General features: G+C 42.2%; 55 protein-coding genes (1 of these 55 running past the window's edge). 27 read left to right on the top strand and 28 right to left on the bottom strand.

Translation table 11 applies throughout. The features are described 5' to 3' along the window. Nucleotides 1-153 precede the first annotated feature (153 nt). On the bottom strand, nt 154-423 hold the full coding sequence (gene rpsT / locus FTU01_RS03625; RefSeq protein ID WP_004786139.1) for a 30S ribosomal protein S20: 270 nt from the start codon (nt 421-423) through the stop codon (nt 154-156). Between the two features lie 213 nt (nt 424-636). On the opposite strand from rpsT, the gene FTU01_RS03630 reads away from it, so the two are divergent. The 5 genes from FTU01_RS03630 (at nt 637) to FTU01_RS03650 (ending at nt 5,551) form a co-directional block, all read left to right on the top strand. Further along, nucleotides 637-1,302, top strand: a complete 666-nt coding sequence (locus FTU01_RS03630) for an NAD-dependent epimerase/dehydratase family protein (RefSeq protein WP_034702612.1) — start codon at nt 637-639, stop codon at nt 1,300-1,302. A 12-nt stretch (nt 1,303-1,314) separates the two neighbouring features. Continuing rightward, nucleotides 1,315-1,824, top strand: coding sequence for a ribonuclease E activity regulator RraA (gene rraA / locus FTU01_RS03635; protein WP_125278329.1), 510 nt, complete (start codon nt 1,315-1,317; stop codon nt 1,822-1,824). A 101-nt stretch (nt 1,825-1,925) separates the two neighbouring features. Beyond that, the gene (locus FTU01_RS03640; protein WP_180138174.1) at nt 1,926-2,723 is read left to right on the top strand and encodes a glutathione S-transferase N-terminal domain-containing protein; all 798 of its coding nucleotides are present in this window, start codon (nt 1,926-1,928) and stop codon (nt 2,721-2,723) included. A gap of 222 nt (nt 2,724-2,945) precedes the next feature. Continuing rightward, nucleotides 2,946-3,629 (top strand): response regulator transcription factor, encoded by a 684-nt coding sequence (locus tag FTU01_RS03645; protein WP_034702603.1) that lies wholly within the window; start codon nt 2,946-2,948, stop codon nt 3,627-3,629. Between the two features lie 23 nt (nt 3,630-3,652). Further along, nucleotides 3,653-5,551 (top strand): ATP-binding protein, encoded by a 1,899-nt coding sequence (locus FTU01_RS03650; protein ID WP_373686362.1) that lies wholly within the window; start codon nt 3,653-3,655, stop codon nt 5,549-5,551. Nucleotides 5,552-5,636: 85 nt separating this feature from the next. Here the strand turns inward: FTU01_RS03650 and FTU01_RS03655 are convergent, their stop codons facing one another. Genes FTU01_RS03655 through FTU01_RS03665 form a run of 3 tightly spaced genes read right to left on the bottom strand, consistent with a single transcriptional unit; the run spans nt 5,637 to nt 7,807 of the window. Continuing rightward, nucleotides 5,637-6,806 (bottom strand): cupin domain-containing protein, encoded by a 1,170-nt coding sequence (locus tag FTU01_RS03655; RefSeq protein WP_034170326.1) that lies wholly within the window; start codon nt 6,804-6,806, stop codon nt 5,637-5,639. 24 nt (nt 6,807-6,830) lie between these two features. After that, nucleotides 6,831-7,424: a nucleoside triphosphate pyrophosphatase gene (locus FTU01_RS03660; RefSeq protein WP_034702599.1), complete on the bottom strand. Its 594-nt coding sequence runs from the start codon at nt 7,422-7,424 to the stop codon at nt 6,831-6,833. Next, a complete protein-coding gene (locus FTU01_RS03665) occupies nt 7,424-7,807 on the bottom strand; it encodes a DUF2237 family protein (RefSeq protein WP_180138176.1) in 384 nt (127 codons plus the stop codon). Before FTU01_RS03665 ends, FTU01_RS03660 begins: the two co-directional genes overlap by 1 nt. Before the next feature lie 141 nt (nt 7,808-7,948). On the opposite strand from FTU01_RS03665, the gene FTU01_RS03670 reads away from it, so the two are divergent. From FTU01_RS03670 to FTU01_RS03685, 4 genes are all read left to right on the top strand, one after another. Continuing rightward, a complete protein-coding gene (locus tag FTU01_RS03670) occupies nt 7,949-9,136 on the top strand; it encodes a phosphoglycerate kinase (protein ID WP_034702596.1) in 1,188 nt (395 codons plus the stop codon). Nucleotides 9,137-9,285: 149 nt separating this feature from the next. Beyond that, the gene (locus tag FTU01_RS03675) at nt 9,286-9,564 is read left to right on the top strand and encodes a hypothetical protein (protein ID WP_180003184.1); all 279 of its coding nucleotides are present in this window, start codon (nt 9,286-9,288) and stop codon (nt 9,562-9,564) included. A gap of 120 nt (nt 9,565-9,684) precedes the next feature. Next, nucleotides 9,685-10,722 carry a class II fructose-bisphosphate aldolase gene (gene fba / locus FTU01_RS03680; protein WP_104426189.1) on the top strand — a complete coding sequence of 346 codons (1,038 nt, stop codon included), beginning with the start codon at nt 9,685-9,687 and terminating at the stop codon, nt 10,720-10,722. Between the two features lie 85 nt (nt 10,723-10,807). Then, nucleotides 10,808-11,662, top strand: coding sequence for a DMT family transporter (locus FTU01_RS03685; protein WP_034702593.1), 855 nt, complete (start codon nt 10,808-10,810; stop codon nt 11,660-11,662). Here the strand turns inward: FTU01_RS03685 and FTU01_RS03690 are convergent. Then, nucleotides 11,625-11,852, bottom strand: a complete 228-nt coding sequence (locus FTU01_RS03690) for a hypothetical protein (protein WP_004786112.1) — start codon at nt 11,850-11,852, stop codon at nt 11,625-11,627. The two genes, FTU01_RS03685 and FTU01_RS03690, sit on opposite strands and share 38 nt — an antisense overlap. A 107-nt stretch (nt 11,853-11,959) precedes the next feature. Then, nucleotides 11,960-12,613: an oxygen-insensitive NAD(P)H nitroreductase gene (gene nfsB, locus FTU01_RS03695; RefSeq protein WP_180138178.1), complete on the bottom strand. Its 654-nt coding sequence runs from the start codon at nt 12,611-12,613 to the stop codon at nt 11,960-11,962. Between the two features lie 245 nt (nt 12,614-12,858). Here nfsB and hpaI point away from each other — a divergent pair, with 245 nt between their 5' ends. Then, complete coding sequence (gene hpaI / locus FTU01_RS03700; RefSeq protein WP_180138180.1) at nt 12,859-13,653, top strand: 4-hydroxy-2-oxoheptanedioate aldolase; 795 nt, start codon at nt 12,859-12,861, stop codon at nt 13,651-13,653. 652 nt (nt 13,654-14,305) lie between these two features. After that, nucleotides 14,306-14,524, top strand: a complete 219-nt coding sequence (locus tag FTU01_RS03705; RefSeq protein ID WP_004786100.1) for a hypothetical protein — start codon at nt 14,306-14,308, stop codon at nt 14,522-14,524. A 37-nt stretch (nt 14,525-14,561) separates the two neighbouring features. Here the strand turns inward: FTU01_RS03705 and FTU01_RS03710 are convergent, their stop codons facing one another. Both FTU01_RS03710 and FTU01_RS03715 read right to left on the bottom strand, forming a co-directional pair. Continuing rightward, nucleotides 14,562-15,287: a UDP-2,3-diacylglucosamine diphosphatase gene (locus FTU01_RS03710; RefSeq protein ID WP_180138182.1), complete on the bottom strand. Its 726-nt coding sequence runs from the start codon at nt 15,285-15,287 to the stop codon at nt 14,562-14,564. A 154-nt stretch (nt 15,288-15,441) separates the two neighbouring features. After that, complete coding sequence (locus FTU01_RS03715; protein ID WP_004786097.1) at nt 15,442-15,951, bottom strand: peptidylprolyl isomerase; 510 nt, start codon at nt 15,949-15,951, stop codon at nt 15,442-15,444. 430 nt (nt 15,952-16,381) lie between these two features. On the opposite strand from FTU01_RS03715, the gene FTU01_RS03720 reads away from it, so the two are divergent. Together FTU01_RS03720 and FTU01_RS03725 are read left to right on the top strand one after the other, a co-directional pair. Next, complete coding sequence (locus FTU01_RS03720; RefSeq protein ID WP_180138184.1) at nt 16,382-18,109, top strand: glutamine--tRNA ligase/YqeY domain fusion protein; 1,728 nt, start codon at nt 16,382-16,384, stop codon at nt 18,107-18,109. Nucleotides 18,110-18,175: 66 nt separating this feature from the next. Then, a complete protein-coding gene (locus FTU01_RS03725) occupies nt 18,176-19,087 on the top strand; it encodes a bestrophin family protein (protein ID WP_166136623.1) in 912 nt (303 codons plus the stop codon). 117 nt (nt 19,088-19,204) lie between these two features. Here FTU01_RS03725 and FTU01_RS03730 read toward each other — a convergent pair whose 3' ends face one another. The 4 genes from FTU01_RS03730 to putA form a co-directional block, all read right to left on the bottom strand. Then, complete coding sequence (locus tag FTU01_RS03730; RefSeq protein ID WP_125278319.1) at nt 19,205-19,768, bottom strand: lecithin retinol acyltransferase family protein; 564 nt, start codon at nt 19,766-19,768, stop codon at nt 19,205-19,207. 382 nt (nt 19,769-20,150) lie between these two features. Next, nucleotides 20,151-20,375 carry a hypothetical protein gene (locus FTU01_RS03735; RefSeq protein WP_004786091.1) on the bottom strand — a complete coding sequence of 75 codons (225 nt, stop codon included), beginning with the start codon at nt 20,373-20,375 and terminating at the stop codon, nt 20,151-20,153. 242 nt (nt 20,376-20,617) lie between these two features. Next, complete coding sequence (gene trmA / locus FTU01_RS03740) at nt 20,618-21,700, bottom strand: tRNA (uridine(54)-C5)-methyltransferase TrmA (RefSeq protein ID WP_180138186.1); 1,083 nt, start codon at nt 21,698-21,700, stop codon at nt 20,618-20,620. A 179-nt stretch (nt 21,701-21,879) separates the two neighbouring features. Next, a complete protein-coding gene (putA, locus tag FTU01_RS03745) occupies nt 21,880-25,635 on the bottom strand; it encodes a trifunctional transcriptional regulator/proline dehydrogenase/L-glutamate gamma-semialdehyde dehydrogenase (RefSeq protein WP_180138188.1) in 3,756 nt (1,251 codons plus the stop codon). Nucleotides 25,636-25,753: 118 nt separating this feature from the next. Between putA and FTU01_RS03750 the strand changes: the two genes are divergently transcribed. Further along, complete coding sequence (locus FTU01_RS03750; RefSeq protein WP_004786082.1) at nt 25,754-26,251, top strand: Lrp/AsnC ligand binding domain-containing protein; 498 nt, start codon at nt 25,754-25,756, stop codon at nt 26,249-26,251. Between the two features lie 54 nt (nt 26,252-26,305). Here the strand turns inward: FTU01_RS03750 and putP are convergent, their stop codons facing one another. Beyond that, nucleotides 26,306-27,820 carry a sodium/proline symporter PutP gene (gene putP / locus FTU01_RS03755; RefSeq protein ID WP_180138190.1) on the bottom strand — a complete coding sequence of 505 codons (1,515 nt, stop codon included), beginning with the start codon at nt 27,818-27,820 and terminating at the stop codon, nt 26,306-26,308. Between the two features lie 413 nt (nt 27,821-28,233). Between putP and aspA the strand changes: the two genes are divergently transcribed. The 5 genes from aspA (at nt 28,234) to FTU01_RS03780 (ending at nt 35,961) form a co-directional block, all read left to right on the top strand. Further along, a complete protein-coding gene (gene aspA, locus FTU01_RS03760; protein WP_180138192.1) occupies nt 28,234-29,682 on the top strand; it encodes an aspartate ammonia-lyase in 1,449 nt (482 codons plus the stop codon). 124 nt (nt 29,683-29,806) lie between these two features. After that, entirely contained in the window at nt 29,807-30,166 is a 360-nt protein-coding gene (locus tag FTU01_RS03765) for a hypothetical protein (protein ID WP_180138194.1), read from the top strand. A 124-nt stretch (nt 30,167-30,290) separates the two neighbouring features. Further along, the gene (gene mfd, locus FTU01_RS03770) at nt 30,291-33,752 is read left to right on the top strand and encodes a transcription-repair coupling factor (RefSeq protein WP_180138196.1); all 3,462 of its coding nucleotides are present in this window, start codon (nt 30,291-30,293) and stop codon (nt 33,750-33,752) included. 226 nt (nt 33,753-33,978) lie between these two features. Beyond that, a complete protein-coding gene (locus FTU01_RS03775) occupies nt 33,979-34,413 on the top strand; it encodes an HIT domain-containing protein (RefSeq protein ID WP_004786072.1) in 435 nt (144 codons plus the stop codon). Between the two features lie 57 nt (nt 34,414-34,470). After that, nucleotides 34,471-35,961, top strand: a complete 1,491-nt coding sequence (locus FTU01_RS03780; RefSeq protein ID WP_159122747.1) for an adenylate/guanylate cyclase domain-containing protein — start codon at nt 34,471-34,473, stop codon at nt 35,959-35,961. A 72-nt stretch (nt 35,962-36,033) separates the two neighbouring features. Here the strand turns inward: FTU01_RS03780 and fdx are convergent, their stop codons facing one another. From fdx to FTU01_RS03820, 8 genes are all read right to left on the bottom strand, one after another. After that, nucleotides 36,034-36,372, bottom strand: a complete 339-nt coding sequence (fdx, locus tag FTU01_RS03785; protein ID WP_034702567.1) for an ISC system 2Fe-2S type ferredoxin — start codon at nt 36,370-36,372, stop codon at nt 36,034-36,036. A gap of 15 nt (nt 36,373-36,387) precedes the next feature. Beyond that, nucleotides 36,388-38,247, bottom strand: coding sequence for a Fe-S protein assembly chaperone HscA (hscA, locus tag FTU01_RS03790; protein ID WP_180138198.1), 1,860 nt, complete (start codon nt 38,245-38,247; stop codon nt 36,388-36,390). Nucleotides 38,248-38,286: 39 nt separating this feature from the next. Next, nucleotides 38,287-38,802, bottom strand: a complete 516-nt coding sequence (hscB, locus tag FTU01_RS03795) for a Fe-S protein assembly co-chaperone HscB (RefSeq protein ID WP_104426170.1) — start codon at nt 38,800-38,802, stop codon at nt 38,287-38,289. A 131-nt stretch (nt 38,803-38,933) separates the two neighbouring features. Beyond that, entirely contained in the window at nt 38,934-39,254 is a 321-nt protein-coding gene (iscA, locus tag FTU01_RS03800; RefSeq protein WP_004786063.1) for an iron-sulfur cluster assembly protein IscA, read from the bottom strand. Between the two features lie 36 nt (nt 39,255-39,290). Then, complete coding sequence (gene iscU / locus FTU01_RS03805) at nt 39,291-39,677, bottom strand: Fe-S cluster assembly scaffold IscU (protein ID WP_180068535.1); 387 nt, start codon at nt 39,675-39,677, stop codon at nt 39,291-39,293. A gap of 104 nt (nt 39,678-39,781) precedes the next feature. Continuing rightward, nucleotides 39,782-40,999, bottom strand: a complete 1,218-nt coding sequence (locus tag FTU01_RS03810) for an IscS subfamily cysteine desulfurase (protein WP_180138200.1) — start codon at nt 40,997-40,999, stop codon at nt 39,782-39,784. 1 nt (nt 41,000) lies between these two features. Further along, the gene (locus tag FTU01_RS03815) at nt 41,001-41,474 is read right to left on the bottom strand and encodes an Rrf2 family transcriptional regulator (protein WP_179992330.1); all 474 of its coding nucleotides are present in this window, start codon (nt 41,472-41,474) and stop codon (nt 41,001-41,003) included. 111 nt (nt 41,475-41,585) lie between these two features. After that, nucleotides 41,586-42,236, bottom strand: a complete 651-nt coding sequence (locus FTU01_RS03820; protein WP_104426168.1) for a hypothetical protein — start codon at nt 42,234-42,236, stop codon at nt 41,586-41,588. A 205-nt stretch (nt 42,237-42,441) separates the two neighbouring features. Between FTU01_RS03820 and FTU01_RS03825 the strand changes: the two genes are divergently transcribed. The 3 genes from FTU01_RS03825 (at nt 42,442) to FTU01_RS03835 (ending at nt 45,347) form a co-directional block, all read left to right on the top strand. After that, complete coding sequence (locus FTU01_RS03825; RefSeq protein WP_034170344.1) at nt 42,442-42,921, top strand: phasin family protein; 480 nt, start codon at nt 42,442-42,444, stop codon at nt 42,919-42,921. 157 nt (nt 42,922-43,078) lie between these two features. Beyond that, nucleotides 43,079-43,351 carry an HU family DNA-binding protein gene (locus tag FTU01_RS03830; protein WP_004786051.1) on the top strand — a complete coding sequence of 91 codons (273 nt, stop codon included), beginning with the start codon at nt 43,079-43,081 and terminating at the stop codon, nt 43,349-43,351. Nucleotides 43,352-43,481: 130 nt separating this feature from the next. Next, complete coding sequence (locus FTU01_RS03835; RefSeq protein ID WP_180138202.1) at nt 43,482-45,347, top strand: SurA N-terminal domain-containing protein; 1,866 nt, start codon at nt 43,482-43,484, stop codon at nt 45,345-45,347. A 111-nt stretch (nt 45,348-45,458) separates the two neighbouring features. Here FTU01_RS03835 and FTU01_RS03840 read toward each other — a convergent pair whose 3' ends face one another. After that, nucleotides 45,459-46,331 carry a DUF2797 domain-containing protein gene (locus tag FTU01_RS03840; RefSeq protein WP_125278306.1) on the bottom strand — a complete coding sequence of 291 codons (873 nt, stop codon included), beginning with the start codon at nt 46,329-46,331 and terminating at the stop codon, nt 45,459-45,461. A 35-nt stretch (nt 46,332-46,366) separates the two neighbouring features. On the opposite strand from FTU01_RS03840, the gene FTU01_RS03845 reads away from it, so the two are divergent. Together FTU01_RS03845 and FTU01_RS03850 are read left to right on the top strand one after the other, a co-directional pair. Continuing rightward, nucleotides 46,367-46,837 (top strand): DUF6231 family protein, encoded by a 471-nt coding sequence (locus tag FTU01_RS03845; protein WP_180130326.1) that lies wholly within the window; start codon nt 46,367-46,369, stop codon nt 46,835-46,837. Between the two features lie 113 nt (nt 46,838-46,950). Continuing rightward, on the top strand, nt 46,951-47,625 hold the full coding sequence (locus FTU01_RS03850) for a YidB family protein (protein WP_180053843.1): 675 nt from the start codon (nt 46,951-46,953) through the stop codon (nt 47,623-47,625). Between the two features lie 65 nt (nt 47,626-47,690). Here FTU01_RS03850 and FTU01_RS03855 read toward each other — a convergent pair whose 3' ends face one another. Genes FTU01_RS03855 through FTU01_RS03865 form a run of 3 tightly spaced genes read right to left on the bottom strand, consistent with a single transcriptional unit; the run spans nt 47,691 to nt 49,659 of the window. Next, on the bottom strand, nt 47,691-48,311 hold the full coding sequence (locus FTU01_RS03855; protein WP_180138205.1) for an OB-fold-containig protein: 621 nt from the start codon (nt 48,309-48,311) through the stop codon (nt 47,691-47,693). Nucleotides 48,312-48,331: 20 nt separating this feature from the next. After that, nucleotides 48,332-48,640 (bottom strand): Rieske (2Fe-2S) protein, encoded by a 309-nt coding sequence (locus FTU01_RS03860; RefSeq protein ID WP_373684488.1) that lies wholly within the window; start codon nt 48,638-48,640, stop codon nt 48,332-48,334. A 14-nt stretch (nt 48,641-48,654) separates the two neighbouring features. Continuing rightward, complete coding sequence (locus FTU01_RS03865) at nt 48,655-49,659, bottom strand: adenosine kinase (RefSeq protein ID WP_180138207.1); 1,005 nt, start codon at nt 49,657-49,659, stop codon at nt 48,655-48,657. 261 nt (nt 49,660-49,920) lie between these two features. Between FTU01_RS03865 and FTU01_RS03870 the strand changes: the two genes are divergently transcribed. The 3 genes from FTU01_RS03870 to FTU01_RS03880 all read left to right on the top strand — a co-directional run bounded on the left by FTU01_RS03870 (nt 49,921) and on the right by FTU01_RS03880 (nt 54,622). Continuing rightward, entirely contained in the window at nt 49,921-50,370 is a 450-nt protein-coding gene (locus tag FTU01_RS03870) for a GNAT family N-acetyltransferase (RefSeq protein WP_034170350.1), read from the top strand. A gap of 147 nt (nt 50,371-50,517) precedes the next feature. Next, entirely contained in the window at nt 50,518-53,457 is a 2,940-nt protein-coding gene (locus FTU01_RS03875; protein WP_180138209.1) for an insulinase family protein, read from the top strand. A gap of 22 nt (nt 53,458-53,479) precedes the next feature. Further along, on the top strand, nt 53,480-54,622 hold the full coding sequence (locus FTU01_RS03880; RefSeq protein WP_159122738.1) for a phospholipase A: 1,143 nt from the start codon (nt 53,480-53,482) through the stop codon (nt 54,620-54,622). Between the two features lie 63 nt (nt 54,623-54,685). Here the strand turns inward: FTU01_RS03880 and FTU01_RS03885 are convergent, their stop codons facing one another. The 3 genes from FTU01_RS03885 to ilvA all read right to left on the bottom strand — a co-directional run. After that, entirely contained in the window at nt 54,686-56,026 is a 1,341-nt protein-coding gene (locus FTU01_RS03885; protein WP_004786026.1) for a TrkH family potassium uptake protein, read from the bottom strand. After that, nucleotides 56,023-56,679 (bottom strand): TrkA family potassium uptake protein, encoded by a 657-nt coding sequence (locus tag FTU01_RS03890; protein ID WP_104426160.1) that lies wholly within the window; start codon nt 56,677-56,679, stop codon nt 56,023-56,025. Before FTU01_RS03890 ends, FTU01_RS03885 begins: the two co-directional genes overlap by 4 nt. Nucleotides 56,680-56,842: 163 nt before the next feature. Next, nucleotides 56,843-57,671: the 3' portion of a threonine ammonia-lyase, biosynthetic gene (gene ilvA, locus FTU01_RS03895; protein WP_180053839.1), read on the bottom strand. Its footprint extends 710 nt past the window's final position; only the last 829 of its 1,539 coding nucleotides appear in the window; its start codon lies beyond the right edge, outside the window — the gene reads right to left on this strand; it ends in the stop codon at nt 56,843-56,845.

Consider the following 57,671-nt stretch of genomic DNA (forward strand, 5'->3'; position numbering starts at 1 on the left):
AGTGATGGGAGAGAATGTTCAAGAGTGGATTCTAAATGTTCAGATAAAGACATAAAAAAATGAGCGTATTTACATACACTCATTTTTACTACATTTTACTAAAATTTGCTTAACTGACTGGCATTACCTAAAAGGGCTTCTTTTGATTTGCGATTAGTTAGAAGCTAATGCTTTAACTTGCGCGTTCAAACGGCTCTTATGACGAGCTGCTTTATTTTTATGGATGATACCTTTGTCAGCCATACGGTCGATTACTGGAACAGCTTTTTTGTAAGCTTCAGTAGCAACAGCATAGTCGCCAGCAGCAATAGCAGCTACTGTACGTTTAAGATATGTACGAACCATAGAACGCAAGCTTGCGTTGTGTTTGCGTGCTTTAACGTTTTGACGAGCACGTTTTTTTGCTTGAGCAGAGTTTGCCACTCGTGCACTCCTTGAAATAGATTGGTCTGGGCGGGCTGAAACTCAACTGAAAACCACATCAGAAGAACTATCACCAGCCCGTAAACAAGTGCCATATTTTGAGGAAACTATGGGCTTAAGTCAAGTCTTGACATGCTTTGACAACATTTTAGTTGCAGAAAAATTCTAAAGAAAACGTTAGATTAGTATCTAAGCAGGGAGATCGTACAAAAAATGACTAAAACCATTACATATCCTATCGTGATTGGCGCTACAGGCTTGGTCGGAAAGACTTTGGTACAACAGCTGGTAAATGAACCTAGTTGTAAGCGTATTAGCGTCATCGTGCGTAAACATCAACCAGAATTTGAACAGTGGCACAAGGTCAAGCAGGTGGTCGTTGAGGATTTCTTAATGCTCAATGATCAGGATGTCAGTGGCCATACTCATGCCTTTAGCTGTCTGGGTACCACGCTAAAGAAAGCCGGCTCCAAAGAAGCTTTTTATAATACCGATTACACCATCAACGCCCATTTTGCCGAACTGGTGCAGCAAACGGATGCTCATTATCTGTTGATTAGTGCGATGGGTGCCAATTCAAAATCCAGACTGTTCTATAACCGGGTAAAGGGTGAATTAGAGGATTATATCCAGACCTTGTCTCTGGAGCGTATCAGCTTGTTCCGACCCTCTTTGTTGATTGGTGAGCGAGATCATCAGCGTTTACTGGAAGACGCGGCACAGAACCTGTTTGACAAGTTTTCGCATTTCATCCCCGATTCTTTTAAATACAAGCCAGTGACAGCAGAGCAGGTGGCTCATACTATGGTATATGCAGCGCTGAATCAGACTGTGAAATTTGAAATTTATGATAATTTAGCCATACAAAAAATGAAATGAGGGTAAAAAATCGTGTCCAGCGTACCATTTGTAACTTGTGACCTGCTTGATGACAATCCGGATAAAAACTTGCAGGTGGTCACCCCATGCCTGGATGGCAAATTCTTTAGAAGCTATGGTGCACGTAAAAGCTTTGGCGGCCAGATTGTGACCGTAAAATGTTTTGAAGATAACTCTCGAGTAAAAGAGTTATTGGCGACAGATGGTACCGGCAAGGTTCTGGTTGTAGATGGTGGTGCTTCGATGCGTTGTGCATTGATGGGTGACCTGATTGCTGAGTCTGCGGTGAAAAACCACTGGAATGGTGTGATTATTTACGGCTGTGTCCGTGATGTCGATGCGATTGCTGAGCTTGATCTTGGTGTACATGCTTTGGCTTCTATTCCTCAAAAGAGCAACCGCAAGGGAATTGGTGAAGTTGATGTGCCGCTTTATTTTGGTGGCGTGACCTTTAAATCAGGTGAATACGTTTATGCCGATAACAACGGCATTGTCCTGTCCAAAGAACAACTGGTGGACTAATTCCGGTTATTGAAAATATACAAAAACAAGCTATACCGTGGAAGTCAGGCAGTTTAGATTGCTGCTTTCACGGTTTGAAAATAATAAAGAGGACAGACGATATGTTAGGCCATCAGATTAAAGTAGCACAGGCATTGGCATCCGCATTTCTGGAAGGTGGACGTGGTACCACTGGAACACCATTTCCGAATCAGCCTGAAAAGCCTCTCAAGCTTTATGAATATGAAGGATCGCCATTCTGTCGTCGTGTCCGTGAGGTCATGACTTTACTGAATCTCGATTATGAAGTGTATCCGTGCCCACGAGGCGGTAAACGCTTTCGTCCTGAAGTGAAACAGCAGGGTGGCAAACTTCAGTTTCCATTTTTAGTAGATGAAAATACTGGAGACAAGCTATATGAATCTCAGGATATTATTCATCATCTGTTTAAGCATTATGGCAAGACAGGTAAGACTCCAGCTAAGTATTCAAATTATCCAAAAGTACCGGTTGCTGCCATTGCAGGTACGATGGTAAATGGGCTACGTGGTGGCATGGCTAAACCGTTGTCGAAGAATACCCTTGCACCTGAACAGCTTCTTGAGCTGTGGGGCTTTGAAGCCAGTCCTTATACCCGTATTGTCCGGGGCGTATTGTCTGAACTGGAAATCCCTTACATCTATCATAATGTGGCAAAAGAACGTTGGCAGGATCAAGGTCTGGCAAAACTGCGTTTAAAACCGGGGAAATATGAACCTTTACCGGGTGGTAAGCGTGAACAGGTCTTAAAAGTAATGGGAGATAATATTCAGGTTCCTTATCTCGTTGACCCAAATACCAATACAAAAATGTTTGAGTCCAAAGATATTGTGGAGTATTTGAAGCAGCAATATGGTCCTGAGAAGAAAAGCAAAAAATAAACTGCTCCTAATATTTGGAAGATAAAAAATTGCCATCTGAAAATAGATGGCATTTTTATGTTTTATAAATTTAAATTTTCCAAGAACAAGAACTCTGCTTTCAAAATTATTCATACTTAGAGCTACTCACAATAAAGTTAAAAAAACTCATGATTTTTCTTCTTTTTTTGTTTATATTTTAATTTCAATGGGGTAATAAGAATAACGATAAGGGGTGTGCTTATGACAGCACAAGACGCCGTACTACCGGTACCTGTATTAATTGTTGAAGACGAATATGTCATTCAGTGCCGTTTAAAAAATATTTTGAAGGATCTGGGATATAGTGATGAGGTATTGCTGTTCGCCAATAATGTCAGGGAAGCCGAATATCTTCTGCAACAAGAACCGTTCTGTTTAGCACTGATTGATCTTGGACTGCCAGATGGAAATGGCATTTCCATTATTGAAAAAATACATGAGCTCGGTTCACAAACCTTAATACTAGTGGTATCTGCCTGGAGCACTCAGGATAGCTTGTTAAAAGCAATTAAGGCGGGAGCAACCGGTTATGTACTCAAGGAACGCGATGATACAGAAGTGAGTCTCGCAATTCGTAGTATTTTGCGCGGCGGAGCTCCCATTGATCCTTTTATTGCGCGGGAAATTCTCAAGCAGATTTCCAGTTCAGAGCCATCTTCCTCTTTGGAGCAGATCGTACTTGATCCTGAACAGGAAAGCTTGACACAACGGGAAAAAGAAATTCTTTCATTAGTGGCACAGGGGCTTAGCAATCGTGAAATTGCTGATGAACTCTGTGTGTCACGTTATACCGTTGAAAGTCATATCAAGCATATTTACCGCAAACTCTCTGTCAGCAAGCGGACCAAAGCAGTCAGCACCGCCCGGCATTTAGGTATTCTTTAGTGCGAATGCTATCCGTTAGCAAGATGTTTAGACAAAGATTAAGGCTCATCGCTTTATTGATAATAGGGAGCTGGCTGAGCCTATTCTCTTGCATCAGTCTGGCACAGAATAATTTTCAGATTAACGAGCTTTGTCAGGTGAATATTGAACAGCAACAAAAAGTTCAAGTCCCGAGTCATCTCGAAATTCCGGATGCGGGCTGGCAACCTGTGACATTACCGGATAACTGGAAAAATAACTGGCCGAAATATAATGGGGGTGCCTGGTATAAAATTCGCTGGGGCTGGTCTTGTCAGGACAATATACGTCTCGCTGAACCCATTGTTTTTGGTATTGATTATCTGAACTCTGCTGGAGCTGTTTTCCTGAATGATGATCTGCTGTGGTCGGATCAAAACCTGCAAGAGCCTTTGTCTAAAAGCTGGAATGTACCACGTTACTGGATTTTGCCCATTGCGGGCTTGAAGCAGACAGACAATGAACTGCTGATTTATGTACGAGGCTATAGTTTCCAGGGTGCAGGGCTTGGCAGAATTGAATTTCACAACATCATGGCCAATGACCAGCATTACTCAAAAAAGATCTGGGATCGCCGTACGCTCTTTCAGATCAATATGATTCTATCCGGTACGATTGGAGTCATTAGCCTGATTATCTGGCTATTCCGACGTTCAGAAACCACTTTTGGCTGGCTGGTGTTGAGTTCATTATTGTGGATTCTGTTTATCTCCAATGTATTAACCACAGAGAATTTTCCTTTTCCCTCCAGTATATGGGCCGGTAAAGCCAATCTGATTTTCTTTATCCTCTATATGCACTGTTTTTGTCTGTATCTAATTCGGTTCTTGAAGCAGAAATTTCAGCGTTTGGAGCGGGGACTTATCGGGGTGACTGCTTTATTCAGTCTATTCATCATAGCCAGTTCTTTAGATCATTTAGAAGCAGTGCTAAGTGTTGCTTTTGTCTGCTATGTGCTGCTTTATATTAGTTGTGTCATCTATGTTAGCTACTGGGCAATTAAAACTCGAAATGGCGAATATCTGTTTCTGATGCTTTGTCTGTGGGGAATTTTGCTGTGTGTCATTATAGATCTGATCATTCTGGGTCAAACGGCGGTTAGTGAATTCTCACCTTTATCACCTTATACATCACCGATTATTATCCTGTTTGTCGTGCTAATTATGGGGACACGACTGAATCGTAATATTAAAAAAATCGAAAAATTTAATACGCAGCTGGAATCCAAAGTACGGCAAGTCAGTGCAGATCTAAATAAAAGCCTGAGTGATCAGCATAAGCTGGAACTGGATAATGTGCGTTTGCAGGAACGGATTAATCTGTCACATGAACTGCATGATGGACTAGGTGGCTCGATTGTGCGTTCCATGATTCTGGTGGATCAAAGTACCGAAAACATTTCCAATCGACAGTTTTTATCTATGCTGAAGCTGCTTAGGGATGACCTGCGTCAAATCATCGATAGCGGTTCTTCTATTGACAATAAAGTGCCTGAAACGCCAGTGATCTGGATTGCGCCAGTACGTTACCGATTTACTCAATTGCTGGAAGAAATGGATATCGCCGTAGAATGGTCATTTCCTAAAGTCTGGCAGCGTGAACCTACGGCTTTACAATGTCTGACCCTGATCCGTGTGGTAGAAGAAAGCTTGACCAATATTATCAAGCATAGTCAGGCCACAAAAGTGAGTGTGAGTATGGAATATACACAACCACATCAACTGACTTTAAAAATTCAGGACAATGGTATCGGTTTTAATCCGGAGATGGTGCAGAAAAATGGCATGAGCATTGGTATGCGCAGTATGAAAATGCGTATTGAACGCATGGGTGGAATGCTGGATATTCAGTCTGCGAAAGGCGATACTTGCGTACACGTGGTGATGGAACTCTATCAGCCTTAATCATCTCAAAATTATACATACATAAAAAAGAAGGATCATATGATCCTCTTTTTTTATAGACTTAAAATGACCGAGATATAAAAACTTACTCTTCTTCAGCCGGTGGCACTAGCATCAGTACAGAATCATTCAATAGCTCAGCAACATCCTCCAGTATATCTTCGTCAGCGAAATCTTCATCCAATAAGACACGCGCACCATCAGCAATCTGCTTCAGTTTTGAAGTAAATGCTTCAGAAATACAGATTCCCTCACCATTGGCCCAGAATAAGGTTTCACCATCTTCTTCTGTATAGAGTAAGCGTGAAGCGGGTTCAAGCATCAGGCTATAGCCCTGATCAAGTGCTTCTTCCAGATCACCTGTACCAATTTCTTCAGCTTCCGGAATATTCTCTTCATATTTTGGTTCTGACATCAGGCTCATGATGGCATCTTCAAGCACATTGGAGTTATGCAACTGCTCCATGATTTTGCCTTTCAGATATTCAAGTTCATTGCCTGTGACTTCACCCGCAGCACTGATATGATCGCGAATGATGTCAGTCAATGGATTGCGTAAGACTTCATTTTCCGAAAATTTATCGCCTACACGGTCCATCATGTCACTGACATTTGGCATACGGAAACCAAAAGAGAAAGTCAGACAGTCATCTTCTGCTACGCCGTAATGAGACAGACCGGGTGGAATATACAGCAAATCACCGGGTGCAAGAACTTCATCAAAATGCACATCCATTTCTGGCAATAATTTTAATGGCTGCCCCGGTACAAGTTCGGTCTCGGCATCACACATTTGCCCCAGTTGCCAGCGGCGATGACCATAGCCTTGAACCAGAAAAACATCATAAAAGTCGAAATGTTGACCGACTGAACCGCCTTGAGGTGCATAAGACACCATGATGTCATCACGACGCCATTGAGGGATAAAGGCAAACTTTTTCCAGAGTTCAGACAGGTCGAAAGAATAGTGATCCACAGCCTGAACCAGTAAAGTCCAAAGCTTAGGCATCTTCTGGAAGTCAGCTTTCAATAAAGGAGATGTCTTGACCGACCACTGATTTGGATCACGATCTTTCTGCTTGATCAGACGTGCAGTGACATTTTCTTCAAGTGCTAGCTCCATCACATCATCAGGCTCTAGCAGGCCTGCGATTTCAGGCATGGCATTACGTACCAGCAGCGGTTTTTTTTGCCAGTATTCGGCAAGGAATTGTTCAGCGGTAATACCGCCTAAAACGTCTAGAGGTAGGGACATAAATAAAGCCTAAAATAAAGGAGATTAAGGAACTAAAATCTTTAGCTCACGAAGAATATTACATAGCTGAATCATTGGCATACCCATCAGGGTAGTTTGATCCTGACCGATCATGGTTTCAAACAGACTAATCCCAAGGCTTTCACATTTAAAACTACCGGCACAATGCAGCGGCTGTTCGATCTCTACATAACGCTCAATTTCCGCTTGAGACAGTTTGCGGAATTTGACTTTGTAATGTTCTACCAGCGTACGTTCAAAACCGGTAGATTTCTGCTGAACGCTGAGCGCTGTACTGAAATACACAATCTTGTCCGAATTGGCCTGCAGCTGGCGAATGGCCTTTTCTATTGTTAAAGGCTTACCCATAAAGATATCTGGTGCGCCTTCACGCCAGGCTACCTGATCAGAACCAATTACAATCGCATCAGGATGTAGCTCAGCGATATGACGAGCTTTTTCAAAAGCCAGGCGTTTGGCTAATTCATCCGCATGATTTTCACCTTGGGGTGATTCATCTATGTCCGGGACGACCGATACGTAATCAAGACGTAGACGGTTCATCAGTTCTTTACGGGTCTGGCTTGAAGAAGCCAAGATGATTTTTGCGGTATTCATTAGACAGCGTATTCTTCTAAAATATGGAGAGGAACGTAAGCAAGGACAGCTTTGTGACAGGCTTGCAGCTTGATCGGTGGCGCTTGTCCAGCTTCATAAGCTTCTACCCAGCGTGTAACGCAGATACACCAGAAATCACCAGGTTGCAGTCCAGGAAATCCCAGTTCTGGTAATGGTGTAATCAGGTCATTGCCCACTTTCTGGGAAAAATTCAGAAATTCAGAGGTCATCTGTGCACAGACAGTGTGCTGTCCCAGATCGGTAGGTGCGGTATGGCAAAAGCCATTACGGAAATACCCAGTAATGGGATCAAAACAACAGCTTGCCAAAGGCTCGCCCAGAACATTAAGACGGTTAAGATTAGGATCAGGATGTATCAACATAGGTACTGAATCTGGAAGAAGCTTTTTTCTATCATAACAAAACTTTGGCATTCATAATGTTTTCTGCAAAAGATGCTAACCTTTTTCTGCATAATCATTTAAAATCGCCTCGTTTTTAATATCTATAAAGAGAGCTCTACAATGAACTTTCAGCGTATGACTGACCTTGACCTGACGGGTAAACGTGTTCTGATCCGTGAAGATTTAAATGTACCGGTTAAAAATGGTGTAATCACTAGCGATGCGCGTCTACGTGCTGCATTACCAACAATTAAAGCTGCAGTAGAAAAGGGCGCGGCTGTCATGGTGTATTCACACCTTGGTCGTCCAGTTGAAGGTGAACCGAAGGCTGAACAGTCTCTTGCGCCTGTAGCAGCTTATCTGACTGAAGCATTGGGTCAGGAAGTAAAACTTTTCACAGACTATCTGGACGGTGTTGAAGTTCAGCCGGGTCAAGTGGTTTTACTGGAAAACTGCCGCTTCAACGTAGGTGAAAAGAAGAATAATCCTGAACTTGCAGCAAAATATGCAGCACTTTGCGACGTATTTGTGATGGATGCATTTGGTACTGCACACCGTGCAGAAGCATCAACTGAAGGTGTCGCTCGTTTAGCTAAAGTAGCAGCAGCAGGTCCTTTATTGGCAGCTGAACTGGATGCATTGGGTCGTGCATTGAAAACGCCTGAAAAACCAATGGTTGCGATCGTTGCGGGTTCTAAGGTTTCTACCAAGCTTGATGTTTTGACTTCATTGTCTGATATCTGTGATCAATTGATCGTTGGTGGTGGTATCGCAAATACGTTCCTTGCAGCTGCTGGTTACAATGTAGGTAAATCACTGTGTGAAAATGACCTGATCGATACAGCGAAAGCGATTGCCGCAAAAGTTTCAGTTCCGCTTCCAACTGATGTTGTGGTTGCTGATGCATCTGAAATCAACTTTGATGACTTCCTGGGTTCATTAGCTGCAGCGAAAGCGACTGTGAAGAAAGTTGAAGATGTTGCAGACAATGACATGATCCTTGACGTGGGTCCAGAAACTGCAAAAGCATTTGCTGAAATCCTGAAAACGTCTAAAACCATCCTTTGGAATGGTCCAGTCGGCGTATTCGAAGTAGATCAGTTCGGTGAAGGTACTAAAGCACTGTCTTTAGCAATTGCTGAATCTGAAGGCTTCTCGATTGCTGGTGGTGGCGATACTTTAGCTGCAATCGACAAATACGAAGTTGCTGACAAAATTGGCTACATCTCGACTGGTGGCGGTGCATTCCTTGAATTCGTTGAAGGCAAAACACTTCCTGCAGTTGCGGTATTGTTAGAACGTGCTTAATCGCATGTCCTAATGTAAAAAGCTGGCTTGATGCCAGCTTTTTTATTTTTATCGCTTATTTATTCCAGATCTGTTCATCACTGATTCATTAAAGTGCAATAAAGCTGTCATAAGATGCAGACAATAGAGTATGGAGATGAGATCTTTTGATGAAACAGCACCTCACTTTAGCTGCATTGCTGGCAGCATCTTTTATTTTTACTGCCTGTACCCAGCAGGAAAATACACCAGCCGAGGACGTAGAAAATACAACAGCTGTAAATGAAGAGTTCATTAGTCCGGAACAGCAGGCCGCAATTGATGCAATTGATAAACCGGTTCTGGATGAAAAAAATACAGATGTTCCAGCTGAAATTGCCAATGCACCTGCAGATGCTGCGACTGTAGATCAATCTGTATCAGGCGCTTCCGAGCCTATGACACCATAACTCAGACTATGCAAGTAAAAATCCCTGCTTTTGCAGGGATTTTTTATAAAATATTGTATTTTTTGGCTGTATTGCAATAGTTGAACATGTAGAATATGGCCCATTACCTGGGAGGATATTATGGCTCTTATTTCGATGCGCCAGCTCTTGGATCACGCCGGCGAACATGCTTACGGCGTACCAGCGTTTAACGTAAACAACTTAGAACAAATGCGCGCAATCATGCTCGCAGCAGATGCAACGAATTCACCTGTAATCGTGCAGGCATCTGCAGGTGCTCGCAAATATGCAGGTGCACCATTCTTACGTCACCTTATCTTGGCTGCAGTTGAAGAATGGCCACATATTCCAGTGGTAATGCACCAGGATCATGGTACTAGCCCTGACGTATGTCAACGTTCTATCCAGTTAGGCTTTACTTCAGTCATGATGGACGGCTCACTCGGTGAAGACGGTAAAACACCAACTTCATACGAATACAATGTTGATGTGACTCGCCGTACTGTACAAATGGCACACGCATGTGGCGTTTCAGTAGAAGGTGAGATCGGCTGTCTGGGTAGCCTTGAAACAGGTATGGCAGGCGAAGAAGATGGTGTAGGCGCTGAAGGCGTACTTGACCATTCTCAACTGCTAACTTCAGTTGAAGAAGCTCGTCAATTCGTTGCAGATACCAATGTTGACGCATTAGCCATTGCAGTGGGTACTTCTCACGGTGCATACAAGTTTACTCGTCCACCTACAGGCGATATTCTTGCAATTGACCGCATTAAAGAAATTCATGAAGCACTGCCAAATACTCACCTTGTAATGCATGGTTCTAGCTCTGTGCCACAAGAATGGCTGGCTGTGATTAACCAGTATGGCGGCGACATCAAAGAAACTTATGGTGTTCCTGTTGAGCAACTGGTTGAAGCGATCAAGCACGGTGTTCGTAAAATCAACATCGATACTGACTTACGTTTAGCTTCTACTGGTGCAATGCGCCGTATGATGGCTGAAAAACCAAGCGAATTCGATCCACGTAAATTCTTCAGCGCAACTGTAGATGCAATGAAGCAAATCTGTATCGACCGTTACGAAGCATTTGGTACTGCAGGTAATGCAGACAAGATTCGTCCAATCTCTTTAGAGAAAATGGTTGAGCGTTATAAATAATTCCTTGTGAAGAATTTATAAGAAGAGCCCACAGCGAATGTGGGCTTTTTTATATATAAATAAAGATGAAGAATAAGAGCAGCATATGGAACTGATTTTTATTGCAGCATTATGTAGTGTTGCAGTCTCGATACTCTTAAAAATTGCTAAAAATAGAGGCTTGAGCCCCATCCACATGATTAGCTGGAATTATGTCACAGCTAGCGTATTGTGTTTTTTCTGGTTCAAGCCAGACATCCAGCATATTTCCATGAGTCAGACTCCATGGCTACTGATTCTGGCGCTTGGCGTTTTATTACCGAGTGTCTTCCTGTTTCTGGCCAAGTCATTACAAACAGCAGGGATCTTAAAAACTGAAATTGCCCAGCGATTATCGGTTGTACTATCACTGGCCGCTGCTTATTTCATTTTTCAGGAACAATTTAACCAGCTCAAGATGCTGGGTATTGTCTTAGGCATAAGTTCTGTACTGTGCATTCTATTCTCACACCGTCAGGCATCAGAAAGCTCCAGGCAGGGAATGTTTTTTCTGGGTCTGGTGTGGTTTGGTTATGCACTGATTGATGTCTTGTTGAAATATACCACCAGCCTTGGTCTACAATTTGCTGTGGCACTGAACTTGATGTTTATCTGCGCCATGATTCTGTCGATGATCTATCTGCTGCTGCAATATCGTCATCTGGGTTCTGGCAAGGATATTGGTTTCGGTCTGTTATTGGGTGCGTTGAACTTTGCCAATATTGCTTTTTACGTCAAAGCACACATGATGCTCAAAGATACGCCAGCGATTGTATTTGCGGGCATGAATATTCTGGTGGTGATTTTTGGTGTGATTGCAGGATTGCTCATCTTTAAAGAACGACTCAAACCTGCAAGTGTGATCGGGTTGATTCTAGGTGTGATTAGTGTTGTTTGCCTAGCATATGCAATGTCTGTTTAACATAGGAAGATGCAAATTCAAGCGGATAACGTAACAGGTCTTCTTTTTCAGCCCGTCCAAGCAATAAGCCTGCCTGTTTGCAGTCTGGACAATGCGGATAACGATGCTGGGCATTAGCATAGTGATGTAAATAGATCTTATCGCAGTGTTTGCATTCGAATTTTAAAGAGCTGGATGGTAAAACAGACATGGGTACCTCTAATTGTTATTCTAGTTGGATGTTTGGAGAATAAAGCAAAAATTAGGCCCGAATTGACAAGAAAAGGGGCACTAGACCCCTTTTATACCATAAAATGCTTACAGTTTGGTGAAAATATCTTCAGCTTGCAGACGGGATTTCGGTAATTTGGCATTGAAATCATTTTCACTGCGATAACCTAAAGTAAGCAGTACTGATGGAATCAGGCCCTGTTCAGCTAACTGTAATTCCTCACTGAGAATGTCTTCATCAAAACCACCGATCGGAGTGGCATCAATCCCTTCACTTCCTGCAGCTAATAGAATTTGTCCCAGCGCGATAAAGGTCTGGTTTTCTGCCCAGCGCTGAATATCACCTTTTTCATTACGATAATAATGTACATAACCGGTACGGGTATTCTTTTGACCTTCTTTGGCGCTCTCATCTTTAAAACGACCACTCAGATCATCACGATTTAACAGATTGTCCAGATGTAACTCGTCAATATCGGCTTTGGTACAAAATAAAATGGTATGTGAAGAGTCCAGCACTTTGGGAGCATTGTAGGCATAAGTTCCAACTAGTGCTTTGGCAATACCCTGTTTAGCGGCATCATGGTCGGCAATAAAAAAATGCCAAGGCTGAATGTTAATCGAAGATGGCGTCAGGCGTAAGATTTCTAATAAACGTTCAAATTGTTCTGCTGGAACCTTCTTGTTAGGGTCATAAGCTTTAGTGGTATAACGGGTTTGAGCGATCTTGAGTAAATCCATTGATGGACTCCAATCTTTTGATAAGGCGTTTAGAAATATGCTTTAGGCATCTAGATTTTTCTGATCAAAAGATTATTACAATAAAAACATCATCGGCAAAGTCTATATTTATATAATCTTGAGTGAAATTTTATGAAAAACTAAGAGTTAAATCAGATAAAAAGCAAGCTTTTGTATATTGGCAGTTTCTGGTAACAGGAGTTTAATAAGAACTTCAGGCAATAGCATGCAAGATAGGTGGGCCGATGCAATATACCAATTACTTTAAACGTAAATTAAAGACGCAGCAGCAAATTGGCTTGTGGGTCGGACTGGCTGACGCGTATGGAACAGAAATTGCGGCAAATGCGGGCTATGACTGGCTCTTTATTGATGGTGAGCATGCCCCAAGCGATTTAAGAACAACGCTCTCTCAATTACAGAGTATCGCTGCTTATCCATCTCAAGCTGTAGTACGCCCACCAATCGGCAGTGTACAACTGATCAAGCAGTTACTGGATATTGGCGCACAGACCTTATTGATTCCTATGGTAGAAACTGTGGAGCAGGCCGAATTAATGGTCAAAGCAGTCCGTTATCCCCCAGAAGGAATTCGTGGTGTGGGTGCTGCGCTGGCACGTGCGACACGCTGGAACAGTATCCCGAATTATTATCAGACTGCTCATGAAAATATCTGTTTGTTAATTCAGATTGAATCGGTGACAGGTCTGGAAAATCTGGATGAAATCCTCAAGATTGAGGGGATTGATGGTGTATTTATTGGGGCGGTAGATCTTTCAGCGACTATGGGTTATCAGGGGAATCCGAACCATCCTGAAGTACAAAAAGCAGTAGTAGACGCTATTCAGCGGATTCGTGCATCAGGTAAGGCTGCTGGGATTTTATCGACGCAGCATGAAGCTACCCAGAAATATCTGGCGCTTGGAACTGAGTTCGTTGCAGTAGGGGTTGATACCAGTGTTCTGATGAATTCGCTTCGTGAACTTTTGGCGAAATATAAACCTGATGCTGAAGTCATCAAGTCAGAAGGCGGTTATTGATTATAAAAATATCAGAGAGTCGTAAATTGTGGTTTCTCAATATTGATTACTTACATAGAAGATATTTTATAAAAGCTCTGATTTGTCAGAGCTTTTTTATTTACTTTAGTTATAGTAGTTTAAAAAATAAGATGGGTGGGATTGTAAAATGAAACCAGAAGAAATTGATATATTTTTTGAGCAGCAAAAACAGATCCATGAGCAAAAAAACAACAACGTTATCATTTAGGGCAACGTATCTTATTCGTTTTTAATGCTGACTTATACATTGCTTAGTGGATATCTGGCAGTTTTAAACTTTCTTGATTCAGGTGATTTGATCTCTGGCTTTAGTATCATGATGTTGATCGGTTTGTTTTATATGTTGAAATACTTCTTTACTGGACATTCAGATAGGCGAAAAAGCATCTGAAAAATACTACTCTTGACATATGTCATTACAATGTAATTTTGCTATTTGGTCAAAAAAGAGTTATAAGATAATTACTTTAAAGCGAATACTGTTTTCGCTGGTTTATTTTTAGCTGATTGTGATACACGAAAGACAGGTTTTCCTGTTAAAAAAACTCTAGCAAACCCAGAAATAAGATTTATTTTTAGTCTATAGCTCTCCTTGTTTAATCACAAAAAGCTCATATTATGAGTGAATATTTTGAAAAATTTAAATACATGGTCTATCGCGACCGCCATTAATGGTTGTGAAATTCAAGTCAAAGTTGTACCAATGCAACGTCAGCAAAATACCATCAATGGTATGATTATGGTCAATGTGGGCAAGATGATTGAACTTGAAAATGGTGAACAATATCCATTTAATCTGGATGGTAAAAGTTTCTATACTGGTTTTAACCAGTTATACCGTTTAAGTTAAATAAAATATAAAAAGCAACTGCTCGCAGTTGCTTTTTTTATGGGTAATACCAGATTTTTAGCTGAATGTTATGAATATCAATATCCGAGCTGCCCAGCTCTAAAATCTCAGCATAATCAGCTTTCCAATCTCCTAAAACAATTCTTTTTTTACCATTTACATCATGGATTGCAGCGCGGTGAGTATGTCCATGAATCAGCACATCTGTTTCTTTGAGTGCTGCTTCTACCGCAGATGGGTTTACATCCATAACCTCATAGCTTTTCAATTGCTGTGCTTCATGGCTTTTCTTGCGGAAACCGTTGGCGAGTCTGGCTCGAAAGCTAAGAGGCATTTTTCTTAAAAAACCTAACATCCAGGGATGACGGATGATTTTTCTGAAACGTTGATAGGACACATCATCGGTACAGAGTGCATCGCCATGTTCGATCCGGTATCGGGTAGAGCCTATATATAAACTGGTAACTTCAGGTAAAAGCTGTCCGGAAAATTGATCCAGAAAATCTTGGCCTAAGGCAAAGTCACGGTTACCGATGAGAAAATAGATCTGATTGCCGGCCTGGTTAAACTGTTTTAAAGCACTGACGATTTCATCCAGCCAGGGAGCAGTGTAGTCATCTCCAATCCAGGCATTGAACCAGTCGCCCAAAATATACAGTTGGGTATTTTTATGCTGATAAGCTGCCAATAAATCTAAAAACCCCCGAACGAGTCGAGGGTGATCAGGTGACAAATGTAAATCTGAGATAAACAGATAGGTCACAAATCTTTTCCTTATTTTTTAATCCCTCCCGACCTCCCTTTCTTGCGTTTCGTTTTAAAAGCAGTGCTTTAAAACTTACTCAGGGAGGAGAAAAACCATCTTTAAAAATGGTGGTTCCCTCCTTTATTAAAGGAGGGTTAGGGAGGATTTAAAATTACTCAGAAATGATTTTTGCAGATTCGATCACAACGTTCTCTAGAGGAACGTCAGCGTGGTAGCCACGGTTACCAGTGCGAACGCCTTTGATTGCATCAACAACATCCATGCCTTCAACTACTTTACCAAATACGGCATAACCCCAACCTTGTGCAGTTTTGCCAGTGTGGTTAAGGAAAGAGTTGTTTTTCACGTTAATGAAGAACTGAGCAGAAGCAGAGTGAGGAGCTTGAGTACGTGCCATTGCAATGGTACCTACATCGTTGCTTAAACCGTTGTCAGCTTCGTTCTCAATCGCATCACGTGTTGCTTTTTCTTTGAAGTTTTCATCCATGCCGCCGCCCTGGATCATGAAACCATCAATAACGCGGTGGAAAATTACGCCGTCATAAAAACCGTCACGTACATATTGCAAGAAGTTAGCTACTGTTTTAGGTGCTTTTTCAGCGTTTAATTCAAGAACAATACGACCTTTATTGGTGTTTAATTCGACTTGAGGAAAACTCATTGTGTAATCTCCTAATCATGGACTAATGCCATGGTTTTTTCTGAATGAAGGAAGCATAAGCAAACTACAATCGACAAGGCAAGCAAAAACATAATTTTCTTTGTTAAAAACATAAAAATCGTATCTTATTTATGCATTGATTTACAAAGTCATTTCTTCGAGATCATGCGTCTTCATAAAGCTTGTCTGACCCTAAGAGCATGCACTGATCTGCTGGCTCAGTCAAAAGCGGATATTTTACGATTTGGTAAGCTATTGTATTTTCCAATTTGAAAATGAACGAATTGAAATCAAATACCTAAGTTAACGGTTGAGAGATCATTCACCTATAGTTAAACTAAAGAACCTTTATTTAGTGAATACAGTTAGACCGCGTGAGCTACTGCATATTCATTAATCCCTTTTTAACTTTAGAAGTGAATGATTAATCATGAAGCCAAATGATGTTGCGACGTCTCTGCCCGACAACCCGACCCAAAATAAGAATGCAGTCGATTCAGCGCAGCAGCAGGAACAACAACCAGGCTTAGACTTTGTACGTCAGGTGATTACTGACGATCTAGCAGCTGGCCGTACCCAGCAAGTGGTCACCCGTTTCCCGCCTGAACCAAATGGTTATTTGCATATTGGTCATGTAAAAGCGATCTGCTTGAACTTCGGTATTGCTGAAGAATTTGGTGGCCTGTGCAACCTGCGTTTTGATGATACCAACCCCGATGCAGAAGAGCAGGAATATGTGGATGGTATTGCCAATGATGTAAAATGGCTAGGTTTCCAGTGGAATGGTGAACCACGCTATGCATCAAGTTATTTTGACCAGTTATATGCATGGGCAATTCAACTGATTGAACAGGGCGATGCCTATGTGGATCTGCAAACTCCGGAAGAGATCAAGCTGAACCGCGGTAACTTTGTAGAGCCAGGTAAAAACTCGCCACAACGCGATGCGACTGTGGAAGAAAACCTCGAGCGTTTCGAAAAAATGCGCACTGGTGAATATGCTGAAGGCGAAGCGGTATTGCGTGCCAAGATAGATATGAACTCGCCAAATGTGCATATGCGTGATCCGATCCTGTATCGTATTCTGCATTCTGCGCATCACCAAACTGGCGATAAATGGAAAATTTATCCAATGTACGACTATGCGCATCCATTATCAGATGCGATTGAAGGCATTACGCATTCACTTTGTACACTGGAATTCCAGGATCACCGTCCATTCTACGACTGGGTGGTGGAAAAAGTTAAATCGCCATCAGTTCCACGTCAATACGAATCTAGCCGTCTGAATGTTGATTACACCATCACTTCTAAACGTAAGCTGCGCAAGCTGGTTGAAGGCGGTTATGTTAACGGGTGGGATGATCCACGTATGCCGACTGTTGTCGGTATGCGCCGTCGTGGTTTCACGCCTGAAGGTCTGCGTGATTTCTGTAAGCGTGTAGGAGTATCTAAAGTCGATGGCAGTATCGTTGATGTAGCAATGCTTGAATATTGCATCCGTCAATCTTTAGAAAATACTGCAGCTCGCGGTATGGCAGTATTGAATCCACTGAAAGTGACTTTAACCAATTTGCCAGCGGATATGGATCTGACTCATTCACGTCATCCAAACGTAGATATGGGTGAACGTATTATTCCGCTCACTTCAGAAATCTATATCGACCATAAAGACTTTGAAGAAGAGCCACCTAAAGGCTTCAAACGCCTAATCCCGGGTGGTGAAGTGCGTCTTCGTCATGCTTATGTCATCAAATGTGATGAAGTGATTAAAGATGCGAACGGTGAAGTGGTTGAATTGAAATGCTCAATCGATCCTGAAACTTTAGGTAAAAATCCTGAAGGCCGTAAAGTAAAAGGTGTAGTTCACTGGGTATCTGCAACCAAAGGTATTCCTGCCGAAGTTCGCATTTACGATCGTCTGTTCACTGAATCTGATCCAGAAACTGGTGATGACTTCCTGGCGAATCTGAACCCTGAATCATTGAAAGTGGTTCAAGCAGTTATTGAGCCTGCGCTGGCTGAGGCAAAACCGGAAGATCGTTTCCAGTTTGAACGTGAAGGCTATTTCGTAGCGGATCAATATGATCATTCAAGCGACAAACCAGTGTTCAACCGTATTCTGGATTTGAAAGACAGCTTTAAACCTGGCAAATAATTTAAGCTAAATCCCTAAAAAGCCCAACTCCGGTTGGGCTTTTTCAATCGTGGCAGGAAAGAATGAATGATTGTTCGTGATAAAAGTAATAGCTTTAGTCTGCTGTTTGCATGGCATGGCACAATTTTGCCTAAAGTTCTGCCTGCCTTGGGGCTGGTAATTTTTCTTTCAGGCTTGCTGGTCTATCTGCGTCAGGCGCATTTTTTTAGCTTTCCTGCAGTGCCGGCCATAGGCTTTACCATCTTCGGGGTGATTCTGTCGATTTTTCTCAGCTTTCGTAACACCGCCTGTTATGACCGTTGGTGGGAAGGGCGCAAGCTGTGGGGAGCGCTGATTGCTACGACACGTCATTTATGCCGTGATAGCTATGTCCTTGATGATCAGTCACGTGAAATCCTGTTGTATCGAATGATGCTGTTTACTCATTTATTACGTGACCGTTTGAGACAGAAGCAGCAAAGTATTCAGCATTACCAGGCCCACACTAATTTTGAAGTTGCTGCATTTGATCAATTGCCCACGCATATCAATGCATCACAATGGGTACTGGAACAAATCCAGAAAGATTTGGTTCTGCTCTATAAACAAGGCAAGATTACAGACATTATTTATAACAATCTGAATCAGCATACAGTGGCTTTAGGCGATATACAGGCGGGTTGTGACCGGATCCTGTCGACGCCGTTACCATTTTCCTATTCGGTGCTGTTGCATCGTGCTGTTTATTCTTTCTGTTTTATCCTGCCATTTAGTCTGGAAGCCAGTCTTGGTTTATGGACTCCGATTCTAGTCGGCCTGATTGCCTATATGCTGTTAGGGTTAGATGAACTGAGTGCGGAACTGGAAGAGCCTTTTGGATTTCAGGATAATGATCTGCCTTTAGACTCTATTGTAAGATTGATCGAACGTGAAACCCTGAGTTCTTTAGGACAAGAATTACCTGAAGCGATTAAAGCTAAAAAAGCTTATTTAACTTAGGTTTAAACTGATTTTATTGAAAAGCTAATCATTAAATAAATTAAATGAAAATCATCTTATTTTTAAATTATTTTTGAGTGGCTGGCTTAAAAATTTTAAAAGCAAGAAACTATGACCCTAGCGATGTTTTAAATGATTGCCAAGATCTGGGCTATTGTTTTTAACCTGCTCATGTAGCTCACGATATTGCTCTAAACGTTGTTTGGCCTTGTCACGTAGCTTTTTCTTGATATAGAGAGCTAGAGCGAAACAGGTGGTCGTCAAGGTCAGGAAAAGGCTATTCATAAAGCTCATCATGGAGCTGATATAACCGATCGTCGTCAGGCGATTCATCATCTGAATGACTTGTGGGCTGCTTTCTACACCAGTGATTGCCCAGGTACAGAGATGTTCACAATTATTGATAATCAGGTGATAGTTATTTTCATGCATTCTGGAACGCATACGACGAACCACTTTACGGCCTTTGTATTTTGCTGAGGCATAATACTGGATCTGAATCGGTTTGCCGTTGCTGAATTTCTCAATTGAGGTGATTTCAATTGGATGCTTTTTAAATAAATGTGCAAAACCAGAATAGTGGATGACACGACCACGCCCGGCATAAATCCCGTGATGAGTATAACCGAAATGTTTAACCATAAGATGCGCACCTATGGGAAACCGTTTAGTTCGCTGCATGTAAAGATTAAGCCATTTAATAACAAGTGTATTTTAAACAGCAAGTGTACTGTTTTTTTGTGAATTAATCGATGTTTTAGGGTTCAATTCTATCCAGAATTCGTTGTCTAGACAGTCATCTTTAAATTTTTCGAACTTTATAAATGCTGTATGTGAACTGATTGAGGCAGATCTTAAACTATAATGTCTAAATAGCCTAAGCAAATATGAAAAGTCATTTATCTGCATATTTGAAAAGAAATAAAGATATAGACACTTAGGTTTAGATAGAAGGAGTAGGTTCCACCTGATTAAAAGCAAAGAAGGGTAGGCAAAAATCCAAATGATAGATATAAAAAAAGCATTTGCGTATGCAAATGCTTTTTATCAAGACCTAAGCTGCTTATTGCAGCGGCAGGTGCTGAAGTTCATTGAGTTCTTTACGGCTATAACCGCGAGAAGCTAGAACTTTTTTGATTCCGATAATGATATCTTCATCAGTTGCTTTAGACAGTGCTTCAAGGAGCTGTTCATTTGTCTTGCAAGAGCAATCATTTTCAACACAAGCAATCTGGTTCTTGTGTTCATTTTGTTGTTCATCTGAAAACAACTTCTGCCAGAAACTCATAGAGCCTTCATACACAACCTAACATAGGGTGAAATATATCCAATTTAATAAATAAAGCAATAGGACCTATGTGATAAAAGCAGCAGTCAGTATTTCAAATTTTCGATTGCAGAAGACATTTTGAACGATATTATTTGATTGAAACAAGATAATTCATGCATAAGTTACTAATTTTATATATAAAAAATGGAGCTAACAAAAGCTCCATTTATGTAACAAAAAAATAAATTGAAACAATATTTTTAGCGTTTTTCCAGCAGTACTCCAGACTCTACATGGTGGGTATAAGGGAACTGGTCGAACAGGGCAAACTTGGTAATTTTATGGGTTTGGGACAATTGTTTCAGATTGTCGTGTAATGTGTCCGGATTGCAAGAAATGTAGATGATTCGTTCAAAGCGCTGTAGCAGTTTCAGTGTTTCATTATCAATCCCTGCACGTGGGGGATCAACAAATACCGTATCAAAGTCATAAGTTGACAGATCAATATTGGCTTCTTGCAGACGGCGGAAAGTACGTTCACCATTAAAAGCTTGCGTAAATTCTTCAGCAGATAGACGTGCTACCTGAATATTGTCGATACCGTTCTGCTCGATATTCCATTCAGCCGCATACACAGATGACTTGGCCAATTCAGTTGCCAATGCACGACGGAAACGGGTAGACAATGGCAGGGTAAAGTTACCATTGCCACAATACAGCTCTAACAGATCTTTGTCAGATTGCTGCGCGGCATTACATGCCCATTCCAGCATTTTCTGGCAGACTTGCGCATTCGGCTGGGTGAAGCTGCTTTCGATCTGTTTGTACTGATATTTACGGTCAAATACAGTGAGTTCTTCTACGACAAACTCATCGCTCAAGACAAATTTCTGGCCACGGCTACGACCAATCAGCTTGATCTTCAATTTTTCAGCCAGTGCTTTAGCTGCAGGTTCCCAGCTTTCATCCAGTTTACGGTGATAGATCAGGGAAGCCAGTACTTCACCTTTTAGTGTTGCTAGAAAGTGGACTTCAAATAGGCGGTGGCCTAGAGTTGCATCGGCTTTGAAGGCTTCTAGCAATTGCGGCATTAAGTCATTAATACTGCGGTCAGCCACAGGGAATTCATCAATACGGATCACTTTCTTGTTATTGTTCTGATCACGTTCAAACATGGCATAGAACAGGTCATCTTCAGTATGCCAGATCCGGAATTCAGCACGCATGCGATAGTACTGTTCAGGCGACTCAAATACTTCAAGGGCAGGTGGTTGATATTCGGCAAATTGCGCGCTAATGCGTCCAACTTTGACATCCAGTTGTTGCTGATAAGATGAGGTCATATGCAGTAAAAAATCGCAAATATTTTGAAAGCCAAGATGGTAGCAAAAATTTGCTGTTCTGCCTAAGGCTATTCAGGGAAACAGGCTGGAAAAGCTGTTAAAAAAAGGCCAAATCTTCAAAGGGGAGAGATTTGACCATAAGAGGAAAGGGATTAAAATAATTTAAGTACTAAAGCTGTTTATAGGCCTGACATGGTCATGAGACTAGCATTACCACCTGCAGCTGCGGTATTGATACTGATTGCATGTTCAATCACGAAACGCTCCACTGGAATCTCATAATTTCCAGAGCTTAAATGCGTGATACCTACAATAGCTCCTTGTCGTCTTGTAATACGTTGCTGCAAATCCATCAATGCAGTGGTCTCGCCATGATGCAGTACAGCCTCAAAATCAGCTGATTCAATATCTTTGATAACTTTAATAGCTTTCACCACACTCGCGGGCATGCTTTGCAGATACTTGAGTATAAAAGTATTGTCTGCGAGTACGGCCGGGCGGCTACCAACCGATAAGATCGCCAAGATTTGCTGAATCTGATCCATATCATTTTCTGCTAGAGAGAGCACACTCTCACGCGGCAAGATCATGTACTGGTTTTCTTCACCCGTTGGACCTTGCAGGCTAAAGCTATGTCCCGTTGCAATCTGAGCAGGAGCTTGCAAAGAAACCCGTGGAAAAGTCTTGCTTACCCAATCCTTAAAATCTTGCGACACCGGATTTTTAAGTAGTGCCTGAGCAGACTGCATCGCATAAGGCTGAGCCAGTTTCTTCTCAGACACCTGATGCATTAAACGGTAGATGTAGAGTGGACCCCCGGCTTTAGGACCAGTTCCAGACAGACCTTCACCACCGAAGGGTTGTACACCCACCACAGCACCGACAATATTGCGGTTGATATACAGGTTGCCGACATGTGCTTTGGAAATCACGGTCCGCATGGTTTCATCGATCCGGGTATGTAGGCCCATGGTTAGACCATAACCTTTGCTGTTGATCTGATCCAATAACTGTGACAGTTCACCGGCTTTATAGCTAATCAGATGCAGCACTGGACCAAAGACTTCACGTTCCAGATCATTCAGGTTTGGCAGCTCAATTAAGGTTGGTGGACTAAACGTCCCTTGAGCCAAATCGGAAGCATCTTGATTAAACATCAGTTGATGAACTTTATGACCTTTACTGCGCATCTGATCAATATGTTTCTGGATATTCTGCTGGGCTTCGGCATCAATCACCGGTCCGATATCCGTTTTGAGTAGAACCGGATTACCGACACGTAGCTGCTGCATGGCTCCTTGTAGCATCTTACGTACGGTATCCAGATTATCTTCCTGTACGCAGAGCACACGCAGGGCAGAACAGCGCTGACCAGCACTATCAAAAGCTGAGTTAACTACATCTAGCACAACCTGTTCGGTGAGCGCTGATGAATCTACGATCATGGCATTCTGACCACCAGTTTCGGCAATTAAAGTGACGCTTTCGCCAAACTGATTCAGTCGTTCTGCTACGGTCTTCTGTAGAATTTTTGCTACTTCAGTGGAACCGGTAAACATGATGCCTTGGATACGGGAATCTTGGCTGAGCTGAGCACCAATGGTTTCACCACGACCCGGCAATAGCTGAAGGACATCCTGCGGAATACCTGCTTCCCAGAGAATTTGCACGGCTTGCGCGGCAATTAACGGGGTTTGTTCAGCTGGTTTGGCGATGACTGTATTACCAGCAACCAATGCCGCCGAAATCTGTCCGGTAAAGATCGCTAACGGGAAGTTCCAAGGACTAATGCAGAGTACAGTTCCTAAAGGCTGAATATGTACATCATTAGACAGGTCCAGCATCTGGCCAGCATAGTAGCGTAGGAAGTCAATCGCTTCACGGACTTCCGCAATCGCATTTGCATAAGTTTTACCGGCTTCACGAGACAGTAGAACCATCAGTGGTAACAGACGCTCCTGCATCAGGTCAGCGGCTTTATTGAGACAGGCTGCACGTTCATCCTTCGGCAGATTACTCCAAAAACTTTGTGCATTTACGGCCTGAGTCAGGGCAATTTCTGTCTGTTCAGTGGTGGCTTCATATACGGTGCCGACCACATCTTGATGTTGGGCAGGATTGATAACCTGTATAGCGTTGCTAGTATTTAGTTCTGAAAATGCAGTACCCATCGCCGCAGCCTGGAATTGGCTATTCGCCAAGTCAGTTGCAACTTCATTTAAGGCTTGCAGGTCTGCGTCATTGGCCAGATCCAAACCGGACGAATTTGGACGCAGAGCACCGTATAAATCTTTTGGATAAGGAATCTGCGGGTGTTTGGCACCTAAGGCATTTTCTTGTTGAGCTGCTTTTAAAATGGTTTGACGCGGATTCTCAATCAGGTCTTCGACTTTTAAACTCTTGTCAGCAATGCGATTGACGAAAGAGGTATTCGCGCCATTTTCTAGCAAGCGACGAACCAGATAGGCCAGTAGGGTTTCATGGTTACCGACCGGCGCATAGATCCGGCATGGAACACCAAGTTTTCCAGCCGCTTTATCACCTACCACATTTTCATATAGCGGTTCACCCATGCCATGCAGACATTGGAATTCATATTGACCAGCATAATAGCGGTCTGGATTAGCGAGCTGATAAATCGTGGCAACAGTCTGCGCATTATGTGTCGCAAATTGTGGGTAAATATAGTCCGGCTCTGCCAGTAGTTTACGTGCGCAGGCAATATAGGATAGGTCAGTATGCACTTTACGGGTAAATACCGGATAATCAGACATACCTTCGATCTGGGCTTTCTTGATCTCGCTATCCCAATACGCACCTTTCACCAGACGAATCATCAGGCGTTTCTGGCTGCGTTTAGCCAGATCAATGATGTAATCCACGACATAGAAGCAGCGTTTCTGGTAGGCCTGAATCACAAAACCAATGCCTTTCCAGTTATTGAGTTCAGGTTCAAAACAAAGACGTTCTAAAAGCTCTAAGGAAATTTCCAGACGCTCAGTTTCTTCGGCATCAATATTCAGGCCGATATTATAGTTTTTCGCCAGAACTGCCAGATTTAGAACTTTGCTATACAGTTCATCATTGACGCGGTCCATTTGCGAGCGCTGATAACGTGGATGCAGTGCAGACAGTTTGATGGAAATACCGGGACCGTTATAAACATCCTTATCTGTTGATGCCTTGCCGATGGCATGAATGGCGTCTTGATAGTCCTGATAATAACGCTCCGCATCTGGATCGGTCAGCGCTGCTTCACCAAGCATGTCATAAGAATATTGGAAACCTTTATCTTCTAGTCGTTCTGCATTTTTCAGGGCTTCATCAATAGTTTCGCCAGTGACAAACTGCTCACCCATCATGCGCATTGCGACGTCCACCGCTTTACGGATGATGCCACGGCCACTACGTGCTAAAAGACCGGTTAATAAACTCGACAAGCTTTTCTGCTGTGGTGTTTCCATCAGTTTGCCGGTCAGCATCAAACCCCAGGCTGCAGCATTCACGAACATCAGTTGGCTTTGGCCGAGATGTTCTTTCCAGTTGCCCTGATTGATCTTGTCGCGGATCAGCAGGTCACGGGTTGCTGTATCTGGAATACGCAGTAAGGCTTCTGCCAGACACATCAAGGCAATCCCTTCCTGAGAAGAGAGCGAAAATTCCTGAAGCAATCCTTGTACGATACCGGCTTTACCACCAGAGCCTTTACGCTCGCGTAGGGAATGTGCCAGATCAAACGCCAGGCGCTGAATTTTATCTGTCAGTTCTGAAGAAATTTCACTATGTTCCAGCAACGTTTCCACGCATTCGGATTCGGCGCGTCGCCATGCGGTATTGATGCGCTGTTCGTATTGGTTTTTATCCTTAAATTCAGCAATGTAATTCGATTGCTTCACTGCATTCGAGTGCGAATTCGGGCGTATTGTGGTGGACATAGTGACTTCCTGTACTGCGTCAATCGGTTCTTTGAGTTGAATGAGTTTTAATCTATAATCCCAAAATAATTGACGAATATCTCACTATAGTTTGTATCATTTTTAGAGAATAATTCTAATGAATAGCCCTTATTTAAGCCTTGACCGAATAGATATTCGCATCCTTGATTTGCTGCAGTCTGAATCGAAAATTTCCAATATTAAACTGGCAGAGATGGTGAATCTTTCACCAACTGCGGTACTGGCGCGTGTACAAAAACTGACTAAGGAGGGATTTATTCTCGGTTATGAAGCGCGACTTAATCCAATTATGCTGAATAACGGTTTTGTAGTCTTTGTCGAAATTCTGCTGGATAAAACCACACCGAATGTGTTGGAAGAATTTTCCGAGGCGGTACAGCATATTCCCGATATCGTGGAATGTCATATGATTAGTGGTGGCTTTGATTTTGTAGTGAAAATCCGCTGTGCCAATATGGATGAATTCCGCAAAATCTCTGGTGATATTTTGTGGCAATTACCGGGGGTAAAGGAAACCCGTAGTTATCCGGTCATGGAAGTGATCAAGGAAACCCAGCAGATCAAGCTGAAAATGCCGGCTAAAGCCAAGGTATAAATTCAGACAAAACAAAAGGGACATAAAGTCCCTTTTTAATTTGAAATAGAAAAATTATTTATTCATTTCAGCCATTTCTTTCTGATATTCGGTTTTTGCCAGTTCAAAACGATTGACGACATCGTGACTTGGCGCTTTATCCAATAGACTCACAATTACAATGCTCAGCACTGCCAGAATAAAGCCCGGGATAATCTCGTACAGACCGGTATCACCCATATAATTTTTCCAAGCAATTACGGTTACAGCACCGACAACCATTCCGACAATCGCGCCGTTGAGGGTCATACGTTTCCAGAACAGTGAGAAAATGATCAAAGGACCAAAGGCAGCGCCAAAGCCAGCCCAGGCATAAGCCACCAGACCTAGAACTTTACTGTTTGGATTGATGGCCAAGGAGATTGCAATCAAGGCAATCACAATCACCATGCCACGACCCACCCAGATCAGTTCTTTTTGTGAAGCATTTTTACGCAGGAAGCCTTTGTATAAATCTTCAGTCAGGGTGGTCGAGCAAACCAGTAACTGACAGCTCAATGTACTCATAATCGCAGCCAGAATTGCCGCTAATATGATGCCTGCAATCCAAGGGTTAAACAGGATTTTGGTCAATTCCATAAACACGGTTTCAGGATTCTGGTTGACGATTGCAGCAGCAGGAAGGTCAGGATTTGCTGCAAAATAAGCAATCCCGATATAGCCCGCCGACATTGCACCCACCAGACACAGAATCATCCAGGTCATGCCGATCCGGCGTGCAGTAGGAATAGTTTTGACCGAATCTGCCGCCATAAAGCGCACCAGAATATGTGGCTGACCAAAATAGCCTAAGCCCCAAGCCAAGCTAGAAATAATCGCGACAAAACTTAGGCCTTCCAGCATATTGGATGCATGTGGACGGGCAGTTTCCAGTAGGGTGCCCACCTGTTGAGCGTTATCACCCAATGCCAGATAGGTAATGATGGGTGTAATAAGCAACGCAAAGATCATTAAGCCAGCCTGAAAGGTATCGGTCCAACTGATTGCCAGGAAGCCGCCAATACACACATACAGAATCGTGGCCACTGCACCGAGCCAAAGTGCTGTCGTGTAATCCCAGCCAAACAGGCTTTCGAACAGACGCGCACCTGCGACCATACCGGAAGCACAGTAAATTGCAAAGAACACCAGAATCACAATGGCTGATAGTAAGCGTAAGATTCGTTTCTTATCCGCAAAACGGCTGGTGAAATAATCAGGCAGGGTCAGAGCATTGTTCTGAAATTCAGTATGGGCACGCAGACGGCCAGCTACCAGTAACCAGTTCAGCCAGGCGCCAATAATCAGGCCAATCGCAATCCAGACTTCTGACAGACCGGAAAAATAGATGGCTCCGGGTAAGCCCATCAGCAGCCAGCCACTCATGTCGGATGCACCTGCGGAAAGCGCAGTCACTACACTGCCCAGACTTCGCCCACCCAGAATATATTCATCAAAATTGGATGTCGCACGATAGGCATATAAACCGATCCCAATCATGGCGACGATATAAAACATAAAAGTAATCAGTGTTGGGTTAAGCGAGCTCATAGGCAGAGTATCCTTAAATTTTGAACATCATCATCCGGGATGATTTTTGAACTGCATTCACAGGGCAGTGATTCAAACATGGTTTAAAAATTACACTCTGTAACAGTTGAGCAGCTTTTGTGTATATTTTATGTAAATTAAGAATTTTCTCATATAAATGAAGAATTAGTAGAGGGTTATAAAATACAAAGTTACACATGGTTTTGGAGAAAAATAGGCAATTTTAATAAACAGTTAAATTCATTGAACTTTTGTATTTTAATTACACAATTTTACAAAAATAACAACAATCTCGAATTAGACATATTTTGTTTCAAATCCTGCTTAAATCACTTCTATTTGTTTTTAGGGCCTCTCTTCATAGTGAATGAATGCCATTCTGAATGGTGCATCATTGCTAAGAGTAATATGACATGGACAATATGTTGCAAATAGAATCAAGTCGAATTGAACAGGATTTATTGGGGAAAAAACAAATTCCCCAGCACAGCTATTATGGTATTCATACCTTGCGTGCGATTGAGAATTTTCAGATCTCAGGTCTGGCAGTAGGTCAGCAAGCACACTTTATTCGCGCATTGGCGCAAGTTAAAAAAGCAGCAGCACAAACGAATTTACATTTTCAGAAAATATCAGAACAACAAAGTAGTGCTATTCAACAAGCCTGTGATGAATTGATTCATCAACCTCAGGACTGGCAGGAAGCATTTCCGCTTGATCCTTATCAGGGTGGAGCCGGTACTTCTATCAATATGAATGCAAACGAGGTCATTGCAAATCGGGCACTAGAATTGCTCGGGCATCGTAAAGGCGATTACCATATCCTGCATCCAAATGATCATGTGAATACTTCACAATCAACCAATGATGTCTATCCCACGGCACTACGTCTAGCGACTTATACACGTCTGGATGAACTGCTTCATGTACAAAAATCGTTGATTGATACTTTATATAGCAAGGCATCAGAGTTTCAGTATGTGATCAAGATGGGGCGTACCCAGTTACAGGATGCGGTTCCAATGACACTGGAACAGGAATTCCGTGCTTTCGCAACCTTATTGAAAGAAGACCTGAAGCTGATAGAACAAATGCGTCAGTTATTGCTGGAAGTAAATTTGGGTGCGACCGCCATTGGAACCGGCGTGAATACTCCAGATGGTTATGCCAAACATGCAGTACAAACTTTAGCGAAAATTACTGGCCTACCTTTAAAAGGCGCGGAAGATTATGTCGAAGCGACCAGCGATTGTGGCGTGTTTATTATTCTGTCCAGTAGTCTTAAACGTCTGGCTGTTAAGTTGTCCAAAATCTGTAATGACTTGCGTCTTTTAAGTTCTGGCCCGCGTACCGGTCTGGCGGAAATCCGTTTGCCAGAATTACAGGCGGGTTCTTCTATCATGCCAGCTAAGGTCAATCCAGTTATTCCAGAAGTAGTCAATCAGATTGCGTTTCGCGTGATTGGTAATGACCTGACTATAACGATGGCAGCAGAAGCAGGACAATTACAGCTGAATGTTATGGAGCCGGTCATTGCAGTATCTTTGAATGAATCCATCCAATTATTAACTCAAGGTATGCAAACCCTACAAAAAAAATGTATTGCCGGGATTCAGGCCAATGAACAGAACTGTTTAAATGCTGTAATGCGCAGTATCGGGATTATTACCTTACTGGAACCACTTTTAGGTCATGCCACTTGTGATGAAATTGGCAAGCAATGTATTCGTGAAAATAAAACTGTACCCGAAGTGGTGCTGGAGCTGGGTTTATTGAGTGAAATTCAGCTGGATGAAATCTTTGCCTTTGAAAATCTGGTTTCAGAAGTCCCAATGATGAACCAATGGGAACAGGTATCCTGAAAGTTTAAGGATGAGTCCAATATAGACTCGTACTGATTTTAACCATTTGCCTCAAATCCCGTCTGTGGGTTTGGGGTATTTTCATCTAGACTATATCAATGACACAATGAATTGAGTGCATAGCATGTTTGATAAAATCAGTAACTTATTTAAATCAAATAAACCTGATCCGGCTCAGATTTTTCTGGAAGAGAATCATATCCAATATGTAGAAGGGATCGGCTATATTGTGGATAGGATTAATTTAAATGAGGAGCTGGGCGAGCGGCTGGAATATTTGTCTAACCGACGCATGAAAACTTTTGATGATTTAAAAGCGCTTTATTCGACTGCAATGATCATTAATGAAAAAATTGATCTGGAAATTGCCAATCAGCGTTTTAATGCAAGATTAGGAAATACTGAAGAAAACCTGCTGCAATTTAAAATGATTGTGAAAAAGTTAAATGACTATTATCGTAACTTTTTACGTGATAAAAAATAACTGAATCATAGGCTGATTTTATCCTATGCAGTCAATCTGTAACGACTGCATAAAAATAACGAAATAGCACCAGATCATCGTGATAGTATAAGCTTCATGTTGTTTAGACTTTAAAGCTATATACATGTTCCAACAAGAAATTTCCCAACTTAATTTACCCAAGCTCAAGGCAGGCGAGAAACGCTGGTTAGGCAATCTGCAAGGCTCGTCTACTGCATTATTGCTGAAAGAAATTATCAAGCAGCAGCAATCGCGCCTATTTGTCATTGTTACGCGTAATAACCAGCATTTGGGTCAACTGGAAAGTGAACTGGAATTTTATGGGATTAAACCGACCATATTTCCAGACTGGGAAATTTTGCCTTATGACCGTCTGTCACCGCATCAGGATATCGTCTCTGAACGTCTGGCAATTTTATCTAATATGCCCCAAGGTGGCGTATTGTTGCTAGCAGCTTCTACATTGGCACAGCGTGTTGCACCTACTTCATGGGTGCTGGGTGAACACTTCGATATTCGAGTCGGGCAAAAGCTGGATCTGGAACAGCAAAAGAAAAAACTGATTCAGGCTGGTTATCATCTGGTCGATACCGTTTATGACCATGGTGAATTTGCAGTTCGCGGTAGCATTATCGATATATATGCTTCAGGTCAGGATGCACCAATCCGGATTGACCTGTTCGATGATGAAATTGAAACCCTGAAATTTTTTGATCCGGAAACGCAACGTACTACGCAAACTTTAGAACAATTTACGGTATTACCTGCACAAGAATTTCCCCTTAAGGAAGGCCGTGCTACTTTCCGTAACCGTTATGCAGAATTTTTCCCGACAGCTAATCCAAAGAAAAATCCAATTTATCAGGATGTGATGGATGGCATTGCTTCGCCGGGAATCGAGTTTTATCTGCCTTTATTCTTTAGTCATGAAGCGATGCAAGGGCAAAGTACCTTAATTTCATACTTACCAAAGAATGGCATTGTCATTACAGATAAGGCGTTGGAGCAGAGTTTAGAACAGTTCTGGCAGGACGTAACTCGCCGTTATGAAGATCGCCGTCATAATATTGATCAGCCGATTCTGCCGCCTGAAGCACTGTTCTGTCCGACCAATCAGCTTTTAGAACAGCTAAATCAGTTTAGTCGCATCATTGCGGCACAAGAAGCTTTTGATGAGAAAGCCGGCGTGATTAATCTGGATACCCAGTTACCACCACGCTTGCCTGTTGATCCAAAACGTGAAAAGCCCTTTACCGAAGTCAAAAAATATATTGATGCGGCCAATCATCCGGTTTTACTGGTCGCTGAAAGTGCCGGTCGGCGTGAAACCTTAAAAGATGCGCTGCGTCCAAGTCTGGGCGATATTCCGACTGTAGAAAACTTTGATTCTTTTGTCGAATCTTTGCATGCGATTGCGATTACCAGTGCGCCATTGGAACGTGGTCTGGTTCTGACAAATCGGATCAGTGTGATCTCGGAAAATCAGCTTTACGAACATCGTGTGGTCCAGCGTCGTCGCAAGCGTCAGCAGGAAGTGTCAGAAGAATTCCTGATCCGCAGTCTGACCGAGCTAAGCATTGGTGCACCAGTGGTACACATTGATTATGGTGTAGGACGTTATGCAGGCTTAATTACTTTAAGTATCGATGATCAGGACCATGAATTTCTGCAACTGGACTATGCTGAAGTCGCTAAAGTCTATGTGCCGGTGACTAACCTGCATCTGATCAGCCGCTATAGTGGTGGCGATCCAGATCTGGCACCTTTACATAAACTGGGTACGGATGCCTGGAATAAAGCCAAACGTAAGGCTTTGGAACAGATTCATGATGTCGCAGCCGAGTTATTACATATTCAGGCACGTCGTTCTTCTAAGCCGGGGATCAGTTTTGAGGTTGATCAAAGTCTGTATATGCAGTTTGCTAGCGGCTTTGCCTATGAAGAAACACCAGATCAGGCCAATGCGAGTGAAGCCACGCTATATGATATGCAACTGGCCAAACCAATGGACCGACTGGTCTGTGGTGATGTTGGCTTTGGTAAGACTGAAGTCGCCATGCGGGCAGCCTTTGTCGCAGTTCAAAATAACCGTCAGGTTGCGGTATTAGTGCCTACCACTTTGCTGGCACAACAGCATTATGAATCTTTTAAAGACCGTTTTGCGGACTGGCCAGTTCGGATTGAGGTGCTTTCCCGTTTCGGTTCATCTAAAGCGCATACCAAAACGATTGAGGATTTAGCGGATGGCAAAGTCGATATTGTCATCGGCACCCATAAGCTTTTACAGGAAAATGTCCAGTTCCATAATCTGGGACTGATGATTGTCGATGAAGAACATCGTTTCGGGGTACGTGATAAAGAACGTATTAAGGCCCTGCGTGCCGATGTGGATATGCTGACCCTAACAGCAACGCCAATTCCACGTACCTTAAATATGGCCTTTAGCGGAATGCGTGATCTGTCCATTATTGCAACACCACCAGCACGCCGTCTGGCTGTAAAAACTTTTGTGCAGGAACATACCAGCGACACTATTCGAGAGGCGATTCTGCGTGAATTACTGCGTGGTGGTCAGGTCTATTTCCTGCATAATGAAGTGGATACCATTGAACGTGCTGCAGAAAATATCCGAAATCTGGTGCCTGAAGCACGTGTCATTGTGGCACATGGTCAGATGCGTGAACGTGAGCTGGAGCAGGTAATGCAACAGTTCTACCACAAGGAATACAATGTCCTGGTGTGCTCGACCATTATTGAGACCGGGATTGATGTGCCGAATGCCAATACCATTATTATTGAGCGGGCAGATAAGCTTGGTCTTGCACAGTTACACCAGTTGCGTGGCCGGGTTGGGCGTTCGCATCACCAGGCCTATGCCTATCTGTTAGTGCCATCCCTAAAAGCCTTGAAAGGCGATGCAGAAAAACGTCTGGAAGCGATTCAACGTGCCTCGACTTTGGGTGCAGGCTTTATGCTGGCCACCGAAGATCTGGAAATTCGCGGTGCAGGTGAACTTCTAGGCGAGCAGCAAAGTGGTTCGATGCAGGCGATCGGTTATAGCCTGTATATGGAAATGCTGGAAAAGGCGACTAAAGCCATTCAAAAAGGTAAAACGCCGAATTTTGATGCACCCTTGTCTTTAACTGCGGAAATCAACCTGCATATGCCAGCCTTGATTCCGGACGATTATCTGGGTGATGTACATCAGCGCTTGCTGTTCTATAAACGCATCAGTAATACCGATACTCAGGAAAAACTCGATAATATCCGTATGGAACTGATTGACCGTTTTGGCATTCCGCCGCAACCGGTGAAACAGTTATTTGCTGTGCATCAGCTACGTCTTAAAGCTGAGCAGCTGGGCATTACCAAAATTGACATTGGTGGGCAGGGTGGCCATATCGAGTTTGCGCCAGATACACCAGTTCAAGCCATGAGTATTATCCAGATGATGCAGAAACATCCGACCTATTTCAGGATGGAAGGCGGTCAGCGATTAAAAGTGATGGTGATGCTGGAAGATTATCAAAAAAGAATCCAGTTCATCAGTGATTTATTGGATAGCCTATTAAAAGAGCTAAATTAATAGTTTTAGATTTTATAGAATGTGAATATTCACACTATATTTCATTTTTATAAATATAGTGTGAATATCAGCTTGTTTTCATATGAAATTATTTAAGCTAATAGTTTGCCGTTTTGTCCTTCACAATTCATACAAAATTGCCCTAAAGCGCCCGCTTACAATACTCAGCCGCAATTGTATATGGTAGTATTAGCCATCATTCTAATTTTGCATCATTTATAAAGATATGTTTAGTTTGCATCCACAACTTGCTCAAGATACGTTTTTTGTAGGCGACTTTCCTTTATCAACATGTCGTTTGATGAATGATATGCAATTTCCGTGGTTGATTCTGGTTCCGCGTGTACCAGGCATTACCGAATTATATGAATTGAGCCAAGCTGACCAAGAGCAGTTCTTACGTGAATCAAGCTGGTTATCGAGCCAGTTAGCGCGTGTATTTCGTGCCGACAAAATGAATGTCGCAGCTTTGGGCAATATGGTGCCGCAACTGCATTTTCATCATGTGGTTCGTTATCAAAACGATGTGGCATGGCCTAAGCCGGTATGGGGCACTCCAGCAGTTCCTTATAGCAGTGAAGTATTGGCACATATGCGTCAAACCTTGATGCTGGCTTTACGCGGTCAAGGGGATATGCCATTTGACTGGCGTATGGACTAAGCGTTGACATACATTTTATGGTCCATTCAGGATTTTGGACTTTAAGAGAGTAATTGAGTGCAATTAGACGACTGGATTCATCAGGAACCAAAACAGTTTGAATATTTCCATCGGATGATGGGATATATCATGCTGTCTCTGGTTCTGATCGTCTATCACTACACGGAACCGGACACCAATTACCAGATTTTTGTTCCGTTATTTCTGGCACTGGTTTTGGTGATCACACCGAAATTATCCCGGTGGATGATTTATAAATACGACTATAATTTAAAACGTAATTTCTTCTTTGTTCTAGATGTGATTATCGTATCGGTTGTACTTGCAGCTGTGCATCTGGATCTGGTGTTGTCTCTACTGGCAGTGGTCACATTGCTATATACCGCCATTAATAACAAGATTTCGTTCATGATGGTGTCACTGGCTGGCCTGATTGGCACCATGATCTTTTATCTGTCTACCATTGGCATTTTTGGGTTTACCAGCTATTTCAGTCCCACCAGTACGGAACTCACCGTACTAGGTTTCATCTGTTTGATTACTTATTTTGGTGTCGGAAATTTCTATCAAAGCGGTCGTATGCAATATATGACCCAAAAGAAAAATCATTATTTTGACCAGATGAACCGTTATATGGAATTTGCTAACCAGCTCAGCCGTTATGCGCCAGTGCAGTTATGGCAATCCATCATGAAAGGCGAGTCTGAAGCTAAGATCGAATACAAACGTAAAAAACTCACGATTTTCTTTTCGGATATTCAGGGATTTACAGAGCTTTCTGAAACTCTGATTCCGGATGATTTGGCTTTCCTGTTGAATGACTATTTAAGCCATATGACTGAAATCGCCAAGAAATATGAAGCAACGGTCGATAAGTTCATGGGGGATGCCATCCTGATCTTCTTTGGTGATCCGCATTCAGATGGTGTAGAGCAGGATGCTAAAAATTGTCTGGAAATGGCGATTTCAATGCGTCAGCAAATGAAATTACTACGCGAACGCTGGATTAAAATGGGTTATCCGCCATTACATATCCGTATGGGGATTTCGACCGGTTATTGTCACGTGGGGAACTATGGTGCCAATCACCGTATGGCCTATACCATTGTTGGTCGTGATGCTAATTTGGCTGCACGCTTACAAAGTGCTGCGGAAGTTGATGAAATCCTGATTTCTGAAGATACCCATAACCTGATCAAAAATGACTATCTATGTGCACCTAAAAAGCCAATTTTCCTGAAAGGGATTAAGGCACCGGTTCGCACTTGGCAAGTGATGGAAAAATATGCCTTCCAGAAAGTTGAATATCAGCGCTGGTTTGATTATGAGTATAAAGGCTTTCATTTACTGCTAAATCTGGATGAAGTACAAAACTATGATTATCCAGAGTTGTTGCATGTGCTAGAAAAAATGATTAAACGCATTCAAACCCAGCAGCAACTGACCAACTCTCAAGGAATTGTGAAATTAAAACTTGAAGATGAAGTCATTGAACCTTTATCTGCTGAAGAAGCATTTCGAGCAGCTGAACGATCAAAAGTCATCTAATTTTTATGATTTAAATAAATGATAAAGACCATAAAAAACCACGCTTAAGCGTGGTTTTTTGATTTCAGAATCTTAGTGATTTTCTGAAGCATGATTAATGGTATATTTTGGAATTTCAACTTCCAGATCTTCATCCACAATCTTCACTTGGCAAGACAGACGGGAATCAGGCTCTAAACCCCAAGCACGATCGAGCAGATCAGCTTCGACATCATTCATTTCTTCAAGGCTGTCGAAACCGCGACGAACAATTACGTGGCAAGTGGTACATGCACATGACATATCACACGCATGTTCAATCTTGATTCCGTTTTTCAGCATGCTTTCACATAGATTGGCATCTTGTTCAACTTCAAACTCAGCGCCTTCAGGGCAAATTTGCGCATGTGGAAGAACTTTAATACGTGGCATAGTCTTTACCTTAAATTAGTTTGAGTTTGACCAATCGTCGAGTTTAGTGCCTTTAAGGGCAGCATCAATATGTTGATTCATGCGCAGAGCAGCAAATGCATCACTATGTATTTTAAGCTGTTCTACTGCAGATTCAATGGCTTTGATATCTGTGCCTTGTAGCTCGGACTCAAGTCGTGCTTGCGCAGCAGTCAGTTCTGCCAATTGCTGTTCATTCATCAATTGAGCATCTACTTTCAATGCCTGAACCAGTGCTTCAAGTTCACGTTGTGCTTCCACCTTGGTTTCCTGCAAATGACGAAGATTCTTATCTTCTTCAGCAAACTGATAACCTTCTAACAGCAGACGTTCAGTATCTTCACTCGACAGACCGTAAGATGGTTTGATATCAATTTGTGCAGTCACACCTGAAGTCATTTCTTTGGCAGAAACGGTTAATAAGCCATCCGCATCCACTTGGAAAGTCACTTCAATGCGTGCCTGACCTGCGGTCATTGGTGGAATACCATGCAGGACAAAACGGCCTAAGCTACGGCAATGTTCTACCAGATCACGTTCACCTTGTACCACATGAATCAGCATAGCGGTTTGGCCATCCTGATACGTTGTAAATTCCTGGCGACGTGCAACTGGAATTGCGGTATTGCGTGAAATCAGACGTTCAACCAGACCGCCCATAGTTTCCAGACCAAGAGAAAGTGGAGTCACATCTAATAATAATGATCCATCTTTGCTGTTGCCAATGAGCTGATTCGCTGTAATTGACGCACCAATCGCAACTACTTCATCCGGGTTAATGGTGCACAGAGGTTCTTGGTTAAATACATCACGTACTGCTTTTTGCACGGCATACGAGCGGGTAGAACCACCTACAAGCACCACATTCTGAATATCATCAAGTTCCAGCTTGGCATCACGCATAACACGCTTACAAACGCTGATGGTTTTATCCAAAGCAACCTTGATGATTTCTTCAAAAGTCGGGCGATCTAAAGTCAGGCTTTGATCAAGCAGCTTTAATTCAACTGAGTCTGCATCAGATAATGCTTCTTTAGCTTTACGCGCAGCAGTAATGAAATGCGCATATTCAGCATCATCTAGGGTTTCGATATTAAGCTGTTTTTTAGCCCATTTTAAAATCAGACGATCCAGATCGTCACCACCTAGAGCAGTATGGCCACCAGTCGCTAATACTTCGAACACACCTTGAGAGAAACGCAGAATGGATACGTCAAAGGTACCGCCGCCCAAGTCATAAATCACATAGTTGCGATCTGTGCTCAAGTTGGTTTCCTGATCCAATCCATAAGCCACCGCAGCAGCTGTTGGTTCATTCAATAAACGCAGAACGTTTAAACCGGCCAGTTGCGCGGCATCACGTGTTGCCTGGCGTTGTGCTTCATCAAAGTATGCAGGAACCGTAATCACGGCACCATTAATCTCATTTTTTAAGTTGGCTTCAGCACGTTCTTTAAGCTGCTTTAAAATTTCCGCAGAAATCTCAACTGGCGTTTTACGTCCTTGCGCAGTTTCAAATGCCGGCATTTCATTCGCTTCGCCCACCAAGGCATAAGGATGCTGGAATTTAATATCTGCTTGGGAGCGACCCATAAAACGTTTTACGGATACAATCGTATTTTTAGGATCGGTGGTAATAAAAGGTTTGGCATCATCGCCATATTCAGTGCTTTGTGCTGCATAATGAACGATAGAAGGAAGTAACACACGACCTTGTTCATCTTTGAGTACTTTGGCTTGACCTGAAAGAACCGTGGCAACCAAAGAGTGGGTGGTGCCTAAATCGATACCAATCGCAATGCGGTGTTCATGTGGTGCACTTGATTGACCTGGTTCTGCAATCTGCAAGAGAGCCATAGTGTTACATCCTTTGCACGTTAAAATTAAATAGAAAAATTAAAATTCATCATCAAGATCAAAGCTGTCATCATCCAGGAAACGGTCTTCCGCTTTGTCGATGTCTGCCATGACTTTAACAAAGAAACGCAGTTTACGCACGGTATCGCGAGCTTCACTCCAGTCTTCATCTTCATAGTCGATTTTGAACTCACGAACCAGACCATCAATCCATTGCTGAACTTCAACTTTCAGAGAAGAAAGATCTTCAGCCGATGAGGCTTCATCTAATTGTTCGCGAATTTCCAGCGCATCCTGAAGAAATTCAAAATCGCTAATAGACTGATCCAGATGATAGTCTTGTTTTTTTAAAGACAGTAAATAAGCTGCACGGCTATCAACCGCTGACAAAGCCTTGAATGCCTGGTTGATCTCGCTTGATTTAATCAAAGCCTGATCTTTATCTTCAGCTTTATCGGGGTGATATTGTTGCTGCAACTTTAAAAACTCTGCTTTTAAAGTGGCTAAATCAATATCGAGTGCTACAGGAAGATTGAACAACTCAAAATGATTCATGGGAGATAGAGTCCGCGATTAATATGCAAAAATGATTAAACTTGATGACAATTAAAATAACTGCCTAAATGCAATTAAAACAGTGTATTTCACACTGTTTTAATGCTGAAAAAAGAGAATTATTGCTGCAATCAGACAGTGAATGACTCACCACAACCACATTCGCCTTTTTTATTTGGATTATTAAATTCGAAGCCTTCGTTCAAGCCGTTTTTCACGTAGTCCATTTCTAGACCTTCGAGATAAACCAGACTTTTTGGGTCTACGAAAACTTTAACACCAAACTGTTCAAAGACCTGGTCATGAGTATCGACTTCGTCGACAAACTCAAGAACATAAGCAAGACCAGAACAGCCTGAAGTTTTCACACCAACACGAATGCCTTCACCCTTACCGCGACTTTTGAGGTAATTGCTGATATGAGTTGCTGCATTTTCAGTTAAGTGGATCATGAAAACTCCGTGAATCTTTCTTCAAAAAACGAATGATTAAACTTTAGACTTCTTGTTACGGTAGTCTTCAACAGCCGCTTTAATTGCATCTTCAGCCAGTACAGAGCAGTGCACTTTTACTGGTGGAAGAGCCAATTCATTTGCGATATCAATGTTTTTGATCGCTTGTGCTTGGTCTAAGGTTTTACCTTTTAACCATTCAGTCACTAATGAACTTGATGCAATTGCAGAACCGCAACCATAAGTTTTAAAACGTGCTTCTTCAATCACGCCTTCATCATTTACCTGGATCTGTAAACGCATTACGTCACCACAAGCAGGTGCACCGACCATACCAGTACCAACGTTTTCTGCATTTTTGTCTAAAACACCAACATTACGTGGGTTTTCGTAATGATCAATTACTTTTTCGCTATAAGCCATGTTGCTTCTCCAAAACTCGGGGTCAGCCTTAATATAAATATGGGGATTAAAAATTTTTTATCAATGAGATAGCAGTGTAAATACAGCTATCTCAGAGTCAAAAATTAGTGCTCAGCCCATTCAACTGTAGAAAGGTCGATACCTTCTTTGTACATATCCCAAAGCGGAGAAAGTTCACGTAATTTCTCAACAGCAGCTTTAGTGATATTTAAAACGTGATCGATATCTTCTTCAGTGGTGTACTTACCAAAGCTGAAGCGGATCGAACTGTGTGCAAGCTCATCAGAAAGACCTAATGCACGAAGTACATAAGATGGTTCAAGTGTTGCAGATGTACATGCTGAACCTGAAGATACGGCTGCATCTTTCAGTGCCATCATCAATGATTCACCTTCAACAAAATTGAAACTTACGTTTAAGTAGTTTGCAACGTTTTGAGTTGGGTGACCGTTCAGGAATACCTGTTCAAGACCTTGTAAGCCATTCCAAAGCTTGTCACGAAGGACACGTAAACGAGCTTGTTCAGACTGTAAATTTTTGCCTGCAAGTTCAAATGCTTCACCCATACCAACGATCTGGTGAGTTGCAAGAGTACCAGAACGCATACCACGTTCATGACCGCCACCATGCATTTGTGCTTTTAGACGTACACGTGGTGAACGACGTACGAACAGGGCACCAATACCTTTAGGACCATAGATTTTATGTGCAGAGAAGCTCATCAAATCGACTTTCAATTGAGAAAGATCGATTTCAACTTTACCCGCAGCCTGTGCAGCATCAACGTGGAAGAAAATCTTTTTCGCGCGGGTGATTTCACCAATCGCAGCAACATCAGTTGTCGTACCGATTTCGTTGTTTACCATCATCAGGGAAACAAGAATGGTATCCGGACGAATCGCTGCTTCAACCATTTCTGAGGTAATTAAGCCAGTTTTTGGTTGCGGCTCAAGATAAGTAATCTCAAAACCTTCAGACTCTAGCTCACGACAAGTATCCAAAATTGCTTTATGTTCAATTTTAGAAGTGATGATGTGTTTGCCTTTAGATGCATAGAACTGAGCCACACCTTTCAATGCAAGGTTGTCAGATTCAGTTGCACCTGAAGTCCATACGATTTCACGCGGATCAGCTTTTACTAAATTCGCCACTTGTTCACGGGCGTATTCAACTTTTTCTTCCGCTTGCCAGCCATAAGCATGTGAACGAGATGCTGCATTACCGAAGGTGCCTTCGAAAGTTAAGCATTCCATCATACGTTCTGCAACTTGAGGATCTACCGGAGTTGTTGCTGCATAGTCAAGATAAATCGGACGTTTCATGTCAAATACCTGTAACCGATAAAAGGGCTGAATCAATGTTGGCTGAATTTTGGCGTAATGACACGGTTTGTACGTTGTCACGGGCTACAAGGTCAGCAAGGGTGATTTTTGCGAGATAATCGGCAATGTGGTGGGAGAGTTCTTGCCATAAATCATGAGTCAAGCACATCGCGCCATTTTGGCAGTTGCCTTTATGGTCACAGCGAGTCGCATCAACTGTTTCGTTTACAGCTTCAATAATTGCTAACACAGTAATTTCATCTGCGCTGCGTGCTAAATGATATCCACCATTGGCACCGCGAACACTCGAAACTAGACCATAACGTTTTAGTTTCGCAAATAACTGCTCGAGATAGGCAACAGAAATAGTTTGACGTGCTGCAATTTCAGCAAGCGTGATCGTTTGTTCAGATGGCTGCAAAGCTAAATCAAGTAGAGCAGTCACTGCGTAGCGACCGCGAGTGGTTAGGCGCATGATTCGATACACATGGTTAGACTAGATGTGTAGATTTTATGAATCCCGACTAAATTAGTCAAGTTATTTTTGTGAATGGCGAGCGTATTTAATTTTCTGAAAATGAAAGAATTACGCGCTGATCCAATTATACACTAATAACGCAATCAAAAGTACTGTGATTATACTAAAGACCATATTGATCCGCTTTTGACGGCGTTCCATACGTTTAATGCGGTTGCGATACTGTTTAACTTCAACTTGCAGGCTATTAATTTTAGAACGCTGATCTTCAATTTTCTTTAATAAAGGCGCAATGCGTTTTCTTGATGAAACAATATCAGTCTCATCTGCCGGAGGCTCAGATAACCAGTGCTTCCAGTCAGACAATACTTTAGGTAAGGCAAATAAAGTCAGTAAATCACGGAACTCGTCTTTTAAAACCTGATTACCGTCAATTCGCATTGCACGAATGCTTCTGCGATTGCCAAAGATAAAGATCTTAATCAGATCCATTAAAGTAGTGCGAACATCCAGATCAATAACTCTGCCTGGTGCTTTATAGTCAAATAACAGCCCGTCTTTGGTAAACTGAACATAGAAATCAAAATATGGAATATAACTATTGATTTTTATTGTAATATTCTCATCTACAAACTTCTTCGCCTGAAGAGCAACAACACGGTCATGTTTGAGAATGAACGTGAATATTGTTTCTAAAACGATTAAAGTCATCGTAAGCAACAAATGTGGTTGATTTTGACTTTGTTGCGATTCACTCATATATAAAACCAATCCTTACCTGAAAATCAAAATGAAAAAGCATCCTGCTGAGTAAAAGATTTCAGGGTTAAATCAAATTAGACTTGAAATAAAGTGCTTTGTAGAACAGTTTAGCAAATCTATCAAGCCCTTAATTTGCTATTATGCGGTGATTTTGTAGATAATTTTATGATATTTGCATAGAAAATAAGCAGGAGTCGTGTACATGGATAAAACAAAAACGACACAAGATACAGATCAGGAATTGATTGAAAAACCAGTGAAGAGTAAGTCAAAGTCTGCTTCAGAGCGACGTTCAATGCTGGATTTTCGTAAATATACCAAGCAGATCTGGTTGGCTGGCCTTGGGGCATTTTCCCGGGCAGAGGAAGAAGGCAATAAACTGTTTGACTCGCTGGTCAAGGTCGGAGAAGAGCTAGAATCCAAAACAGTCGATATTGCAGATCAAACTGTGGAAAAAGTCTCCGAAAAAGCACGCGAATCTGTGACAGATACCAAAGATAAGGTTGAAAAACTGATCGACAACTCTGTTCATCATTCCTTGAATCGTATAGGATTAGTCACACTGAAGGATGTACAACATCTGGAGCGTTTAATTCTTCAGTTGCATGCCAAGGTTGATGAATTGACCTTGCAGCAAGAAAAAATACAGAAAGAATTATCGGAAAAAATACACACAAAATGATTTTCTTCATAATTCAATGTTTTTTTCGCATATATTTTGAAAAAAAAGAGGTTTATAAGTATTGCGTTTATACCTAAAGCATTGCTATAAAGGCGTTATGGTAGTTTAAACAAATTCTTGGACCTTAAATAAACGATATTAAGAGGACGTAGTTTTCATGAATAAATCAGAATTAATTGATGCAATTGCAGAGAAAGGGGGATTATCTAAGGCTGACGCAGGTAAAGCTTTAGATGCTACAATTGCTTCTGTTACTGAAGCTTTAAAAGCGGGTGATACAGTAACTCTAGTTGGCTTCGGTACTTTCGGCGTTAAAGAGCGTGCTGCACGTACTGGCCGTAATCCACAAACTGGTGCTACTCTTGAAATTAAAGCAAGCAAAGTACCTAGCTTCAAAGCAGGTAAAGGCTTAAAAGACGCTGTTGCTTAAGCTGCTTCAATCCTAAAACGCGCCTTCTTTGGCGCGTTTTTTATTGATAGATTTAATTGTTTTGATTAACACATTCATTCAATGGGTTTTTTCGGTTAAAATCCTCTGCAAATAAAATATTGGAATACTTATGGAATCTTTTCGTAAAGTTATTAAGGGTTGGTTGGGCAAGGTCTTGCTCGTTCTGTTTTTAACCCCTTTAGCGCTTGTAGGTATTGAAGGATATTTTAGCGGCGGGAATTCTGATGCAGCAAAATCAGTCAATGGAACTGATATCTCTAAACAAGAATTAGAGTCACTGACAAAATCATTCAAACAACAATACTTAAGTTATGCCAATGGTGATGAAACCTTATTAAATCAAAGCTTCATCGATCAAAAAGCGATGGATACCCTGGTTGCGCGTACCTTGCTTTTGCAACAGGCTGAAAAACTGGGGATTAGCCTGAGTGACCAGCAAATTGCACAAATGATTTCTCAGCAGCCTTCTTTCCAGGAGAATGGCAAATTTTCTAATGCTTTATATGAAAATTACCTGAAATCAATCGGCATGACCAACAATGCTTTAGTAGAAAGTTTACGTAAAGACCATGCACTGAAAATGCTGTCTTCTACTTTTATGGATTATCCACTGGTCAGTGCGGTTGAAATGCAGCAAATTGCAGATCTGCAAACTGAACAGCGTCATATTCATATCGCTAGCGTGAATCTGGACAGCTATAAAAAAGCAGTAAAAGTATCAGAAGCTGATATTGCTGCATATTATGAAAAGCACAAATCCCAGTTCAAGCAACCGACTAGCGTTGATGTGGATTATGTGGTGATCAAGCCGAGCAATATTGATACTGCCAATGTAGCGGTCACTGATGCAGAATTGCAGGAAGCTTATAATAAATTTGTGGCTGACCAGAAGCAGAATGTGAAACCAGAGGTTAAACATATTCTGGTGACTGCAGATAGCCGTAGCGATGCTGAAGCCAAAAAACTGGCAAGCGAAATTGCAGCTAAAATCAAAGCTGGTAGTACTTTTGCACAAGCAGCAGCTCAATATTCTGAGGATCCTGAATCTAAGTCTAAAGGCGGTGCTATTGCTGTCTATGAAAAAGGCGTGTTCGGTACTATCTTTGATCAGACTGTTGCATCCTTAAAATCTGGTCAAGTTTCAGCGCCTGTTAAAACAGATTATGGCTACCATATTATTTCAGTCCAATTGCCTGATGTAGCAGTTCCATCTTTTGAATCTCAAAAAGCACGTTTATCTGAAGAAGTATTGGCAGCGAAAAAATCTAATGCATTCTCTGATACGGTAAACAGTCTGAATGACATGGTCGTAAGTGCGGACTCGCTAGATGTTGTTGCTCAGGAAGTGAAGGGTGTTCAGGTTCAGAAAGCAAATAGTGTGACCCTTGCGACACGTGATCCATTGCTAAGTGATGCGGCTGTCAAAGTTAAACTGTTTAATGATGACGTGAAAAATGGCGACCGTAATGCATCTTCAAGCATTCAGTTAGCCAATGGTGATGTGGCTTGGGTAAAAGTTCGCAATTATCATGCAGCGGGTGAGCAGACACTGGCAGAAGCTAAACCAGCAGTAAAAGCTAAACTGATTCAAGATAAGGCATTTGCTGCGGCTAAAGCTGAAGTTCAAACTGCATTGAATGAGTTTAAAACCAAGCCTGCAGCATCAGTTACGAAAGGTAAACTGGTATTTGAAGATGCAGGCATTTATACACGCGCAGAAGGTCTGCTTAAGCGTGATGTACAACGTGCAGCATTTAGCGTACCAGCGCCTAAAGCAGGTCACTGGTCAGTAACGACAGCAAATATGCCAAATGAATTGGTGGTTGTGGCAGTTTCTGAAGTGAAGAAAAATCCGATCGATGTTTTAAGTGCAGAGCAACGTAGTGAGCTGGTGAAATTGTATCAACAGCTTCGTGGTCAACAAGAATTTGATGATTATACGCGTTACTTAAAATCTCACGCAAAAATCAAATAAGATTCGCTTTTAAAAAACCAGCCTACGGGCTGGTTTTTTTATTTTCTTAAGTAAGAAATAATATCCAAAATAAGAAGAGAGCATATAACTCTCTTCTGAAATCCGGTCATTTTATTCCGCTCTAAAAATTAGCTCATAACCTGTATATTTACGGATATTAATCACACCAGTATCCAGAATCAGATATTGGCCTTTAATCCCTTGTAGTTTGCCTCGGATCACTGGAGTTTTATCTAAATTGTGAGATTTGATTTTTTCTGGATATTGCTCTATCGGATAGATGAACTCACGTGGTAATTCCTTATCCAAAACTTCAATATTCTCATTAAACTGCAAATTCTGATTAAACTCTTCACGGATAGTTTGGATTTTCGGTGCAAATTCTTCAATCAGCTGATCGCGAACCTCAATCAGATTTAAAGGTTCCGCTTCGCCTTTGAGTAATTTACGCCAGTCGGTTTTATCTGCGACCTGAGTACCAAACATCACTTCCAGTTTACCGGAAAGACGGCGAGAACCCACTTTCATGATAGGAAGGGCTTGAGTTGCACCCTGATCCAGCCAACGAGTCGGCATTTGATTAATACGAGTGATTCCGACTTTCAATGCACTAGAATTGGCCAGATAAACAATATGTGGCTGGAAGCAGACATTCTGTGCAAACTCATCTTCCCGGCAAGTACCTAAATGATAATGGCAGGTTTCTGGTTTCATGATGCACATATCACATGACGCTTTAGTTTTAAAACATTTAAAACAGTGGCCTTGTGAGAATGATTTAGAAGTTTTTTTGCCGCAAGAAACACAATAGATATTTCCAGTCCATTCAATCTCGATTTCCTGACCTAACTGGAATGGAAGGTTAATTTCTGATCCATCTAATATTAATTTGTATTCAACATTTGCCCGCTGGGTATTTTGATCAGTTACACTAAGGTCTGTAAGACCGACGTGCATTTTATGGCAAATGCCCTGAAGTTCCATAAAAAATTACTCACTTAAATCATAAGGATGCAGTCATGGCTGAACAGAATGTCATCACTTCAATGCTAGACGATTTCGCCAAAGAACAGCCAATTCATACTGCTATTTGTATCGGGCAGGATTTAACCCAATCTCAGTTTCAGCAATCTATTCAATGGCACTATTTTAACGTATCTGAGGTTCTAAATCTGCCTTTTCAACAGCGTTATGACCTGGCAGTAGTGATGCTGGACACTCCTGAAACCTTAGCATTGTCAGAACAGCAGAAGAGTCAAATTCTGGTTAAAATGCGTGATTTATTTGCAAAACGTCTGGTTGTGGTGAGTCGCTTGCAGGATGAAAAACTGCTCAGGTCTTTAGGTCTGACCCAGTTGATTGACAAGACAGTTCATGAGGCAGATTTTGCACTCTGGCAATTCAATATTTTGACTTATAAACATGTGCCAGACTGGTTTAACTCTAAATTCTGGGCTAACCCTGAAAACTGGGATAAATATCGCTGGTAAAATTGGAAAGCTAGGAAGGACTTATATCAGTATTGCAAATATTAACAAAATCCTGCATGGAAAATATGAGCCCAGACTCTATTCTGTAGAGAAGGTGTATACAGGAATGAGTTATGACCAATCTTAGTAGTATTGTGGAAATGCTGGCCAAGCAAGCTTTAGGAAATAACCAAGCCCAATCCCAGCAGCGTTCATCCCAGCAAGGGGGATTGGCAGATATTCTTGGATCAGTATTGGGTCATATCAATAATGCCAATCAGCAAAACCAGAACCCAAATCAGCAGCATCAAAACTCACAACAGCAAAACAAGCAAAATGGCCTAGGTGCAATTTTAGGTTCTGTACTCAGCCAGCTCGGCGGTGGGAGCCAATCTTCCGCTCGACCAAGTTCTGGACTGGGTGGCAGTTCAACAACAAAGACTTTATTGATTGCTGTCTTGCCACTGGTCTTGGCCTGGATTCAGAAACAGGGCGGTTTGCAAGGAGCATTGGATAAACTCAAAGGACAAGGTTTAAATAGCCAGGTTGATGACTGGGTCTCTACTGGCCCGGGTGAAAATGCCAATGTTGATCCGCAGCAGGTACAAAACCTGTTTGATGATCAGGAAGTGGAACAGGTCGCACAAGAGACACATGTGCCTAAGCAGGATGTCTATAGCGCCATTTCTCAGGTCTTGCCGCAGATTATTGATTCACTGACACCACAAGGTGAGCAAACCAGCAAGCAGGAAGCCAATAATGATATTCAGAATGTATTGAATATGGTCTCAGGCTTGTTTAAAAAATAAATCTATCTATCCAATAAAAAATCCCGACGTTTGGCCGGGATTTTTTCTATTGAACTGCATGAACTTTAAGCTTCTTCCAGATTCAGGCTAAAGAGTCGGTTGGATTTACAGATCTTCTTGGCCACATAATGCGATTTTCTAAGACGGATTAAAATAATCTGAGACTGAAATTCCAGTTCGCCAAATTCAGGTTCAACCTGAACATAGTGCAATTGACCATATTCATCCCGAACTCGCGCTTGGGCAGAAAAGCCAGGACGGGCATTGCCACTTGAAATTGTAGCTAAACGGCCTAACAGGTTTACATCATTCTTTTTATATTTAGGTGGAATGACCTGATCCAGACAATGAATCATAAATACGGTAAAGAAAATCGCAATGATCAATGCCGGTAGAATGATGTAATAGGCAGGTAAGAAATGATATTCCTGTGAATAGATCAGAAACTGAAGCAAATAGCCGGCAAAGCTAAAATTCATCAGGAAGAAAAAAACAATCAGGGTTTTGGAAAATTTGACATTTAGCCATTCAACATTATGAAAGTCATACGGAGAAATGCGTTTCAGGAGTTGACTGGGTTTAAGCTTAAAATAGAAGGCAACTGTTTTTGCCACGCCAAGCAGAATGATGAACAATAAACTGAGATGAAAAGGCATCAGGTTATAGTCAAGTAAAAACTCAGGCATGGCAAAATCCGTTTTAGCTATTATTCTGAAAGATAAATTCCGCCATCAGAATGCACGGTAATATCAACTTTTTCAAGTGATTGGCCTTGACAAGGTCCAGAAATACATTCACCGCTTTCGACTACGAACAGCGCGCCATGAGTAGAGCATTCAATAAATTCCTGATCACGGTCCAGAAACTGGTTTTCCAGAAATTCCAGTTCTACCTGTAAATGTGGACAAATATTCTGGTAAGCATAAAACGAACCATCACGCTGGGTAATAAAAATTGTATCCCCATTCGGAAGTTCAAAAGAGCGTGCTTCACGCTCTGGAATATCGTCAGTCATGCAAATTTTAAACATTAAGCACATTCCTTAAGAACATCTTTTAATAATGCTGTGTATTCTGAAACCGCCAGTCGTGGCCCAAATTGCGCTACCACTTGACTAGACACCAAAATTGCCAGTTCTGCTGCTGTTTTTAAGCCAAGACCCGCATTAAGTGCATATAAAAAAGCACCCGCGAAAGCATCGCCAGCCCCATTGGCATCCACTGCAGTTACAGCACGGCCCGGCACAGTAAAGGTTTCACCATTATTGGAAATAAGCGCACCATCAGCTGACATTGTAATGACAACGTATTGACTTAATTCCTTGAGTTTAGTCAGAGCTGCTTCGATGGTATCTGTTTCGGTATACATCAATGCTTCTTGCTGGTTGCAGAACAAGAGATCAACGCCATCTGCAATCATTTCATCCAGACCGGCACGGGCATATTGCACCATCGCAGGATCAGAAAGGGTAAATGCGATTTTAACCCTATTGGCTTTGGCAATTTCACGCGCCTGTTTTACGGCCTGACGTGCTGTTTCGGAAGTGGATAGATAACCTTCGATATAGAGCCATTTAGCAGTTGTTAAAGGCTGGAAGTCAATCTGTTCATCTGTGAGTTCAGCAGTAATACCTAAATAGGTATGCATAGTACGTTCAGAATCTGGGCTGACCAGAACCATACAGGTACCGGTTACGCCTTCACTGATCGATTGGGTTGTAGTTTTAATGCCAGCTTCATTTAAGCCATGCAGATAGATGTGACCCAAATCATCATTACCGACACGGCAGGCATAGAATGCAGAGCCGCCCAAAGCTGCAAATGCAACTGTAGTATTGGCTGCTGAACCGCCTGAAGCCTGACCTTTATAAGTTTGAGTTGCTTTTAAGTTTTGGTACAGAGTAGCCTGAGCTTCACCATCCGCAAGTTGCATGGTGCCTTTTTGCAAGTGATGTGCAGTTAAAAACTCATCAGAAACTTTAAATTCCTGGTCAATCAGCGCATTGCCAATCGCAAAAAGGTCAACAGTAGACATATCCAAATATCACATTAAAAATGAAAGTGCTAAGTTTACACGATTGCTCGGGTTTGCTGTAGTTCACTGAAACATTTTCAGAATACTTTAAAAAATACTGTAACTTATTCAGCTTGAATCTTTGGTCTAAGAATTGATTTATTTTTAAACGGTAGCGAGTGTAGCCATTGATTTAAAGGTTGGATTTTATTTATAAGATTAGAGTACCAAGCAGTTATACTGGTGCGACATTTGAACAATCATCTAAAACAGTGTGGGTATATGGATATTAAGATTGTAACAGCCGAGCAGCTCCCTGATCAGATTGACACTTTAGCGACACTGGCGCGTAAAGAAGGTTATGACCTGATTGATAAGTTAATTGAAGAATACCGCACTGGAAAAAACTGTTTCAGTCAAAATAATGAATTTCTGGCCTGTGCCTATGATGGCAATAAACTGATTGCCTGTGGCGGCTTAAACCAGCAATGGGGCGATAACGGCATTGAAGAAAGAATTGGCCGGGTACGTCGCTTCTATGTGCATCCAAAATATCGTCAACATGGTGTAGGTAAGCAGCTTCTGGCTTATCTGGAGCAGTTGGCACGACCATTTTATTCAGCACTTTGTTTACAGACCGATACCAAACTGGCCGCCAGTTTCTATCAAAAACAGAACTATGTCTTTGTTGAAAACCACCCGAGTTATAACTATTTCAAGTATATGATCTAGAGATCATTGCCAAACCTGATCATTTAAAAATCAGATGATCAGGTTTACTTAATTCGATCAAAATCCTCGGTTTTCTGCGTGAATAATTCAAACAACTACAGCTATAATGCGAATAATAATTTTTTAATTTAAGCATTAGGAGATCGCATGACTGTAGATGTCACTGAAACCATTTCTCAAACTGTACATCCTGCGTTTCAGTTGGTACGTCAACAACATGTTGAAGCTTTAGACATTTTAGTGTCTGAATATAAGCATAAAGTGACTGGCGCCACCCATTATCATCTGGCGACCAATCATGATGAAAATGTTTTTCTGGTTGCGTTTCGCACTCAGCCAATGGATTCGAAAGGTGAAGCGCACATTCTGGAACATACTGCACTGTGCGGCTCAGAAAAATTCCCGGTACGTGATCCGTTCTTCTTGATGATTCGCCGTTCGCTTAATACTTTTATGAATGCCTTTACAGCGGCAGACTGGACGGCTTATCCATTCGCAACTCAAAATGATAAAGACTTCCAGAACTTATTAGAAGTTTATATGGATGCGGCCTTTGCTGCGAACCTGAATCCGCTGGATTTTGCTCAGGAAGGTATCCGTATTGAGCTGGAAAATGGCGAACCGGTATATAAAGGCGTGGTATTTAATGAAATGAAAGGGGCAATGAGCTCACCTTCAGATCAGCTTTATCATACTTTGGCGCATCACTTATTCCCGGACACCACTTATCACTACAACTCAGGCGGCGATCCTAAAGATATTCCAGACCTGACTTATGAAGAGCTGGTGAACTTCTATAAAACGCATTATCACCCAAGTAATGCTGTATTTATGACCTTTGGTAATAAATCTGCTGCTGAGTTACAGGAACAGTTTGAAAATCTGGCACTGTCTAAATTTGGAAAAGGTGAAACACTTTATTCAACGCCAGAAACCCGTTTAACTGCGCCACTCAATGTAACAGAAACCTATGCAGTTGATGGGGAAGATCTGAAGGACAAGACTTATCACGTATTGTCATGGTTATTGCCAGAAGCGAGTGATATCAAGTTACGTTTAGGCTTGCGTCTGGTAGAAGGGATTTTGCTGGAAGATTCAGCATCTCCCTTACGTCATTACTTGGAAACCTGTGGTTATGCACAGTCAACTGGCCCATTCATGGGCGTAGATGATTCCAACTTTGAAATGACCTTTTACTGCGCGGTTCAAGGTTCAAACCCTGAACATGCTGAAGAATTCAAAAACGGAGTTTTCAAAGTTCTGGAAGAAGTTGCCTCTAAACCTGTTGATCAACAGGCAGTAGATGCGATCCTACATCAGATCGAATTGCATCAGCGTGAAATCAATGGTGATGGTACACCGTATGGTCTAAGCCTGATTTTAAGCGGCTTAAGCAGTGCAATTCACCATCGTGATCCAGTTGAAGTCTGGGATGTGGACTCTGCAATTGCTTCAGTAAAAGAAGAGTTGCAAGATCCAATGTGGCTGTCGAATCTGATTAAAGATCATCTTTTAGATAACCCGCACCGTGTTCAACTGACTTTAGTTCCAGATGCAACTAAATCTGCCAAAGAAGCGGAAGAAGAAAAAGCACGTCTGGCTGAAATTGGTAAAGCTTTAACTGAAGAGCAAAAAGCAGAGATCAATGCTCAAACTGAAGCGTTAAATATCCGCCAAGATACTCCAGATGATTTGAATCTGTTACCTAAGGTGGGTCTGGAAGATGTGCCTGCGGAATTGCAGATTGTTCAAGGCCAGTTGCGTGAGATTATCTGTAACCGCGTAGATACGCCGTTGAATCTTTATCATGCAGGTACCAATGGGATTTATTACCAACAGGTGTTGGTGAAAATTCCAGATGAAGTGGTGCAATCACCGTATTTCAACCTGTTGTCTATTTTAATGGGTGAAGTTGGTGCGGGTGAATATGATTACCTGCAATTCCAGCAACTGCAAACAGCAGTCAGTGGTGGTCTGGGCATGGGCGCTTCATTGCGTTCTAAAGTGGATGACAAAAACAAGATCAGTGCGTGGTTAACTTTAACGACTAAATCTTTGGCTAGCCATCTGGATGCGATCCGTCTGTTAAAGATCGGTTTTGAGCAGCTACGCTTTGATGAAAAAGGCCGTATTATTGAGTTATTACAACAGCGTAAAACTCGTTGGCAGTCGCGTATTTCCGGTTCTGGTCATAGCTATGCGATGCAAGTGGCATCACGTCAGCATAGCGCTCTAGCCTTGCGTGATTATCATAATACCGGTCTGGGTGCTTTGAACTGGCTGATTAACTTGGTCAATCAGGCTGAAAAAGATACAGCAGCTTATGATGCTATGATTGATGAATTAAAACGCATTCATACAGTCTTGCTACAAGCACCAAAACAATTCCTGTTGGTGTGTGAAGAACAGCAGTCTGAGCGTCTGATTGAAGAAATTCAAAACGTGTGGGACAAACTGGAAGTGAATACTGCACCTGCAGAATTGACTCAGGTTGAAAAAGTTAATCATAGCAATGATGAAGCCTGGTTGATTCAGACTAATGTGCAGTTCTGTGCAGCAGCTTATCCTGCGGTAGAAGTTTCACATCCTGATGCTGCTGCCTTGATGGTATTGGCAGGCTACTTGCGTAATGGTTATCTGCATAGCGCAATCCGTGAAAAAGGCGGTGCTTATGGTGGTGGCGCAAGCTATGACGGAAATGCATGTTCTTTCCGCTTCTATAGTTATCGCGATCCACGCTTAGCAGAGACTTTCCAGGACTTTGATGCAAGTATCCAATGGTTGCTTAACGCACCTCAACAACCGCATCAGCTGGAAGAAGCCATCTTGGGTTTAATTGCCAGTATGGACAAACCGGGGTCACCAGCAGGTGAAGCGATTACTGCCTGTTATGCCTACCTGCATCAACGTACGCCAGCATTCCGTAAACAGCTTCGGGAACGTTTGTTGCATGTCACTTTAGATGATTTGAAACGTGTCGCACAGACTTATCTGGTTGAACAGCAAGCTTCAAAAGCGGTGGTTGCGCCATTTGCCAAACGAGAAACTTTAGAACAACTCGGCTTTACAATTCAGCAAGTTCAATAAATAAAAACAATGAGGATAGAGGATGGCGCTTAATTCTATTAAGCGCTCAACTTTGCAGCTGGGCGTTTTGCTTGGCTGTGTAGTTGGGACGCAAGTTAATGCGGAAGATAAAACTGTAGCGAGTAGTCCGATGCCGGCAACGGCGGAGGCTTGCTCTGCGGTTGAAACCAATTCAGAACGCTTGGCCTGTTATGATGCGGTATTTAAAATACCGGCCGATAGTAAGCCAGATATTGTTTCTGAACGGCGTGCAGCCATAGAAATTGCGCCCGAACCTGATAACCTCAAAGCAAAAATTGAACAAACCGTTTCCAATATCTATGCTTCAGAAGGATCAAAGCTGACTCCGACTTTATCCTTGCTGGATAGTCGTTGGGAATTGTCGCCGGAAAGTAAACTGGGTACCTGGAATATCCGTTCTTATCAGCCGATTTATCTGATGCCAGGATTCTGGACTTCCAAGAAAAACGAGTTTCCGCAAAGTGAAAACCCAAATAACACGGTTGAAGAAGACCAGAATTTGACCTCGATTGAGGGGAAATTCCAGTTATCTTTAAAAACCAAGGCGGTTGAAAATATTCTGGGTGATAATGGTGATCTCTGGCTGGGCTATACCCAGTCTTCACGTTGGCAGGTGTATAACTCGGAAGAGTCCCGACCATTTCGTGAAACCAATTATGAGCCCGAAGCCAGCCTGATCTTCCGTACCAATTATGATCTGTTTGGTTTGAACTGGCGTATGCTGGGACTAACCCTGAATCATCAATCTAATGGCCGTTCCGATCCATTATCTCGTAGCTGGAACCGGGTAATGCTGAATCTCGGTTTCGAAAAAGACAACTTCGCCATGATGCTGCGCCCTTGGTATCGTATCGAAGAAGATCGTGCAGATGACAATAATCCCGAGATTAAAAACTATATCGGGCGTGGGGATTTAACTGCATTTTATCGTCATAATGCCCACGATTTTTCCCTGATGTTGCGTCATACACTTAAAGGTGGTGATGATAACCGTGGTGCGGTACAGTTCGACTGGTCATTTCCGATCAGTGGGCGTCTACGCGGTCAATTCCAGCTCTTTGATGGTTATGGTGAAAGTCTGATTGATTATAATCACCGTGCAACTTATGTGGGTTTGGGTGTATCCTTAATGAATTGGTACTAATCTGTTTCATGTAAAAAACCACGCTTATGCGTGGTTTTTTGCTTATGTGAATTCATTTAAATCTTAACCAATCTGAATTTCTGAAGGCGGATGTTTAAGACGGCTTTTCTTCGGTGTTGCAATTAAATAGGCAAGGGTCAAAGGTCCTAGACGACCCGCATACATCATAAGCATCAGAATGATTAAACTCGCTGGCTGCAATTCTCCAGTGACACCACGTGTTAATCCAACTGTACAGGCGGCAGAAACCGCCTCAAACAGCAAATCTAAAAAATCATGATCGGGTTCTAGAATGAGTAAACTCATAAAACCGGTCATGACCAGACCTGCAGTAATACACACAACCGCTAAGGCTTTAAAAGTAGTTTTCTCAGAAATAGAATGATTGAACAAGCGGATTTCATCTTCACGGCGTAGAAAACTGATTACGCTGATCACCACAATAATAAACGTACCAACTTTAATTCCGCCCGCCGTACTTAAGGAACCGCCACCAATAAACATTAAAAAAATGGTGACTAGACTTGAGGCATCGCTCATCTGGTCCATGGGCAGACTATAAAAACCCGAAGAGCGGGGAACAGTGGCATGGAACCACGCATTGAGTGCCTGATCACCTACACTCATCAGCGCTAAAGTCTGTGGATTAGAGGCTTCTAATAGCCAGAGTACAATAAAAGCACTCAGGTTAAGGCCCATAATCGTCGTTAGAATCAGCTTGCTATTCGGGCTAAGCTTGCGCCAGCTTTTATTCTGTTTTACATCCATCAGAACCAGAAAACCGATCCCGCCAATGATATACAGCATGCTGATCGTAAAGGTCACGAAATACTGGCCGGAAAAGCTCATCAAGCTATTGGGGAAAAGGGAAAATCCGCCATTATTAAACGCAGAAACACTATAGAAAGCTGCATAAAACAGTGCTTCACCAAAAGGATAATCTTCCAGCCACGCCAAGGTTAAAATCAGGGTGCCAATGGCTTCGAAAAACAGGGAATATAGGAATACCGCTTTAATGGTAAAACTGACTTTCTTCAAACTGGTCTGGCCAATAGATTCCTGTGCCATCACTTGCTGTCTTAAACCAAGTTTAGGTGACAGGCTCATAAAAGCGAGTATGGCAAAGGTCATAAAACCGAGGCCACCACATTGCAGCAGGAACATAATCACGACCTGCCCAAAGGGTGTATAAGCTTCACCAACATTGACCACAGATAGCCCGGTAATTGTCACTGCAGAAGTTGCTGTAAAAATCGCCTCTAACCAGCTGATTTCAGTTTGATGCGCAAAGGGCAGCATCAGTAATAAAGAACCAATAAAAATCAGTCCGAGAAAACCTAAGGCCAGCAGACTCGGTGGACTGAGATTGACAATCCTGTTCTGGTTTAAATTTGAGCTTTTCATATGGCCTTAAAATGCTTGGACAAACGGCGTAGAGGCTCTAGTAATCCTTCGACCACCAGAATGTCACCTTCCTTAAGTAGCAGCTCAAGATCCACGATATGTTGTATTTCAGTGCCGCGTTTATGTAAAAGAACTTTAATTTCGGGAACCTGACTCATTAACTGGTGTAAGGGAGTGTCATGATGATCGGCATGAATCTCGATTTTGACAATATAATGATCATCTTCAAGTGACATATAACGGCTAACCATCGGGTAGCTGAGTGATTGTGCCACACGGACGCCCATATCTTCTTCTGGGTGAATAATTTTTTCGACATTCAGATGAGTCAAAATCATATGATGGGCTTTGGATTTGGCTTTGGCCCAGATTTTTTTTACACCCATATTTTTTAGATGTAGTACACACAGAATGCTGGCTTCAATATCTTCACCAATCGCGACTACGACTGCTTCACAGCGCTGGATATCCAGTTCATCCAGGACATGCTCATCGGTTGCATCGGCAATCACCGCATGGGTAAGCTGATCGGAAATATTTTCCACATATTTTTTATCGAGATCGATTCCAATCACATCATGTTTCAGGCTGATCAGTTGAGTCGCCACTGTTGCACCGAAGCTGCCCAGCCCAATGACTGCAAATAATGCCATGCATATTTCCCTAAATCTTTTTTATTTCAAATCAGTTCATGTCTAAGTACGTATCTTAAAGATTTTTATAGTTTTCAGCTATCTGGCCTTACATAAATACTTCATACATTTTTTTAGTTGGACATAAAAAAACCGCCTCGAAAGGCGGTTTATATCAAACTGATTATTTCAAGAAACGCTGATAACCCAGGTTGTTGGTGATTTCTTCATATGGATAAGTAATGCTTTCCAATGTCTCAATCAAACCATCTGGATTTTGCTGTGCATCTTCTGCTTCCAGGCCGACCAGTACGCGACCTTCTGCAGCGCCGTGGTTACGGTAATGGAACAGGGTGATGTTATGCGTTGGGCCAAGACGTTCCAGGAACATTAGCAGGGCACCTGGACGTTCCGGGAATTCCACGCGGAACAGGCGTTCATTTTCAATATCGGCATGACCGCCAATCAGGTAACGGATATGTAGTTTTGCGACTTCGTCATCAGACAGATCATCAACATCGTAGTCGAATTTCAGGTTTTCATAGATTTCCTGACGTTCTTTTTCACCATTTTTCAGGCTGATACCGACAAAGACCTGAGCTGCAGAAGCATCACTTGAACGGTAGTTAAACTCTGTGATATTACGGCCTTGTAGTGCACGGCAGAATTTCAGGAATGAACCTTTTTCTTCTGGAATAGTTACGGCAAAGATAGCTTCTTTGCGTTCGCCGAGTTCTGTACGTTCGGCAATATAGCGCAGACGGTCGAAGTTCATGTTCGCACCGCAAACAATCGATACGATGTTTTTGCCTTTAATGCCGTGTTCTGCTACATATTTTTTGATACCGGCCAATGCCATTGCACCTGACGGTTCTACGATGCTACGGCATTCATCATAAGTATCTTTAATTGCTGCACAGACTTCATCGGTATTGACCAGCACGACTTCTGGTTCAACGATTGGGCCAGAGTTATCTGATTTTTGCAGGCGGATGACCTCAAAAGGTTTTTCA

This window comes from Acinetobacter sp. YH12043 (assembly GCF_013419915.1).
In the GTDB taxonomy this organism is placed as follows: Bacteria; Pseudomonadota; Gammaproteobacteria; order Pseudomonadales; family Moraxellaceae; genus Acinetobacter.

Excerpts from the sequence above, each read along its gene's own strand:
- FTU01_RS03820 (WP_104426168.1), bottom strand. The coding sequence starts at position 42,236 with ATGAGTGAATCGCAACAAAGTCAAAATCAACCACATTTGTTGCTTACG.
- aspA (WP_180138192.1), top strand. The coding sequence starts at position 28,234 with ATGGACAATATGTTGCAAATAGAATCAAGTCGAATTGAACAGGATTTA.
- hscA (WP_180138198.1), bottom strand. The coding sequence starts at position 38,247 with ATGGCTCTCTTGCAGATTGCAGAACCAGGTCAATCAAGTGCACCACAT.
- FTU01_RS03815 (WP_179992330.1), bottom strand. The coding sequence starts at position 41,474 with ATGCGCCTAACCACTCGCGGTCGCTACGCAGTGACTGCTCTACTTGAT.
- FTU01_RS03885 (WP_004786026.1), bottom strand. The coding sequence starts at position 56,026 with ATGAAAAGCTCAAATTTAAACCAGAACAGGATTGTCAATCTCAGTCCA.
- mfd (WP_180138196.1), top strand. The coding sequence starts at position 30,291 with ATGTTCCAACAAGAAATTTCCCAACTTAATTTACCCAAGCTCAAGGCA.
- FTU01_RS03720 (WP_180138184.1), top strand. The coding sequence starts at position 16,382 with ATGAAGCCAAATGATGTTGCGACGTCTCTGCCCGACAACCCGACCCAA.
- FTU01_RS03665 (WP_180138176.1), bottom strand. The coding sequence starts at position 7,807 with ATGTTGATACATCCTGATCCTAATCTTAACCGTCTTAATGTTCTGGGC.
- fdx (WP_034702567.1), bottom strand. The coding sequence starts at position 36,372 with ATGCCACGTATTAAAGTTCTTCCACATGCGCAAATTTGCCCTGAAGGC.
- FTU01_RS03835 (WP_180138202.1), top strand. The coding sequence starts at position 43,482 with ATGGAATCTTTTCGTAAAGTTATTAAGGGTTGGTTGGGCAAGGTCTTG.
- FTU01_RS03715 (WP_004786097.1), bottom strand. The coding sequence starts at position 15,951 with ATGAGTTTTCCTCAAGTCGAATTAAACACCAATAAAGGTCGTATTGTT.
- nfsB (WP_180138178.1), bottom strand. The coding sequence starts at position 12,613 with ATGGATTTACTCAAGATCGCTCAAACCCGTTATACCACTAAAGCTTAT.
- FTU01_RS03725 (WP_166136623.1), top strand. The coding sequence starts at position 18,176 with ATGATTGTTCGTGATAAAAGTAATAGCTTTAGTCTGCTGTTTGCATGG.
- FTU01_RS03840 (WP_125278306.1), bottom strand. The coding sequence starts at position 46,331 with ATGGAACTTCAGGGCATTTGCCATAAAATGCACGTCGGTCTTACAGAC.
- FTU01_RS03845 (WP_180130326.1), top strand. The coding sequence starts at position 46,367 with ATGGCTGAACAGAATGTCATCACTTCAATGCTAGACGATTTCGCCAAA.
- FTU01_RS03650 (WP_373686362.1), top strand. The coding sequence starts at position 3,653 with ATGTTTAGACAAAGATTAAGGCTCATCGCTTTATTGATAATAGGGAGC.
- FTU01_RS03670 (WP_034702596.1), top strand. The coding sequence starts at position 7,949 with ATGAACTTTCAGCGTATGACTGACCTTGACCTGACGGGTAAACGTGTT.
- FTU01_RS03880 (WP_159122738.1), top strand. The coding sequence starts at position 53,480 with ATGGCGCTTAATTCTATTAAGCGCTCAACTTTGCAGCTGGGCGTTTTG.
- FTU01_RS03750 (WP_004786082.1), top strand. The coding sequence starts at position 25,754 with ATGAATAGCCCTTATTTAAGCCTTGACCGAATAGATATTCGCATCCTT.
- FTU01_RS03660 (WP_034702599.1), bottom strand. The coding sequence starts at position 7,424 with ATGAATACCGCAAAAATCATCTTGGCTTCTTCAAGCCAGACCCGTAAA.
- FTU01_RS03690 (WP_004786112.1), bottom strand. The coding sequence starts at position 11,852 with ATGTCTGTTTTACCATCCAGCTCTTTAAAATTCGAATGCAAACACTGC.
- FTU01_RS03685 (WP_034702593.1), top strand. The coding sequence starts at position 10,808 with ATGGAACTGATTTTTATTGCAGCATTATGTAGTGTTGCAGTCTCGATA.
- FTU01_RS03830 (WP_004786051.1), top strand. The coding sequence starts at position 43,079 with ATGAATAAATCAGAATTAATTGATGCAATTGCAGAGAAAGGGGGATTA.
- iscA (WP_004786063.1), bottom strand. The coding sequence starts at position 39,254 with ATGATCCACTTAACTGAAAATGCAGCAACTCATATCAGCAATTACCTC.
- FTU01_RS03765 (WP_180138194.1), top strand. The coding sequence starts at position 29,807 with ATGTTTGATAAAATCAGTAACTTATTTAAATCAAATAAACCTGATCCG.
- FTU01_RS03875 (WP_180138209.1), top strand. The coding sequence starts at position 50,518 with ATGACTGTAGATGTCACTGAAACCATTTCTCAAACTGTACATCCTGCG.
- FTU01_RS03825 (WP_034170344.1), top strand. The coding sequence starts at position 42,442 with ATGGATAAAACAAAAACGACACAAGATACAGATCAGGAATTGATTGAA.
- FTU01_RS03735 (WP_004786091.1), bottom strand. The coding sequence starts at position 20,375 with ATGAGTTTCTGGCAGAAGTTGTTTTCAGATGAACAACAAAATGAACAC.
- FTU01_RS03730 (WP_125278319.1), bottom strand. The coding sequence starts at position 19,768 with ATGCAGCGAACTAAACGGTTTCCCATAGGTGCGCATCTTATGGTTAAA.
- FTU01_RS03630 (WP_034702612.1), top strand. The coding sequence starts at position 637 with ATGACTAAAACCATTACATATCCTATCGTGATTGGCGCTACAGGCTTG.
- FTU01_RS03645 (WP_034702603.1), top strand. The coding sequence starts at position 2,946 with ATGACAGCACAAGACGCCGTACTACCGGTACCTGTATTAATTGTTGAA.
- FTU01_RS03860 (WP_373684488.1), bottom strand. The coding sequence starts at position 48,640 with ATGACTGACGATATTCCAGAGCGTGAAGCACGCTCTTTTGAACTTCCG.
- FTU01_RS03890 (WP_104426160.1), bottom strand. The coding sequence starts at position 56,679 with ATGGCATTATTTGCAGTCATTGGGCTGGGCAGCTTCGGTGCAACAGTG.
- FTU01_RS03640 (WP_180138174.1), top strand. The coding sequence starts at position 1,926 with ATGTTAGGCCATCAGATTAAAGTAGCACAGGCATTGGCATCCGCATTT.
- FTU01_RS03655 (WP_034170326.1), bottom strand. The coding sequence starts at position 6,806 with ATGTCCCTACCTCTAGACGTTTTAGGCGGTATTACCGCTGAACAATTC.
- FTU01_RS03850 (WP_180053843.1), top strand. The coding sequence starts at position 46,951 with ATGACCAATCTTAGTAGTATTGTGGAAATGCTGGCCAAGCAAGCTTTA.
- FTU01_RS03775 (WP_004786072.1), top strand. The coding sequence starts at position 33,979 with ATGTTTAGTTTGCATCCACAACTTGCTCAAGATACGTTTTTTGTAGGC.
- FTU01_RS03855 (WP_180138205.1), bottom strand. The coding sequence starts at position 48,311 with ATGCCTGAGTTTTTACTTGACTATAACCTGATGCCTTTTCATCTCAGT.
- hpaI (WP_180138180.1), top strand. The coding sequence starts at position 12,859 with ATGCAATATACCAATTACTTTAAACGTAAATTAAAGACGCAGCAGCAA.
- FTU01_RS03810 (WP_180138200.1), bottom strand. The coding sequence starts at position 40,999 with ATGAAACGTCCGATTTATCTTGACTATGCAGCAACAACTCCGGTAGAT.
- FTU01_RS03865 (WP_180138207.1), bottom strand. The coding sequence starts at position 49,659 with ATGTCTACTGTTGACCTTTTTGCGATTGGCAATGCGCTGATTGACCAG.
- putP (WP_180138190.1), bottom strand. The coding sequence starts at position 27,820 with ATGAGCTCGCTTAACCCAACACTGATTACTTTTATGTTTTATATCGTC.
- fba (WP_104426189.1), top strand. The coding sequence starts at position 9,685 with ATGGCTCTTATTTCGATGCGCCAGCTCTTGGATCACGCCGGCGAACAT.
- iscU (WP_180068535.1), bottom strand. The coding sequence starts at position 39,677 with ATGGCTTATAGCGAAAAAGTAATTGATCATTACGAAAACCCACGTAAT.
- hscB (WP_104426170.1), bottom strand. The coding sequence starts at position 38,802 with ATGAATCATTTTGAGTTGTTCAATCTTCCTGTAGCACTCGATATTGAT.
- putA (WP_180138188.1), bottom strand. The coding sequence starts at position 25,635 with ATGTCCACCACAATACGCCCGAATTCGCACTCGAATGCAGTGAAGCAA.
- trmA (WP_180138186.1), bottom strand. The coding sequence starts at position 21,700 with ATGACCTCATCTTATCAGCAACAACTGGATGTCAAAGTTGGACGCATT.
- FTU01_RS03870 (WP_034170350.1), top strand. The coding sequence starts at position 49,921 with ATGGATATTAAGATTGTAACAGCCGAGCAGCTCCCTGATCAGATTGAC.
- FTU01_RS03675 (WP_180003184.1), top strand. The coding sequence starts at position 9,286 with ATGAAACAGCACCTCACTTTAGCTGCATTGCTGGCAGCATCTTTTATT.